Source organism: Allokutzneria oryzae, assembly GCF_042429765.1.
In the GTDB taxonomy this organism is placed as follows: domain Bacteria; phylum Actinomycetota; class Actinomycetes; order Mycobacteriales; family Pseudonocardiaceae; genus Allokutzneria; species Allokutzneria oryzae.
Genome location: NZ_JBHLZU010000023.1, coordinates 60,633 through 115,112, shown reverse-complemented (window position 1 = coordinate 115,112; position 54,480 = coordinate 60,633). Strand labels below are relative to the sequence as shown.

Genomic DNA, 54,480 nt, shown 5'->3' with positions numbered 1-54,480 from the left:
GTCGGCGAGGGCGGCTGAGGGACGGTAGTTCGTGCGGCCCACGTCCACCGCTACCCCGGTGACGGGGTCGGTGAGGATCCGCTTCCAGGTGCCACCCGCGGCGATGTCCCTCGCCACGTCGGCCGGGATCGGCCCGTAACCCGCGAGCATCCCCGGTTCCTGGTCCATCCCCATCAACGTCGTGGCGGGGAGGGTGACCAGGACCTTGACCTCCCCCTGGGGTGCACCCGTTTCCTTGCCCATGAGCAGGTCGAAGGCGACGTCGGCGCGGCGTTGGTCCATGGTGCGCTCATCCTCGCCGAGGCCTTGGGCGATGCGGTCGATCCGGTCCCAGACCAGGGCTCCTTGGACGGCGGTGAACTGGAACCGCAACGCACACATCGCGTCGTCGAGGTTGAGTTTCTCCACCTGCCGGGTGCGCTTCTTCTCCTCGTGCCGCCGCGCGGCTGCTTCCGGGTCGAGCTTGGCGATCAGGCGTTGGGCGTGCTGCCGGATCCGGCTGTAGTGGTGGGTCCGGGCGTACTCGATCAGCACCGCTTCCACGATCTCCGCCTGCACAGCGGTCAACGGCTCCAACTGGTCCACGATCAGCAGGGCTTTGCCCTGATCGATCCGCCCCTCCTCCAAGGCGGCGAGCACGGCCGGACGGGAGGCGAGGTTCTCGGCGTGGTTAATCAGGGTGCTGGCCTTGCGCGAGGAAATCGACAACAACGCCCCGACCTCATCCCCGAGATACGGATACTCCGCGAAATCCGTGCTGACCACCAATTCGGCGAGACAGCGCGCCAGGACCGCGTGCGCGCGATTCACCGCGCGGTAGGCATCCTCGATGGCATCGAGGGTCTCATCCGGGGTCATATTGCTATTCTACTTGCCGAAAAATAGTGATCATGGCTCTATGGGGTGAAATAGCGCCGATTCTTTCGCTGTTGGCGGACGTGGCACTAGAGCTGAAGTCGGGCAGGCGACCAGGGGTGTCTGAAATGGAACAGGGTGTACGGCGGGGATCGCGGTGGCCGGGGTTTCCGGTGCGAGGTGGTCGTTGAGGGTGGCCGCGGACACCTCAGTCCTTGGGGAGGACAGGGCGTGCCACGCGCAGCCACTGGCCATCACGAACACGATCGCCGTGAACATCGCCCGCAGCTCGTCGGGCATCAGTCGTCGCGACAACTCATCGACGTTCGAGGACCCGCCAAGGTCCAAGCGAGACACGGGACGAGTCGGGGCCGGACTCGCGTCGTCCGGCCCCGGTGACGCGTCAGGGCTTGCCGCCGGGCTTGGGGCCCTTGTAGCCCTCCATCGAGGACTTGTCGATGCCGACCTCGTAGCGGATTCCGGAGCTGACCTTGTTGTCGCTCACCGTGGCGTGGGTGGACTTGATGGCCAGCCCGATCGCCTTGGTCGGCGAGGCCGCGAACTCGTTGCCGGTGATGGTGGCGTGCTGGATGTCCTCGAACATCAGGGCCTGCGCGGCTTTGAGGGTCTCGCAGAAGTTTCCCCGGATCGTGAAGTGCGTGCTGTGCCCCTTGCCGCTGCCCTCACCCTCGTTCGGGCCCTCGGCCATGAGGCACATGTTGTCGATCTTCTCGCAACGGTTGCCCTCGATCAGCACGTTGTTGCTGCCCGGGGTGTTCGTCGCGTAGGTCTGCATGCAGTCCGCGTGGCCGTACTTGTTGCTCGTGCCGCTGATCGTGTTGCGCAGGATCTTGATGTTGTCGCCGAAGAAGCGGATGCCGTCGCCGTCACCGTTGACCGGGTTGGTGATGACGTTGGCTTCGAGCGTGATGTTGTTGCCTTGCGCGCGGATTCCCGGTGCCGTCGGCTTGGTCATCGTGTAGTTGCGCACGATGACGTTGCTGGCCTTGATGTCGATACCGCCGACCAGCTTGCCGGTGCCGTCGTAGACGCGCGGGCTCTCCGGCGTGCCGCCCTCGGTGATGACGAGGCGGGAGGCGGCGTTGGCGGGGGTTGCGCCGACGAGGGTGATCAGCACCGTTGCGATGCCGACGAGTGACCTGGTGCGCATAGCTCATCTCCTTGGATCAAAGGTTGGTGCTGCGGAGCAGCACGTGCTGGACGGTGTGCTCACCGGTCAGTCGCGTTGATGGCGTAGCCCCTGGAGTCGCCGAGGTCGGAGTCGTTGAGGCCTAGCGCTGGAACGCGTTGTCGGAGCTGGAAGTCCGGAAGTGCACCGCCACATCGTCCACAGTGGACGGGCGAACGGCTCCCGGTTTGGCGCTCGCCAACGCCTTGGCGAGCTTCTGTGCCGTGCCTACAGCCATCTTCCTTGGTGCCGCCAGCGCGGCAGTTCCAACTGGTCATGAGGCGGAAGGTAGTAACGGGGCCCGGGAGGGCTCCCGAGATGTAGGACGGTCAACCGCACACGCTGCGGCTGTGAGGAGTACCGGGTGCTTTCGGGGACGCTGATCGCCGGTAGGTACCGGCTCCGGGGCTGGGTTCGCCCGGCTCCTGGCGACGTGACCATGGAGGACCCGATGGGAAGCGACGACATCCGCGCGCTGGCCGCCGCCGCGCCGGGCACCAGCTACGCGCTGGTCTCCTCCGGTGGCGTCGCGGCGCGGCCGAGCGAGCGTCGCACGATCACCTTCGGCCGCAACCGGTGTGAGGTGCACGTGCGCGTCGGCGAGCTGGTCAACAGGGGATCGCGGTGGTGGGCCGGCAACACCGGAAGGCTGCCGATCCGGATGCCCGCCTCCCGGCTGCTCTTTCCCGACGAGGAGCTGCTCCCGCTGACAGACGGCCACACCCCGCTGTTCGTGCGTGCCTCCAGCGGTCGGGAGCACCTGTTGGAGCGGAGCCGACGGGTTGCGCCCGGCGTCCCGGCGCTGCGACGTGACCCAGCCGCAACCGCTGTCCTGGCGGCAGGCCGCCGACCAGCTCGCCCCCGGCGACGGCTGGACCCCCAAGCGGGTCGAGCACATGGTCGTCTGTGCGCACCCGGCTGTGCCGGGGCGGGGTCTCGATAACCTGCTGCCGTCCACCACGCTGGTGCCGCAGGACCTCGCCCTGCTGAACCGCGACGACGAACTCTAGGCGAAGACACGGGGGCACTATGGAGATCCGCACGTTCACCGAGACCGACCGCGCGGAGCTGCGCGAGCTCTTCCACCGCGCGGGCGAGGGCTCTCCGACCGCTTCCCTGTGGGGGCACACGGAATCCGAGGCCGCCGTCTACCTCGATCCCTACATGGACCTGGTGGCGGACTCGCTGTTCCTCGCCGTCGCCGACGGTGCGCTGGTCGGTTACCTGACGGGGTGTCCGGACGGCTCGGCGCTGCCCAGCGAGAGCGAACGCATGGCACTGGCCATCAAGAAGCACCGGTTGACGCTCCGGCGCGGACCCGCGGCCTTCTTCGCCCGCAGCATGCTCGACATGGCGGGGGCCGCGATCCGGCGGCAGCCGACCCCGAAGGACTTCTACGATCCCCGGTGGCCGGCGCACCTGCACATCAACGTGGAGCCACGGGCGCGGGGGACCGGTGCAGCCGACGGGCTGATGAACCACTGGCTGGACCGCCTCCGCGAGACCGGCTCGCCCGGATGCCATCTCCAGACCCTGTGCGAGAACACCCGGGCGGTGCGGTTCTTCGAGCGGATGGGCTTCACCAAGCACGGTCCGACCCCGCTGGTGCCCGGCATCAGGCACGACGGCAAGCGGCTGCACCAGCAGACGATGGTCTGGAACCCCTGACCGCGGCCGGGGTTCACGGCCTCAGACCCGGGTCCACCCGTCGGCGAGCGCGCAGAGCAGCTCCAGGGCGGCGCTGGTCCGGCCGACGTCGCCGGTGATGAGGTGATCGGTCTGCACCCCGGCGTAGGCGTTGTTGAGCAGTGTGGCCTTGACCAGCGCGTCCTCGGGGGACAGGCCGCGCAGCACGAGGGCGTCGGCGACGAAGCGGGCTCGTCCGCTGACGAACAAGGGCACGTGGTCGGTCAGCCGTCCGGCCGCGGCCAGCCCTTCGATCTCGTGGACCAGCCGCGTCCTCGCGATCTCGCCGTCGCGCAGGTGTCGCTGCCAGGCGTCGCGGACGATCGCGCCGACACCGACCGCTGGGTCGGTCCAGCCGGGGGTGGCCGCGAGCGCCTGGTGCTGCAGCTCGTCGAGCCGCTCCAGGACGGCCCGCAGCAACGCGTTCTTGTCGGTGAAGTGGTGGGTGAGCACGCGGGTCGACCGGCCGAGCGCGGCGGCGAGTGTGCGCAGCGAGAACTGCGCGATGCCGGTCTCGGCCAGCTTGCCGATGATCTCGTCGATCAGTTCGACCCGTCGGGCCGGGTCCGCGGTCCGCGCCACGCCGCCACCTCCGACCGGCCAGCCTAGTGGACCGGTCCGGCGGTCTCGTCGAGGAAGCCGCGGATCGCCGCGCCCACCCCGGCAGGGTCCTCGTCGTGCACCCAGTGCCCCCGGCCGGGAAAGACCGCGAGCCTGGTGTTCGGCCGCCGCCGGGCCATCTCCCTCGCGGTCTCGGTGCTCAGCAGCATGCTGTCCCCGCCGTTGACCAGCAGCGCCGGGCACGCCGACGAGGACAGCCACTCCGCCCACCGGTCGCCGAGCAGGGCGCGCTGCGACTCCATCATGTCGTCGTAGTCGAACAGCAGCCCCCACCCGTCCTCGTACTCGACGGCGCTCTCCAGGAAGTAGTCGGCGACGGGGATGCCGAGCGCCTCAATGCCGCTCCTCAGCTCCTCCAGCGTGTCCGAGCGCCGGGGCCAGCCCGTCAGGTCCAGGACCGGCGGTTCGGTGCTCGCGTCTGAGTCGATCACCACAAGCGCGCTGACCAGACCCGGTTCCACTGCGGCCAGCCGGAAGGCGATGACCCCGCCCATGGAGTGGCCGACGACCGGCATCGGGCCGAGTCCCAGCTTCCGCGCGAACGCCGCGGCGTCGGCGACGTAGGAGTCCGGGTGCAGGTCGGCGCCGCGCTCGCTGGTTCCGTGCGCACGTTGCTCCAGGGCGATGACGCGGTACGAGGGCGCGAGCTCGGCGGCGATCCGGAACCACATCCGAGCGCGGCCGAAATGACCGTGCAGAGCCAGAAGCGGCGCCCCGGGGCCACCGAAGTCTACAAAGGACAGTCTGGTGCCGCGCACGGTGATAGCCGTCCGAGCGGCCGTCATCAACTACCTCCCGGGTTGGGGCCACGGCGGCGGGCCAGGTCGGATCTCCGCGCACCATTAGCGTAACAGGTGTTACCCTAATTCTGCGTGGGGCTGTTCCTCGCAGGCTGCTCGGCGACCAGTTCCTCGGCGACCTTGCGCACGACGTCCTCGGCGTCCGCTGTGGGGAACTCGGAGTTGCTGAAGAGGCCCTTGTCGTGCCCGAAGTACGCGATCAGGTGGACGACCTCTCCCTTGCGCGCCACCAGGTCCACCTCGGTGAGGTCTGCTTTCCCTCCGCTCGGAAGCACGAACGTCGCCTCCTCGGCGGTGCCCTCCAGCGGCCTGCCCCGGTCGCTGATCACCGGACTCTTGGCGTAGCTGGTGTAGGTGCCCTTGGCCTGCTCCAGGTTCCGCACGCGGGTGCGGTTGGCATCGCGGTAGTCGTAGACGTGGATCCGCAGGCCCCGGGTGTCCTTGCCGTCCTTGCCGGCGGTCTGCTCCCAGACGCAGCTGCTGTGCTTCATGGTGCGCGCGGTGGCGGGAGGGATCGCGAGTCGGAAGCTGCTGACCCGTGCCAGCTGCCGGAGCCCGGAGCTGAGGTTGCACTGCGCGACGGGCTGCTCGCCCGGCCCCTTGCCCGGCTGCTCGATGTAGTCCAGGTAGAGCTTGCCGAAAATGCCCGCGACGACGAGCAGGACCACCGCGACCGCGATCCCCAAGACCAAGCCCGTGCGCCTCCTCCGGGGTGGCTGCTGGGACCACCCTGACTGGTGCCAGTCTTGGTGGTGCTGCCAGTTCTGCGGTGCGCTCACGTTCATCCCTGTGTGTCGCAGTGCCGTTGGGGAGCCGCAACGTAGCGAGACCGATTCTCGTCCGCGACGCTTTCACACTGGAGTGAACAGCTCGTCCCAGGATGAGACGCGCACCACCGCGTTCTCTTTATGCGGCAACGGGTTTCTTCGCTGGTTGTGTCATCTCGGACGGCACCCTGCGGTTCCGCGGACGTGGCGACGTGGAGGCGAGCCTGGTGGCGCGGGGCTGCCGCGTGCGAGAAGCTCCCGATCGCCCGAGGGCGAGTTCGTGTTCATCGCCGAGCGAGATTGAGTGAACCACGAGGTTCAACCGAGTGGTCCACCGAGTGCGATAGCATCCGCGCGTGACGGGAGTGACGGCTTCGAGCGGGCGTGCGGCCCCGCGAGGGCGCATCGACAAGCGGCAGGCGATCCTGGCTGCCGCCTTCACCGTCTTCGCGCGCCGGGGCTACGAGCAGGCGTGCGTGCGGGAGATCGCCGAAGAGGCGGGCGTCGCCAAGCCCACGGTCTACAACCATCTCAGCGACAAGGAAAACCTGTTCCGGCACGCGATGGAGGCCGCCGCGGACTCGGTGATGGCGGAGAACCTCGCCGTCGTCGAGCGGTTGCGCGATCCCGGTGAAGACCTGCGCGCGGTCCTGGGAGACGTGGCGCACCGGCTGCTCCAGACCTGTTGTGGTGAGCGCTCCCGTGCGCTGCGGTGGCTGACCTACGCCCAGGTCGCCCGTTTCCCCGACCTGGTCGAGCTCGTCCAGGAGCGCACCTCCAACCGGCTCGCCGACGCCCTGGCCGACCGGTTGGCGCGGCTGTCGCTGTCCGGGCACCTGCGCCGGTGCGACCCGGTGCGGGCAGCGGAGCAGTTCCTGGCGCTGCTCACCGGTCCGATGGAGACGCGCTCCCGGCTCGGCACCCGCGAGGTTCCCGTGGCCGAGGCGCGTGCGGTGTCCGAGGCCGCGGTCGAGACGTTCCTGCTGGCGTACGCGAGCACCGCCTGAACGGTTGGGACGGCGCGTCCACAGTGGACGCGCCGCCCCGACCGCCGCGCTAGGAGCGGTACGCGCAGAGGAAGCTCTGCGCGTTCGCCGACCCGGCCATGTCCCCGTTGCCGCTGGATGCGGTGAAGGTCGGGTAGAGCAGGCGACCGTTGTCGTTGTAGACCTCAACGACCAGGCCGGAGTTGTTGTAGAGCGAGTAGGCGCCGTTCGGCAGCATCGGCTTGATCTTCAGCTCCGCCGCGCCGCCGCTGCCGCAGACGAGTGCGTTCGACTTGTACTTCAGGCCCGAGTAGTTCCGCTGCTCGTACAGGCAGTAGTGCCCCGCCGGGCAGTCGCCGGGAGCGCCGGCGCGCGTCGTGGGTGCGACCGCTGCCGTGGCAGGTCCGGCGAGGAGCGTGCCCGCGAAGATCGCGGCGCCCGCGCCCGCCGCGACGAAACGAGACAATGCCATGCGAGTTCCTCCGTGAGTGGATTGTGAGAACGAGTCGAATGTCGTCGTCGACTCATCGCTGGATCACGAGGTGAGCCCCGTTCCGGGTTGTCGTGCGCGGCTGAGAGCTGGATCACGCATTCCGGGGAGAAAGTGAAGGAAATTCGACGAGGCGTTATCCAATCGCGTTGAGCGGTCCTGCGCTGGCACGCTGCTCGCATGGATCGCGCGGAAGTACTGCTCATCGGAGGGCGAGCCGGTGTCGGCAAGACGACTGTCGGGTGGGAAGTGTCCGCGCAACTGCGTGCTGCGGCGGTGCCTCACGCGATCATCGAGGGGGACTTCATGGGTCAGGTCCATCCGGCTCCCACAGGAGACCCGGACCGTTCGCGGATCACTGAAAGCAACCTGACTGCTGTGTGGGCGAACTACGCTCGGCTGGGCTACCGCCGCCTGATCTATACGAACACTGCGAGCGTGTTGTCCGAGACCGCGGGAATGTTCGAGCGTGCCATGGGAAGCGGGACGCGGATGGTACGTGTCTTGCTCACCGCCTCTGATGCCACTGCCCGCGAAAGGTTGATGGGCCGGGAACTGGGCTCAGAGATGGAGCGGGAGTTCGAGAACAGCGTCCGCAAGGCGCGGCTACTGGACCGGCACGCTCCCACGGACACCGTTCGAGTGGTGACCGACGTGAGGCCCGTCGTGGACATTGCGCGCGAAGTGGTCGCCGCCACCGGTTGGGTCAGGCACGGCTAGGTGGAGTCCCGCACGAGGTAACACCACCTCACCACCCCCTGGCGCGCTCATCCCCCGTCCCCCTATTTTCGCGTTTTGTAGTCTTAATGCGATTTGGGAGCGCTCTTTTGCGCAAGATGCCTACAAAACGCGAAAAACCCGACCACGTCAGCCAGCGGGACCACGCGTGCACGGGGGTGGCGGCGCCAGCTCGGGGGATCGGGACGACTTGCAGGACAGGCGCTAGAGCCCGTTGGGATGGGCCGACAACCAGTCGGCGTGCCTTGAGCGCACCTGGTCGCGTTCGGCGCTCGTGGTGAGCAGGACGTCGGCACCACCGTCGTATGGGTGGTGGATTCGGTGCAGATCGACGTCGGTGATGATCACCTCGGCGATGGCGTCGTCGGCGACCGCGCGCAGCAGCTCGTCGACTTCTCCGCGCCGCCAAGTGATCCGGCTGACGAACAGGTGCGTGTAGTACGGCTCTTCCGGGTCGTCGCCGATGGGGACCGACACCCAGTGCCGGGCGCCCGGGAGCCATCGGGCGTGATCGTCCGGACGCTGGCCTGGATGTGCGGTCCCGGACCAGTCGGGCGTGATGACGTAGACGTCCTTGCCGTGGAAAAGCTCGTCCAGGACGGTGTTGTACCGGCCCAGCACGACCGCGTACTCCGCTTCGGTGTCGGGGTAGCGCTTGGACTTCGGCAGGCTGTGGAAACGCACCCAGCGGTCCGGGTACGCGGACTTCAGCTCGTGGGCGATCGGCGGGCACAACGGCCAGCGTTGTTCCCACAGGCGGAGCAGGGCTTCATCGGGCACCCGGTGACGCTAGCCGACGATTCTGCTTGTCCCACAACGAATATGGCCGCGTCTCGTGCAAGTCCCTGATGCGCGGTCTCGCCTTCGTAACACTTCGCCGTTGAGAGCCTTCCCACGTCCGTCGTCGGGCCGTGAGCGTGGGAGCGGGCGAGCCGCGAGGGCAAGATGGCGATGTGCAGAGCGCAGACACGATGTTCCAAGCCTGGGTGCGGCCCGACGAGGTGTACGAGCGCGGCCGGGCGCTGCGGGAGGAGGTGCGGCCGAGGCTGCACGACCACGCCGCGGTCGGCAGGGGCCGGCCGGGGGCGGTGGAGTTCGTGCACGCCAGCAACGCGGCGCGCCTGCCGGAGCTGGTGCCGTTGCGGGTCGGGCGGATGATCGCCTCGCCGTTCGCCTTCTTCCGCGGCTCGGCCGCGCTGATGGCCAACGACCTAGCCGCCACCCCGTACAGCGGCATCACCGCGCAGATCTGCGGGGACGCCCACGCCGCGAACTTCGGGCTCTTCGGCACCAGCGAGGGCCAGATCGTCATGGACGTCAACGACTTCGACGAGACCGTGCCCGGCCCGTGGGAATGGGACCTGAAGCGGCTGGCCGCCAGCCTGGTGCTGGCCGGACGCGATGGCGGGATCTCCGAGGACGGCTGCGCCAAGGCCGCCGGGGATGCGGTGCGCGCCTACCGCAGGACCATGGCCCGGCTGGCCGAGATGCCCTTCCTGGAGGCGTGGAACGCGCTCGCGGATGCCGCCACGATCAGCAAGCTCAAGGCCGACGAGCTGCTCGACGACTTCGCGAAGGCCGCCAAGAAGGCCCGCAAGAACACCAGCCGCAGGGTCGCCGCCAAGTGGACCCGGCAGGTCGAGCGCGACCAGTGGCGCTTCGTGGAGAACCTCCCGGTGCTGCGGCACGTCACCGGGGATGTCGCGCGGGCCGTCACGGCGAGCTTGGGCAGCTACGTCGGCACGCTGCGCGAGTCCCGCCGCAACCTGATCACCCGCTACGCGGTGGCCGACGTGGCGTTCCGGGTGGTCGGCACCGGCAGCGTGGGCCTGCGCAACTACCTGGTCCTGTTGCACGGCAACGAGGATGACGCGCTGGTACTCCAGGTGAAGCAGGCCAACCCGTCCTGCCTGGCCAAGTACCTGGACGTCCCGGCATACGAGCACGAGGGCAAGCGGGTCGTCGAGGGCACGCGGCTGGTGCAGGCCGAGACGGACATCCTGCTCGGCTGGACCACAGTGGACGGTCGGCACTACATCGTGCGCCAGTTCCGCAACATGAAGGGCGACATCGACCCGACCGCACTGCGCAAGGACCACCTCGACGACTACGGCCGCCTCGCGGGCGCGTTGCTGGCCCGTGCGCACTGCCGCTCGGTTGACCCACGACTGGTCGCCGCCTACTGCGGGGACGATGAGGAGATCGACCAGGCGATCACCCGCTACGCGGTGCGCTACGCCGACACCGCCGAAGCCGACCATGCGGAGCTGGTGGCCGCTGTGAAACGGGGCGAGCTGCCGGCCGAGATCGAGAACCGCGGCTGACGCGCCCGAGTTCCGTACCCCCACGCCACGCCACTCGCGCGGTCAGGTTTTCGCGTTTTGTCACCTTGATGCGCAAGAGAGCGCTCCCATTTCGCGTTTAGGTGGCAAAACGCGAAAAGCGGGAGGGGGAGGGGGCGGGGCGCGTTGGGTGGCCGGGGTGGGTGGGATCAGCTCCGGCCGACGATCCGGAGCGCGCCGAACACCAGCGCGAGGACGGCGAAGCTCGGCAGCGAGACGAGGAGCAGGATCCCGAACCCCGGCCGGTGGCGGCGGAAGAACAGCCAGGTGATGAGGGCGGTCAGGAGCCAGGGGGCCAGCATCGAGCCGATCAAGCCGCCAGCCGCCTTCGCGGACGGCAGTTCGATCGTCAGCGAGACGAGTGTGATCATGGCGCCGAACCACACCATTGCGGCGAGCAGGCACTGCCAGAACGACGTCGTCCCCTGGGGCTGCGGCGGCATCGAATCGGGCGCGGGGTACGGCGGCAGGTTCTGGTGCGGAGGGGTGGCCGGATTGTGGTTGGGATTCATAGTTCTTCTTCTCCCGGGTGAGCGCGGAGTGTCGAATACGTCCATCTACCGCACGTGCGTGCCAAACGCGGGATAGGGTGCTGCGGGCGTCTCCGCAGAAGCAAACGGTACCGGGGGTAGGGAAATGTTGAGCGCGCGATTCACCGCCGTTGCCGTCGTCACGGCGGTTCTCGTGGGGACGACCGCGGGAACGGCCTCGGGTGCGGGGGAGACTTATGACGAGTTCTCCTTGCTGTACAACCGTTCCGCTGGTCTCGTGGTTGACAGCGCCGGGAATCCGGCCAGTCAGTGGGCGTGGCGTCCTGGCGATGCGGGGACTTCGGTGATCCGGTGGGACTCGCCGTCGAACTGGAACAAACCGGGCAACGGGCTCGAACACTTCGTGCGCGACGGTGACTGGTTGTACCTCGACGGCTACGAGAACCAGTCCACCGGGACCTACAACGTCCAGAGGGTGACCTCGGAGCAGATCGGCGACGGGAACTGCGCGGGGATGAAGCCACTGCCGGACCACAACGGCCAGCAGCACTATGCACAGTGGACGATCCCGTCCGCGCCGTACTGCCTGATCGCTGACGGCACGATCACCACGCCGACCGGCACGGTGCGGTTCCGGCACCGCCAGGTGTGGTCGCCGCCGACCACCTGTCAGACGAAGTACCACGGCGCCGTGCGGTGCGTTCGGCAGGCGGAGAGCTGGTGGGACGACAACGGTCATCCGTGGGGCCTGCGGATCGAGCGGTCGCAGTACCTCGGCAAGGGACTGGGCATGGCGCTGTCGATTCACTCGACGGTGGGCGACGGCAAGCCGATCGACTGGCACGCCGACCTGAAGGACGTCTGGACCTGGAGCTGAGTCCCGGTTCTCCTCGCCGGGGTTGGAAGAAGGGCTTGACCTCGCCCTTGGGGCGATCCGCACACTGCACGTGTGACCGACTCCTCCTACCTCTTGGCCGGGCGGTTCGGGGCCGCCACGCGGTTGTCCCCGAAGGCGCTGCGGCTCTACGCCGAGCAGGGCCTGCTGACGCCCGCACACGTCGATCCGGCCACTGGGTACCGGTACTACGGCCGCGAGCAGGTGCCCCGTGCCCGGCTCATCGCGCGGTTGCGGTTGCTGGGGCTGCCAGTCGCGCGAGTCGCGCAGCTGGTGGACCTCCCGTCCGAAGCCCGCGTTGTGGAGTTGCGTACCTGGCTACGCGCGCAACAGGAGCGGCTGGCCGATCGCGCCGAGATCGTGGAGGCGATCGCGCGGCGGGTTGACGGCGGCGATCCGGTGTTGGCCGCAGCGGTCGATGTGCGCGAAGTGGCGGCCAGCAAGGTGATCTACCGGCAGCGACACGTCAACGTCGATTCCCTTGACGGCTTCACGGCCGACGCCGCGGCCGACATCCGCGCACATCTGCGGTCCTGCGGGTTGTCGGGCGAAGGTCCGATGACCGTGCACTTCCACGAGCTGGTCACCCGCGACAGCGAGGGCCTCGTCGAAGTCGCCGTTGCCTATGACGGAAGCGTGGAACCTGCCGATGACCTGCGCCTACGCCTGCGTCCGGCAACGCGCGAGGTGTTCGTGCCGGTGCCTGTGGGCTACGAGGACTTCCCGCTGGTGCTGCGGGTCTACGACGCCCTCGAAGCCTGGCTGGACGCGGGAGCTGGTGTGACCGGCGTTGACAGTCCGTACGAGATCTACCCGGGTACCGGCGGTGCGCGGTTCGACGTCGCCTATCCGATCACCCCTTAGGAGAGCTTAGTGAAGACGCACTTTCCGTACGTCGGTTCCGGCCCGTACTGCTACGCCAACTCCTTCGCGATGGTGTTCGGGGACAAAGCGCCCTCTACCGCCGTGATCGAAGTCGCCACCGGTGGGCCGTTCGGGATGCAGCTGATCGGCGGCACGTTGCCGTTCTTCGACCCGTACGGCTGGAACCCCCGGGCGGGCTTCGACGGTGCGCTGAACGCGTTGGGTTGGACCTCCGAGGTCACAGCGGGCGGCGACGCGGACGAAGCCCTTGCGCGGCTTCAATCCTCCATTGAGGACGGTCCGGTGTGGATCGGCCCGGTGGAGATGGGACACCTGCGGCACCAGCCGAAGATGACCGGGCCGATCGGCGCTGACCACTACGTCGTCGTCCTCGGCGTGGACGACGATCGCGTGCTCATGCACGACCCACAGGGACATCCGTATGTTTCCTTGCCACTCAACGACTTCATGGCGGCTTGGCGAGCCGACACGGTTTCCTACGGCACCTCGTACACGATGCGGACCGGCTTCACCAGGATCGTGGAAGTGTCCGAAGTGGACGCCATCAGGGCTTCGATCCCTGCCGCGATCGCATGGTTGTCGATGGACGGCGACCACAACATGCCGCCGGGCAGTCTGGGCAACGGTGAAGCCGCCGAAGGTCTCGCGCTGCTCGTCGAGAGCGGCTGTGACCGCCAGCTGCGCGAGCACCTGATCCACTTCGCCGTCCGGGTCGGGGCGCGGCGCATCGCGGACGCCGCAACATGCCTGGCGCGGGTCGGATACGCGGAGGCCGCACGAATCGCGGATGAGCAGGCGCGGCTCATCGGCGCGATGCAACACCCACTGGTCGTCGGTGACGACGTGGCGGCAGCGGCCGCGCTGCGTGCGCTCGCGCCGACATACGACAAGCTTCGTGCGGCACTGGAGAACGAGGGGCTCACGGCAGACGGGTCGGAACGAACTCGATGACTTCGGCCGTGGCGGCGCCGCTGGTGATGAACGGGTCGCTGGCCACCGCGCGAGCCACCTCGTCGCGGGTGCCCTCGACCACCATCAGCCCGCCGGTGCGCGGCTCCATGCGCCCGGAGATCCGCACCAGGCCTTGGGCGAAAACCCCGTCCGGGTTCCCGTAGTGCTCCTCCAGCAGCGCGTCGATGGTCTCCAAAGAGCGGTACTTCAGCAGGATCAGGAACATCCCCTGAGTCAAGTCCGGCGGTGGCCCGAAGGCCAAGACCAGTGTCCGCGCGAGGTATAGGCTGGGACCTATGGCGGAGCTCGGCGGGATCGAACTGCGGCACCTTCGCTACTTCCTGGCGGTCGCCGACGTGGGCACGGTCACGGCCGCCGCGCGTGAGCTGAACATCGCCCAGCCCAGTCTCAGCCAGCAGATCAGCACCCTGGAGCGGCGGGCTGGGGCGAAGCTGTTCCACCGGACGGCGCGCGGGGTGGAGCTCACCGCGGCCGGTGGCGCGCTAGCGTCCGCTGCCCGCAAGGCATTCGGTGTGCTGGAGGCGGGGCTCGGCGCTGTGCGCGCGGCCGTGGTGCCGGTGCTGGTCGGTATCTGCTCCGGTGTGTCCGGCGAGCTGTTGGAGCGGCTGGAGTCCGACCTCGGTGGCGAGGTCCGGTTCGAGCCCGTCGAGTCAGCCGCCCAGCCCGCGCTGCTGCGGTCCGGTCGCCTCGATCTCGGTGTGCTTCGGATGCCAGTGCCGGTCGAAGGGCTCGCGGTGACCGAACTGTCCCAGGAGCCGCTCGGCGTCGTGGTGCACCGCTCGCATCCGCTGGCCAAGGAGTCCACAGTGGACTGGCCGGATCTGGAGGGGCAGCGGCTTTTGTGGTTCCCGGAGGAGCGCGCGCCGGGGTACGCGAACGCCGTCCTGGACCACATCGCCGCGGCTGGCTGGAGTCCGGTCCCGCATCGTGTCCCACAATCCGGGCACACGCTCTTCAAGCACGTCCTCGCGCGCAATGCGGACCTTGTCGCCCTCCGGCCGCACGCCGCGGTGTCCGCCGATGCCGAGCTGGTCTGGATTCCCTTGCAGCGCAACGCCCCGCGCGAGCGGATGGCTCTCGTGCGCTCGCTTCCCGGAGGTCGGTAGCGACGCGTGAAACCCCGAGCGGGCAGTGTGCCGCGCACTTATGCTGTGCGCCGTCGTGACGCGTGGGGGAAGGACATCGGTGAGACGTTTCGCAGCCATGACCGCCGCAGTGGTCGTCGTCGTGACGGGACTCGGAGCAGGTGACGCGGCGCTGACCGCCCCGGCGGCCCGGGCCGCCTCCTCCCCGGCGAAGGTCACCGACCCGGTGCCCATGATCGAGCTGCGCACCCCGGCGGGCGGGCGGTTCTACACCCTCTCGCCGCGCGAGGCGGCCGCCGCGGTCGCCAACCACGGCTTCACCCGTGAGCCGGGACAGGCCGGGTACTGGCGCACGTCGGCGTTCTCCGGCTCACAGCCGGTGTTCCGGCTGCGTGGCGGCTCCGGCTACCTGCTCACCGCTTCGGAGAGCGAACGTTCCGCGCTCGTGCGGAGCGGGTCGTTCAAGGACGAAGGCGTGGCCGGTCACCTGTGGGCCACGCAGCAGCCGGGTACGCAACGCCTGCTGCGTTTCAGCAAGTCCGGCGAGTGGCGCGTGGCTGTGGAGTCCCGCCAGGCCGAGCTGACCGGTCAGGGCTACCGGGTGGACGGCCCGCTCGGCTGGGCGCACCCCGAGTGGATCCGCGCCGGAGCCATCTACTTCGGCACCTACAACCCGGCCTCCACCGACGTCATCGCGGCGACCAAGCGGGTCTTCGGCCGTGACGGCGACTACTGGGGCGGCGTGCGGGACTTCTCCGGCAGCGACCCGGCCGTCCCGAAGAACACCCAGGGCTGGGACGGCGACTTCTCCCACCTGCGCCCGGCGATCGGCTTCTACGACGACTCCCGTCCGGAGACCGTGGAACGGCACATCACCCAGGCCACCGACGCCGGACTCGACTTCTTCCAGTTCTACTGGTATTGGGACACCGGTCGGCAGCGGCCGCCGCAGCGGTTCGACGCCTCCCTCGCCGCGTTCGCCGGTGCTCGCAACCGGCTCGACATCGACTACAGCCTGACCGTGTGCGCTCACCCGTGGGGCAACCTCGGAATTCCCAAGGCCGACTTCACCACGGTCGCCGACGACTTCGTCAGGCACTTCTCCCAGCCGAACTACCTGCGCGCCAACGACGGCAGGCTCATCCTGACCCTCTGCGACCGCCGAGGCATCGGCGACGGTTCCGACACCGACACCCAGGCGTTCGTCTCCGTGGTGCGCCAGCGCGCGGCGGCGGCACTGGGGGAGGAGGTCCTCGTCCTCGGCTACTGGGAGGCCATGCTCGACCCCGCGGCACCCGCGAGGTGGGGCACCGACGGCGCCTACTGCGGCGTCCGCATCGACCACGAGCCCTCCTACGCCCGGTACGCCGCGACGCTGCCGGACTACCTGGCCAAGGGCCCGGCGCAGTTCATGCGGTGCGCGGCGCAGGGCTTCGACGAGCGGCCCCGCTACCCGCACCTGATCCCGGACCGGTCGAAGATCCGCTTCTACGCCGACCAGTCGCCCGAGCTGTTCGCGGACGTGCTCACCGCGCTGCGCAAGGACATCGCGACGTCGCGGCGGGTCTCGGCGGTGGACAACTTCGTGAGCATGTACGCGTGGAACGAGTGGCACGAGGGCGGGATCCTGGAGCCCAACGCCCGCGACGGATGCCGGTACCTCGGCATTGTGCACACCTCCCTGGCCCTCCCCACCGGCAAACCCTGCTCCTGATGTCCGCCATTCGCGGGCTTATGGACCTGTTCTGAGGTCCAAAAGCGTCCATAAGCCCGCGAATGGCGAGTAGGGGCGACGTGGGTCAGCCGGTGGCGAGTACGCGGGTGTGGAGGTCGGTGACGACTTCGCGGGCCGAGAGGAACGCGCCCGCCTGCCAGCCGATGAGGTGGCTCAGGTAGTCGCCCGCGAAGTAGACCTTGCCGTCCGGCTTGAGCAGCCGGGCGAACTGCGGGTCGCCCTCGCGCGGCCCCACCGGGTCGCCGCCCTGCCACGAGACCCAGCCGCCCTGGCTGTACCGGGTCTTCTGCCAGGCGACGGAGAAGGACGACTCCAGCTCGGTGCGGACCTTCGCGCCGTGGATGCGCTCAAGCTGCTGCAGCGCACGGGTGAGCCGCTCGGCGGGCGGCATGTTGCCGTAGCGTTCGGCCTCGTCGTTGAAGTTGTAGTACCCGTGGATGATCCCCCGATCGCCTTGATAACCCCACGAGGGGTACTCGACGAGGGTGAGGTCCAGGTTGGTGTAGGTGACCCCGCCGTAGATGCGGTCGTCCTCCTCCCACCAGCGCCGCCGGTACTGCAGGCCCATCTTGCCCGCGCTGACCGGGGTGGGGGCCCTGAGCGCCTCGCGGACCGCCTTGCTGAAGTTGGCGGGAATGTCCTTCAGGATCTGCGGTGGGACCGTGCAGATGCAGTAGTCGGCCAGCTCCCTGCGCGGCTTTCCGTCGGGACTGTCGAAGACGACCTCGACCCCGGTCCCGGTGGTGCGGATCGACCGAACCGGAGCCTCGTAGGTGATCCTGTGCGCGCCGATCGCGTCGACCAGCGCCCGGACGATCCGGTCCATCCCGCCGATGGGCTGGAACAGCGGCATCGCCTCGTCGTAGTCGAACTCGTCGGAGAACCGGAAGCCGAGCCTGGCCCGGAGCAGGTCCGACAGCGGGTACGGGTCGCCGACCCGGCCGGACCGCTCGCCGGCGCCGGGCGGTTCGACGTAACCCCGGCGCGGGCTGCCGGAGTACTTCCACCCGCCTTCCTTCTTCCCGTCGGAGGTGGTGTCGATATCGCCCCAGTCGCTGAGGAACTCCAGCAGCATCTCCTGGTCCTGGTCGGTCAGGTACTGGTCCAGCGCGCCCTGGCTCGTCGCCTTGGCCAGCAGCTCGGCCACGTAGCCGTAGAGGTCCGCCTTGCCCGTCCGATGCCGGATCGCCTTGCCGGACAACGGTCCCACGCCTTCGGCGAAGTAGTAGCAGTTGGCGTTCTGGGTGGTGAACACCTGGATCGGCACACCCAGCTCACGGCAGTAGTCGAGGGTGACCATGTTCTGCGAGATCCGGGTGGCCCCGGCGTCCATGTACTGCCCCGGGGCGAAGCGGGCCACCTGCTTGTTGCCGTCCAGGTCGGTCTCCACGGTGCCGTCGCGGACCGTCCAGACCCGGCCTCCCGGGCGGGCGCGCGCCTCCAGGAGCACGCAGTTGTAGCCCGCCTTGCGCAGTTCGTAGGCGCAGGCGAGACCGGCGATACCGGCCCCGATGATCACCACCCGCTTGCCGCGCGCGAGCTCCGACTGCCTGGGGGCGTGGTAGGCCGAGCTGCCCGCGGTCGCGGTGAGCGTCAGGCCGAGCGCGCCCATGGCGTAGTAGAGAGCTCCGGCCCCTCCGGTGATGCCGACCGCGCTGAGTAGCTGGCGCCGCGTCACCGGCCCTTCAGGTCCGCCGCGGAACCTGGTCCTGCCCAAACCGCTCTCCTTTTCTCCGGGTTTCTGCCAGCGCACCCAAGGGCGCGTGCGCGTTCCGGAGCTCCGACGGAGCTCGGGCACGGCGGGGCGACCGGAGGACCGGGGCGAGGTGGCTGAAGGACTCGGCCGGAACCCGTGGTCGCCGTGGCTGCTGAAGTCGACGCGTCCGGCCACTTGACTGCTCTGCGCGGGACGTTAACGAGGGCCGATTCACGCGCGGTTCAGCGCGGGTTCACGCCGTCGGGGCGATGCCCAAGGATCGAGGCCTAAGGATCGAGGTGGTCGAGCACCAGGGCGAGCGGCGGCCAGGACGCGCGGCCGCGGCGGGTGAGGGCGTAGGAGCGCAGCCGGATGTCTGGTTGCGTGAGCGGCAGCAGCCGGACGCCAGGACGGGTTCTGCGGTCGGCGGGCAGCAGTCCGACCCCCAGGCCCGCGACGATCAGCTCCTCGACGAGGTCGAGGTTGTCGGCCTGGTGCGCCACCCGTGCCTCGAACCCCGCCATGGAGGCGAGCAGGCGCAGCACGTCCTCGTCGGCGCGGTTGCGGGAGTTGCCGATCCAGTCGTGGTCGCCGAACGCGGCGAACACCGCGAGGGAGCTGCCGGTGACCCCGTGCGCCGCGTGCGCTGGAACGCCGAGCCCCCATGGGACCGACCACAGCGGGGTCGCTTCCAGGGTGCGGTCGAACGCCGCTGGCGCGAGGTCGTAGTCGTAGGTGAGCGCGAGGTCGACGTCGTCGGCCAGCAGCAGCGCGATCGCCTCCGCGGGCTCGTGCTCGTGGGTGATCAGCCGGACTCGCGGATGGCTGGCCGCGAGGTCGGTGACGATCGGCAGCAGTGTCCGGCGGATCGCTGTCGCGAACCCGGCGACACGGACCGTGCCAGCGGGTTCCGCGCCCGGGTCCAGGTCGGCGCGCGCGGCCTCCACCGCGGCCAGGATCGTCACGGCGTGCTCGGCCAGCCGCCGCCCGGCGGGAGTCAGCCGGACCCGGCGCCCGTCCGGCTCCAGCAGCGCGGTTCCGGCCTCCCGCGCGAGGACGGCGATCTGCTGGGAGACCGTGGAGGTGGTCGTGCCGAGCGAGTCGGCGACCTCGCGCATGGACCCGAGGCGGGACAGTTCGAGCAGGAGCTGGAGTCGTCGGGTTTCCACGTGGTGATTGTTTGCAACGGCCGAATGGTTTGTCCAGCTTCGTATTGCGGGATCAAACAATCCGGTCCGGCTCCTCGCGGCGAGGATCAGCCGTGGCTGAAGTCGACGACGACGCGGGTGGGAGAGGTGAGCAGCAGGACCCGGAAAGGCGTCTGGCGGTCGATGCCGATGCCGAAGGTGAGGTCGGCCTCGAAGTCACCGGCCTCGGCGAGCTCGCGCACCAGGGGCAGCCCCGGGGTGGCGATCCGCCGAGGGCCTTCGTAGCGGCGGACATCTCGCGGGTCGGTCACCTGGAAGGAGTTGTCCAGCGTCGCGTTGTGCATGGTCAGCTGGAGAAAAGCGTTACCGCGCAACGAGACCGGCTCGCCTGAACCGTCGCGGGTCACCTGGTCGACGTAGACGGCGTGGTAGGTGGGAAGCGCTCCGTCGAACTCGAACACCACGCGGTCGTGACCGGGATGGGAGCCGACGCGTATGGCTGACAGCACCGCTGCCCCATCGGAGTTCGGTATCGCGCCGGGAGCACGGACCTGCGCGGGCGTCGCCGTGCTCGCGGACGCGACCGACCCGACCAGGAACAGCGCCAGAACCGCCATTATCACTCGCATTGCCGTCTCCTTGTTGTGAGGTTGTTGCGTATAGTGCATCGTCTGCGATTCCGGGCGGACCAGTGTCGTTCGGCCCGGTATTCGGGCCGAACGACTCTGGGAGATCTCTCACCGAATTCCGACGTGGTCTTTCTCAGCCGCGCCACGCTCCGGCCGCCGCCGCGGAATCGACGAATTCGGTGAAGTCGCGGGGCTCTCGGCCCAACGACCGGCGCACGCCGTCAGAGATGTGGCTGTCCATTCCTCGCCGGATCGGCGCCACCGCGTCGGCGAAGTCCTCGGCATCGGTGGTCGACCAGCCGTCCGCGACGAGCTCCGCCGTGAACTCCTCCGGCACAAGGGGGACGTAGCGGATGCCGTGACCGGTTGCTCGGGAGATCTCGGCGGCGGCTTCGGCGATCGTCAGGGCTCTGGGCCCGGACAGCTCGTAGGTCTGCCCCGCGTGTCCGGGTTCGGTGAGGGCCGCGACCGCGACCGCCGCGATGTCCTCGGCGTCGACGAAGCTGGCCGCGCCGTCGCCAGCGGGCAGCCGGAGCTCTCCGGCGAGGACCGCGTCGCGGAACACGCCCTCGCTGAAGTTCTGGGCGAACCAGGACGGGCGCAGGATCGTCCAGTCGGTGGCCAGCTCGCGCACCGCGTGTTCCCCGTCGATGTGGGTAGGACCGGCGCCGCTGTTCTCGTTGGCGTAGCCGGGCACGTCCACGCCGCGCCCGGACAGCAGCACGACGCGCTCCACACCGACCTCGGTGGCGAGTGCGACCAGCGGGCGGGTGAGGCGCTGGCCGTCGAAGGGCACCACGTACACCGCTGCCACGCCGTCGAGGGCCGGGCGCCACGTGGTGCGGTCGGTCCAGTCGAAGCGGGGTTCGCCGGAGCGGGACGGGACGCGGACGGCCGCGCCGAGCGCCTTCAGCCGCGACACGACGCGGCTGCCGGTCGTGCCCGTGCCGCCGAGGACCAAGATCGAGTCATCAGTCATGGGTTCGAGTTAAGGCGTCCCGGGTGAGACGCGCGATGGCTGAGGATCTCTTTGTGATGTTCAGGCGTCTACGGTGGCAGCGTGGATGTGCTTGCCGATCTGCTGGACGGTGTCCGGGCGCGGGGCGCGGTGTTCAGCCGGACGATCATGAGCCCGCCGTGGTCGCTGCGGTTCACCAGCGGTGCGCCGCTGACGATGGGCACGATGCTGCGCGGGCGGGCGTGGGTGGTGCCCGTCGAGGGCGAGCCGGTGCCGATCCGCGCCGGGGACATCGCGGTCGTCCGCGGCCGTGTGCCGTACACGATCGCCGACGACCCGGCCACGCCGCCGCAGGCGGTGATCGGCAGCTCGGACTACTGCTCCTGGTCCGAGGACACCGGCGGTCCGGCGGCGTTGCTCAGCGGCGCCTTCGACGGACGGGGTGGCGTCAGCGGGCGGCTGCTCGAAGCCCTGCCCGATGTGCTGGTGGTCAAGGACACCGAAGGTCATCGCCCGATGCTCGACCTGGTGGCCGCGGAGATCGCCAAAGGCGTGCCCGGCCAGCGCGTGATGCTGGACCGGTTGCTGGACCTGCTGCTCGTTTCCGTGCTGCGCACGTGGTTCGACCAGTCCGGTGCGCACGCCCCCGCGTGGTACCGCGCGTTTCAAGATCCGGTTGTCGGCACAGCACTCCGGTTGCTCCACGACGATCCGGCCCGCCCGTGGACCGTCGCGACGCTGGCGGGCGAGTCCGGCGCCTCCCGCGCCTCGCTCGCCCGCCGTTTCACCGCCCAGGTCGGTGAGCCACCGATGACCTACCTCGCGGGCTGGCGCATCGCCCTGGCTGCCGACCTGCTGGCCGAGACCGACGCCACGGTGGGCTCGATCGCCCGAAAGGTCGGCTACGCCAACACCTTCGCGCTCAGCGTCGCCTTCAAGCGCGTTCTCGGCACGACGCCGACGGAGCACCGCGCCACGGCTGCGGCGCGGGCTCCTGTTCGTTAGCGGCAGGTGATCGTCGCGTCGCCCCAGTCGGCGTGGTCGTAGCGCGGACCGTCCACTGTGGGCAGTACGGCCAGGTGGACGTACTGCAACCCGGTCACGTCGGCGGTGATGAGCTTGGCCGCGTCCGTCCCCCGCACCACCCCACTGGTGGCCAGCCGTTTCCCGCCGCCGGTCCAGATCTCCATGGAGACGCTGCCTTCGTCGCCCGTCTCGTCGTCGACGCCCACCCACGCCTGGAAACGGCTGCACTTGCCGCCGAGGTAGTAGCGCACCTCGCTGCGCGCGTGCACGCCGAGGCCGCGGTCGTACTTGGTGCCCCCGATCGTGAGCGGACGGCCGTCAGCGGCAGGCCGCTCGCCGTTGCTGCGGTCGATCTCCACCGGTCCCCACGCATTGGCGGACAGGCTCGGTCGCAACGAGGACAGCTGGCTGGTGCCCTTGGGCGGCGCGGCGAACGCCCCGGTGCGGCTGACCCGGTAGACCACTGTGGAGTGCGCCGGAACCGACGCGCTGATGGCACCGCTGGTCGAGCTGACCGCCTTGGACCAGAGGTCCTTGAGCCGGTAGGAGCCCGCGTTGCCGAGCCCGGCCGCCACCGCGGTCGTGCTGATCGTCGTGGCCGAGCCGGTCTCGTTGAACAGCGCCACCGCCACGTCACCGTTGTCCAACGGCTTGGCCAGCACGTGCGAGCCGTTGGTGTTGCTGATCTCCGTCGCCTGGATGCCGAGCGAGTCCTGGTTGAGCGCGATGACGTCGCGGTTGGTCAGGATGTCGAAGGTGGGCTGGCCCGCCTTGCGCAGGTCCGAGCCGATCAGCAACGGCGCGTTCATCATGGCCCACAGGCTGAAGTGGCTGCGGTACTCGGCGTCCGTCATGCCGCCGTTGCCGACTTCGAGCATGTCCGGGTCGTTCCAGCCGCCGCGCTGCGCGTGGTGGGAGAGCTGGACGTTCGCCTTGAAGATGCCGAGCATGCTGGCGTAGGTGTCTGTGATGTCGCCCGTCGTGCGCCAGCTGTTGCCGACCGGCTGCGCCCAGTCCCACGGCGCGTTCTCGCCCCACTCGCAGATGGAGAACAGGATGGGGCGGCCGGTGTTGCGCAGGGCGTCGCGCATCGCGGTGTACCGCTGCTGAGCGCTCTGGCCGAGGTGGTCGCCGCAGTTGTCGTACTTGAGGTAGTCCACGCCCCAGGAGGCGAAGAGGTCGGCGTCCTGCTGCTCGTGTCCGATCGCGCCGGGGAAGCCCGCCGCGTCGCAGGTCTTGAGGCCCGCGCTGGTGTAGATGCCGAACTTCAGCCCCTTGCCGTGCACGTAGTCGGCGATGGCCTTGATGCCGTTGGGGAACCGCTTCCGGTCCGGCACCAGGTTGCCGTCGGGGCCGCGGTTCGGCTCCGCCCAGCAGTCGTCGATGTTGACGTACTGGTAGCCGGCGTTCTTGAGGCCCCGGGTGACGAAGAGGTCGGCGATGCCCTTCACCATCTCCTCGTTGAACTCCGCGCGGCAGTGCGTCGAGTTCCAGTTGTTGAAGCCCATCGCGGGTGTGGCGGCCAGACCGTTCTCGATGGCCCCGGCCGTCGGTGCCATGCCGATCGTGGCCCCGGCCGCGGTGAGCAACCCCAGGAGCGTCACGACCACGGTGCCCACCGCGGTGCGACGCCTCAGCGCATGCTTGGTCGCATGATCCACTATGCCCAGACTCCTCAGAATCGAACAACAACGATCAGAATCTGACGAGCATCGTCGAACTCGAACGAGGTGGAGTTCAAGGGCTTTCAGGGTGACGCGCGCGGCGTTTCCGTCTTCGCGGCCAGCCTGCCCGGTGGCCCCCCATGCCTCCGCCGGCGCGGCAGGTCGTGCATTGGCTAGCGCCTCACGCCTCACGCCTCACGCCTCACGTCGCACGCCTCACGTCGCGCGTTGGCTGGCGCCGCAGGTCGTGCGTTGGCTGGCGCCGCGCGTCGGCTGGCGTCGCACGTCGTGCGTTGGCTGGCGCCGCAGGTCGCGCGTTGGCTGGCGCCGCGTGTCGCGCTGGCTGGCGTGGCGGCCGGCGTGGCGGCGTGCGTTGGCTGGCGTGGCGCGTCGCGTGTCGGCCGACGTGGCGGGGTTCTGCGCGTTTTGTCACCTTGATGCGCGATAGAGCGCTCGCATTTCGCATCAAGGTGACAAAACGCGAACGGAGGGCACGCGGGGTGGACTCCTGGCGACGGGGGTGGTGGCGGGAGTGGGGGGTGACGAGGGGGGTGACGGGGGTGACGAGGGGGGTGACGGGGGTGACGAGGGGGGTGACGGGGGTGACGAGGGGGGTGACGGGGGTGACGAGGGGGGTGACGGGGGTGACGAGGGTGGTGACCGGGGCCGGGCCGGCGTATGACGCGCTGACCCATGACAGGGCCAAGCCGTTGGGGGAGTAGCAGTCCGCGCTCTTCCAGACGGCGGGCGCTATCGCGACGGTGGTCAGCGCGCTCACCGTGGTCTCGTTCCTCGCCTTGCTCGCGCGCGTGGAGCCCGCTCGTGTCAAGGGCGCGGCTTGAGCTGCCGGAGCGTGTAGCCGTTGCCCGCCGGGTCCAGGGACTTGGTGGCTTGCTTGAACAGGTACTCGGCCCGCTCGTAGGACAGGCGCCGGCGGCCTGTCTCCGGGCACAGGTCGGCCTCCGCGGGCCTGCGGGACGGCCCGGGCCGACGGTCGGCGAGGAACACCGGGCCTCGGCGCCGGCCCGCCACGAGGTGGTGGAGAAGCCGGGCGGTCTCGGAACGCCAGCCGACCCAGACACCGCCCACGAGAGCCCGGCGGTCGTCGAGGTCCAGGTCCTCGACGTTCAGCGACAGGGCGGTCGTCACGGCGGCGGCGGACTCGTGCAGGAGCCGCCACAGGGTCCGTTCCCGCAGCGGCAGGTCGGTGCGGCGCCAGAGCGCGTCCAGCAGGGGGGCGCTGATCGTCTCGGTCGTGGACCGTGACCCGGTACGCCGGTCGAGGCCCGCAGCGAGGTGGTCGACCGCCGCCCAGACACCGAAGGACCGCACGGCCGACCGGTGCCGGTTCCAGGTCGCGGCGGCCGCTTCGCCCCAGGCCGTCGCGAACACCCGTGCCACCTGGTCCGAGGTCAGCGACGTCAAGGGAACTCGTTCACCCAGGGACAGGCACAGACGGCGCAGCGTCTGGCCGTAGGAGCGGGCCGTGCCGGAGTCCAGGTCGTCGCGGCGCAGGAAGTCCTCGACGGCTTGGCCGAGTGTGACACCAGCCGACTCGGTGTCGGCGATCTCCTCGGCGCGGCGGCGCAGGAAGGCGCGTTCGGCCTCGTTCCCCGTCAGTGACGCGGCGCGCTCGAACTCCCGCCGGGCCTCGCCGTGCCGCCCCATGCGGACCAGGAGGTCGCCACGGACGCCCGGCAGGAGGTGGTAGTCCCGCAACTGCGGATCGGCGGCCAAGGCGTCCACGACGTCGAGCCCCGCCTGTGGTCCTTCTGCCATCCCGAGCGCCACCGCCCGGTTGAGGTGCACGATCGGCGTCGGCAGCAGCCGCGCCAGCGCCGCGTACAGCGTCGCGATCTGCGTCCAGTCGGTGTCCTCCGCGGTGCGCGCCTGCGCGTGGCACACCGCGATCGCCGCTTGCAGCACGTACGGGCCGGGTGGACCGCCCGCCTCCTTGGCTCGCAGCATCGCGGTGAAGCCACGGCGGATGAGCAGCTGGTCCCAGCGGCCCCGGTTCTGCTCGTGCAGCTGGACCGGCTCACCCGAGGGTCCGGTCCGCGCCGCCGACCGGGACGCCTGGACCTCCATCAGCGCCACCAGCCCGTGCACCTCGGCCTCGTCCGGTGCCAGCTCGGCCAGCAGCCTTCCCAGCCGCAGCGCCTCCAGGCACAGGTCCAGCCGGATCAGCTCGTCCCCGGAGGTCGCCGAGTACCCCTCGTTGAAGATCAGGTAGACGACCTCCAGCACCGAGGACAGCCGCTCGGCGAGCTCGGGGCCGTCCGGCAGCTCGAAGGGCACGCCCCGCTCGGCCAGGGTCCGCTTCGCCCCGGCGACCCGCTGGCTGATCACCTGCTCGGTGACCAGGAACGCCCGGGCGATCTCCGCCGTGGTCAGGCCGCCGACCAGGCGCAGCGTCAGCGCCACCCGCGCATCGGTCGGCAGCACCGGGTGGCAGGAGAGGAACACCAGCCGCAGGACGTCGTCCCGTTCCGGCTCCTGTTCCCCCTCCTGCCGTTGGTCCAGCTCGCGGGCCAGCTCCTCCTGTCGGTCCTCCAGCCGCCGCGACCGCCGGATGTGGTCCACCGCGCGGCGCTTGGCGACGGCGGTCAGCCAGGCGCCGGGGTTGTCCGGCACACCCGTGACCGGCCACCGCTCCAACGCGGAGACCAGCGCGTCCTGGGCCAGCTCCTCGGCGAGGCCGACATCGCGCACCATCCGCGTGAGCGCGGCGACGATCCGGGCCGACTCCAGCTTCCAGGCCGCGTCGACCGTGCGGCTGACGTCGGTCACCGGCGTGCTCAGGGGCCGAAGACCTGCTGGATCACGCTCTCGCCGTCACCGACGATCGCGCGGAAGCGACGGGTCAGCTCGATGGCCTCCTCCTTGCTGCGGACCTCGACCAGCGCGAACCCGGCGACGGCCTCCTTGGTCTCGGTGAACGGTCCGTCGGTCACCGTGATCTCGTCACCGGAGGACGTCACGCGGACGCCGTCCGGGGCCAGCCCCCCGGTGGCCAGCAGCACGCCCGCCGCGGTCAGCTCCTCGATGAACTTGCCCATCTCCACGTACAGGTTCTCGTTGGGAGCGGTGTCGGTTGCCTTGCTCGTCATCAGGTAGCGCATGGCGTTCTCCTTCTCGGTCTTGTGCTCTGTCTACCCGTCGAACGGTGGATGTGACAGGGAATGACCGCCGTTCCCTGTCACATGGCCCGATCGACGTGTGAGCGAGAACCGACCTCCGAGAAGGGCACCGGCCATGACCGCCATCCAGCTCCCCGCCTCCGTCCCGTCCGTCGTCCGCGTGCGGCTCGCCTGCCTTGCCGTCGCCGGGCCGCTGTGGACGGTGGTCTCCCTGGCCCAGGCCGCGACGCGGCAGGGCTTCGACCTCACCCGCCACCCGCTCAGCGCGCTGAGCACCGGCTCCCTCGGCTGGCTCCAGATCGCCAACTTCCTGGTCGCGGGCGTGCTGACCGTGGTGGGCGCGCTGGGCCTGCGGCAGGTCCTGCCCAGCGCGTGGGCACCGAGGCTGGTCCTGGCCAACGGCGTCGGCATGATCGCCGCCGGAGTCCTGGTCATGGACCCAGCAGACGGCTTCCCCGCCGGTACGCCGTCGGGTGTGCCGCAGACCCTCAGCTGGCACAGCATCGGCCACATGGCCGCCGGTTCGATCGCTTTCATCGCCCTGATCGCCGCCTGCTACGTGCTGGGCCGTCACTTCGGCCGCGCCGGGGACCGGGGCAACGCCATCGCCTCGCGCGTCGCGGGCACGGCGCTGCTGGTTGGGAACGGCTGGGCGATGAGCGGCGGCACGGCCGGGTCGCTGGCCCTTGCCGTCGGCGCGATCACCGCGATGCTCTGGGTCTCCCTGGTCGCCGCTCGCTCGCTCTGACCGAGGCCCCCACTCCGAGACTCCCCCCGAGAAAGGACAGCGTCATGGCCAAGTTCGCCACCGTGGAGGACTACCTCGCCTCCCTGCCCGAGTCCCAGCGCCGGATCGCCGACAAGGTCCTGCCGATCATCGAGCGGGCACTGCCCGGTGCCGGTGCGGTCTGGCACGGGCACCCGGTGTGGAGCCTGGGACCGGCTCCCGGCAAGTCGCCGGTCTGCTTCGTCAAGGCCCACAGCGCCCACGTGTCCTTCGGGTTCTGGCGGGGCCGGTCGGTGTCGGACCCCTCGGGACGGCTTGAGCCCGGCGCGCGGGAGATGGCCTCGGTCAAGCTCCGCTCCGTTGACGACGTCGACCCCGGTCTGTTCGCCGACTGGCTGCACCAGGCGCGGGCCCTCGAAGGGTGACCAGCGGACCGGGTCCGTCAGGTGTGGCCGCCCTCGCCGAGGGCGGCCACCCGCGCGGCGATCTCCTCGCGCGAGGTGAGGTCGAGCTTGCGCAGGATGCGCGTCACGTGGCCCTCCGCGGTGCGCCGCACGATCCGCAGCAGGCGCGCGATCTCCTTGTTGGACAAGCCCTTCGCGACCAGCTCGGCGACCTGCCGCTCACGTGCGGTCAGGGGCGAGGCCACCGTGCGGGCGTGCCTGGGCTGCTCGCCGAGCGCGTAGGTGGCGGCCTCGTCGAGGTCGAAGTCCCTGCCACGGCTGAAGGCGGCACGGAACGCGGTGCCGCCGAGGACCTCCCGTGCTTTCGCCTCGCACTGCTGATGGGGGACGATCCAGTGCTGAGAACCCAGCAGCGGCAGGCCACCCAACGCGCTCCAGCACCGCTCCGACGCGCCGAGCAGGACGGCGGCCCGCTCGGGCTCGCCCGCCGACTGGGCGGTCCACGCCAGCAGCTCGATGACCATCGCTTGGCCCAGGACGTCGTTGAAGATCCGTTTGAGCCGTAGTCCCTCCCTGGCGTGGGAGGTGGCGTTCGCCAGGTCGCCGTGGGACCACTCGGCCATGGCGAGGAAGTAGAGCGCGTAGGAGCGGGTCCACAGCTCCTGGTGCTCCTCGGCGATGCGCAGCACCTGACGTGCGAAGGCGATCGAGCGCGGGATGTCCTGTCCGAACAGCGCCACAACGGAGAGCACGGCCCTCGCCATCACCACGGTTGTGGTCAGCTCGCCGGTCCGCTCGCCGCGCGCCAGCACCTCCTCCATCAGCATCGCCGTCCGCGGCAGGTCGCCGTTGAGGAGCCCGAACGATCCCTGCGCGTATGCGGCCTGCGTGTGCATGGACTCGTCGTTGCGCCGCCTCGCCGTCGCCCGGCACTCCTCCGCCATTCGGTGCACACCGGCGTGATCTCCTTGCGCGATGGCGCATTCCGCGTTGACCCGCAGGGCGATGACCCGCGCTCTGGTCGGCTCGACGCCCAGGGCCAGCGCACGGTCCAGCCAGTGCCGCCCCTCGGAGACGAAGCCGCAGCAGACCCAGTAGAAGTACAGCGCCCCGGCCATGCGCAGGCCCGTGTCCACCTCACCGGGGGTGGACAGGCAGAACTCCAGTGCGACGCGCAGGTTGGGGTGCTCGTGCCGGGTGCGGGCGAAGATCTCCCGCTGGGCGGGGCCGAACCACCGCGCCTCGGCCTCTTCGACCAGCCTCAGGTAGTAGTCCCGGTGCCTGCGCCGCGACAGCGCCTGCCCACCCGCCGCGCGGAGCTTGTCCAGACCGAAGTCGCGGAGGGTGTCCAGCAGCCGGAACCGCGTCGTGCCGCCGCCGCCCACCGGCGACATGATCGACTTGTCCACCAGTCCGGCGAGCGCCCTCCGGACAGCGCTCCGGGTGAGCCCGCCGCCAGAACAGACCGCTTCGGCGGCGGGCGCCTCGAAGCTGTCGGCGAAGACGGAAGCCCGTGACCACAGCGTCCGCTCCTCCGGCGTGCACAGGGTGTAGCTCCATTCCACCGCGGCCCGCAGGGTCCGGTGCCGGGGCAGGGCCATCCGGCTGCCGGTGGTGAGCAGCCGGTAGCGGTCGTCGAGCCGGTCCAGGATGCCCTCCAGCGTCAGCACCCGCAGCCGCGCCGCCGCCAGCTCGATCGCCAGCGGGATCCCGTCCAGCCGCTGGCACAGCTCGGCCACCAGAGGCCGGTTCTCCGGTGTGACCGCGAAGTCCGCCTGCGCCGCCGCCGCTCGCTCGGTGAACAACGTCAGCGACGGGCAGCACGTGTCCGCGTCGGAGGGCAGCGACTCGTGCTGGGCGGGCATCCGCAGTGGCGGGACCGGGAAGACCCGTTCCCCAGGAACGCCGATCGTGGCGCGGCTGGTGGCCAGGACCCGCAGCCCGGGTGCCTCGCGCAGCAGCGTGCCGATCAGCGTCGCGCAGCCCGGCAGCAGGTGCTCGCAGTTGTCCAGCACCAGCAGCACCTGCTGGTCCCGCAGGTGCTCGACGAGGATCTTCGTGGCGGTCCGGGTGGAGTAGTCCCGGATGTTCAGCGTGTCGGCGATGGTGTGCGGCAGCAGCGACACGTCGCGCAGCCCGGCCAGCTCCGCCAGCCACACCCCGTCGACGAACGCCCGCCGCAGGTCGGCGGCCACCCGCAGCGCCAGCCTGGACTTGCCCACCCCGCCCGCTCCGGTCAGCGTCAGCAGGCGGCCGGCCGCCAGGATCCGCTTCGCCTCGGCGAACTCGAACCTCCGGTCGACGAAGCTCGTCATCTCCGCGGGAAGGCTGCCCATCTGCCGCGGGGCGGCACCAGACATGCGGCCAACGTAGGTCAGGCGCCGTCCGCCGGGATAGCGCCACTCGGTCGGTCTCGCGGCTCACCCGGCTGGGCGCGGGGGATACGCCGGTGCGGCTCAGCGCCGTGCGGGGCCGGGACCACCGGCCCCGCACGACGGGTGCCTCACGGGTCGACGAGCCCGGTCCGGACCGGCGCGGTGACCTGGAGCGTGGGGATGCCGTGCCAGCGGGTCCCCGGCCGCAGCGTCTCGCCCTTCATCAGCAGCGACAGCGGCCCGACCACGGCGCCCCTCTCGATCTCGGAGTCGTACAGGACCACGCTCATGTTCCCGACGGACGCCTCGTCCCGGATCTTGAGGGTGGAGGACTTGAAGACCCGGTCCTCGAAGAGGTGGTTCTGGACGACGACGCCGTGGTTGAGCGCCACGTAGTCGCCCACGTCCACCAGGTCGAACTCGGAGAACAGCGTGGTGCCGATGTAGCCGCGCCGCCCGATCCGGCACCCCATCATGCGCAGGAACGGCGCCGCGAACGGCGTGCCAAGCAACAGCGAGACCAGCGGCGCCACCACGGACTCGTACGCGCCGTTGACCATCTCGTTGAGCCACACGTACTTCGACCACAGCGGCTTGATCTGCGGCGTGTAGGTGCCCATGACGACCTTCTTGAGCCCCGCGACCACGAGCGCGGCCCACACCCCCGAGACGAACCCCAGTACCGGCGCCAGCGCGAGCATCACCGCGAGCCCGGAGCTCTGGTAGGCGAAGAACAGCGCCACGAAGAAGAAGGCGGCCGCCACCATGAGCAGGTAGTAGGGGATGAGGATGCGCAGGGCGTCGATGACGCCCCGTTTCAGGTAGAGCTGGACGGTCGGGGCGAACGTGACGGTGTCGTCGAAGTTGCCGACCTTGGGCCGATGGGTCAGTGCGAAGGCGGGAGCCCCCAGCCACTCGGTGCCGTCGGGGGTGCGGGGGCTGTCGGTCGGGGCCAGCGACTGCGCGCCGAGCAGGCAGCGGTCGCCCAGGCTCGCGCCCACCGGCAGGACCGCGCTGTTGCCGACGAAGCTGCGCCGTCCGATCCGGTTGACCGCGATCGTGCACAGCCCGCGATGGCACCTGCGCCCACCGATGATCGAACCGTCGGCGAAGAAGCTCTCGGCGTCCACGTCGATGAGCTCGGGGGCGAAGCGCCAGACCGTGGAGATCTCGGCCCGCCTGCCGATCTTCGCTCCCATCAGCCGCAGCACCGGCGGCAGGTAGAGCGTGGTGTAGACCGGGAGCAGGAGGGGACGGGTCATCGTCATGAGCTGGTCGGAGAGCCACTTGCGGAGGTAGGTGGCGCTGAGCACCGGGTAGGTCCCGGCCGGGATCCGGTGCAGCACAAGCCGTTTCACGCCCGCGAGGTAGCAGCAGAACACGATGACGTCGAGCGGGACCGACAGCACGGTCACCGAGATGCCCCACGTCCACCCGAACCGGGTGACCAGCAGCCAGATCAGCAGTCCGAACAGGACGGTGGGGACCGAGATCACCACGATCCCCATCGCCGTCCCCGTCACCAGGTGGGCGAGGCCGAAGGCCATGCGGCGCCGGAGCGTCTGCGGCGCGCTTCCCCCGGGCAGCGCCACCTCCGACGGCACGGCCGGTGAGCCCTGGCGGCCCTGACCCGCCGGGATCACGTCGCGGTCGGGCAGCAGCGACTGGTCGTCCAGGCAGGAGTCGTCCTCCATCCGGACGTCGAGGCCGAGGGCGGAGTGGATGCCCACGAAGCACCGGCTGCCCACCTCCACCCGTCCCAGGCGCAGCATGCCGTTCTCGACGCGGTAGCCCAGCAGCTGGGTCTCCGCGCCGATGCTGGTGTCCGAACCGATGGAGACGAGGTCCCACGCCGAGCACTGCGCCGTGTCCAGGGTGCACCGAGGGCCGACCCGGGCTCCCAGCAGGCGGTAGTACACCGGCATCAGCGGGGTGCCCGCGAGCGCGCCCGCGCCGCTGAGCGCCATGAGCCGGTTCGCGATCCACCAGCGGCAGTAGTAGAAGCTCCAGAGCTTGTGCTCTCCCGGTTTGTAGCGGCCGATGAGGACCCACTTCGCCGCGATCGACAGCAGGAGGTACACGGGCCAGGCGACAACGGAGACGAGGGCCACCACACCGACCAGCCCGAGGAAGGAGATCGAGCCGTACAGCCAGTCGAGCACGGACAGGAACACCACGACCAGGGGGATCGACACGAGGCCGGACAGGACGTAGATCGACACGACCTGCAGCAGCCAGGTGGTGCACCGCTCCCACCTGCTCGTGCTGTCGAAGACCGCGCGCGCGGAGGTCGCGCCCGCCTTCTGCTCGTCCGGGTCCGGTGGCATGGCGGTCTCCACCGGCACCGACTCCAGGTGCGTTGCCAGCGCGCGGATCGTGGGCAGCCGGTAGGCGTCGCGCACCGTGACCGGGCGGAGTGTCTTCTCCCGCAACAGGGTCACCATGCGCGCCGCGACGAGCGAGTGCCCGCCCAGGTCGAGGAAGAAGTCGCTCTCCACCGAGGCGACCGGAACGCCCAGCACCGTCGCCCAGGTGTCGGCGATGACGTGCTCCAGCTCGCTCTCCGGGGCGACGGTGGAGGTCGAGGACCGCACGAGCGGCCGCACGGGGGTGGGCAGCAGCTTGCGGTCCACCTTCCCGCTCGGCGTGCGCGGCAGCTCGGTGACCACGTCGAGGTAGCCCGGGATCATGTACGGCAGCAGCCGGGACTCCAGCAGCACCAGCACCTCGTCGCGGTCGAGCTTCTCCGCGTCCGTGCTGGTCGTCACGTACGCCGCGAGGTCCTGGAGCCCGTCGCGCTCCACGAGGGCGACGCTCGCCGACTGGATCTGCGGGTCCTCCAGCAGGACGGACTCGATCTCGGCCAGCTCCACCCGGAACCCGCGGATCTTCACCTGCCCGTCCATCCGGCCGAGGAACTCGATCTCGCCGTCGTCGTTCCAGCGCGCCAGGTCGCCGGTCCGGTAGCAGCGCATCGTGCCCTGACCCGAGGGCTGGGCGCAGTGCAGGAACCGCTCGTCGGTGAGCTCCGGCTGCTTGAGGTAGCCGCAGGCGAGCGTCTCGCCGCTGATCAGCAGCTCGCCCGCGACGCCGCGCGGCACCGGGCGCAGCTGCTCGTCCACGATGTGCACGCCGTACCCGCGCAGCGGGCGGCCGATCGTGACCGGCTTGCCCGCGACGCACTCCGCGACGGTGGTGTTCACCGTCGCCTCGGTCGGGCCGTAGACGTTGAGGATCCGCAGGCCCGGCCGTGCCCAGCGGCTGACCAGCTCGGGCGCGCAGACCTCACCGCTGAGCACGACGGTCCGCAGACTGTCCACAGTGGTCGGCAGCGTCGCGAGCAGCGTCGGCACCGTGGAGAAGTAGGTGACCCCGGTCTCGGCCAGGTAGGCGGCCAGTTCGGAGCCGAAGCGCGGCGCGTCGGGGCTGGGGACCACCAGGGTCGATCCGTTGGAGAACGCCATCCAGATCTCCTCGACGGAGCCGTCGAAGCTCAGGGAGAACCCCTGGTAGACGCGGTCGCCGGGGCCGGTGGCACAGGTCTCGTTGAAGGCCGCGACGAAGCGGGTCACGTTCCGGTGCTCCGTCATGACCCCTTTCGGGCGCCCGGTCGTTCCCGATGTGTAGATGACGTAGGCGAGATCGCCCGGCGAGACTCCCGAATCCTCGCGCGTGAGCGGCGCGTCCGAGCGGTCCTCGACATCGGTCCATTCGTCGTCGAGCACGAGCACCCGGTCGTCGGTGAAGAACTCCCGCGCCGCCGAGGACCGCGCCGAATCGGTCAGGCACAGCAGAATGTCGAGCTCGCCGGCGATGTGCCGGATTCGGCCTTCCGGATATGCGGGGTCGATCGGCACGTACGCGGCGCCGGACTTGTGACAGGCGAGGATCGCGATGACGGGAAGCTCGGAGCGGTCGAAATGAACCGCGACGAACGACCCCGGACGGGCGCCCCGTTCCCGGAGCAGGCGCGCCAGCCGGTTGGACCTCCGGTCGAGCTCGGAATAGGTCAGTTCGCGCCCGTCGCAGGTCAGCGCGACGGCATCGGGTGTACTGGCGGCCTGGGACTCGAACACCTCGTGCAGGCACAGTTCGCGCGTGCCCGCCAGCGGGTGTTCATTCTCAGCGCGAACGTCGAAATCCGCAGATCCGGCGTCCCGCTCGATGGCTTCGTTCACTGTTCGGTCCTCGTGCAGAACGGCTATCTCGTGTGTGAAGCGGCTGGCACCTTTGTGGGTGTACAGAGGTCGCACGCCAGGGATAGCCCTGTCGGCGGCAAAGAATTTTCCAGTCAGGCTATCTTGCAGGATATTGTCAAGGATGACGTGCGCCGAACGGCTGACGGTAATAATGGTCCGTACGGCTGAGCGGAAATGAACCGTCAATTGTTCTCGATGAACCGGTGACCCACTCTTCTCGGCTAGTGCGCGGCGGTTACCGCGCGGTCGCCGCAGGAAAGGGAGCGTGAATGGCGGATCCGGCCGGTCCGCCATTCGATGGCAGGCGCCGGTCCGGCGGCGCGCGCTCCGCGCGGGGTGCGTCAAGTCCGCGCGAGCCCGGCGCGGAGACCTCCGGCGCGTCCGCGAGGCGCCTCGTGAACGCCGGCGAGAGAGCCGCTCGATCGCCGGGGGCCGGTCACGGGCAGGGGACGCGCGGCGGGGCCGGTCGCCACCGGCGCGCCACCGAGGTGCTGACGCGTGCGGCCCGGCCGGACTCCCAGCCGGGCCGATGAGCGCGGCGGCGCGGACATCGCACGAAGCCGTGACGATCGCGCCGCCGCCATCGGGCTCTCACCACGCCCGGGACCGACCGGCCCGGTGGGTGGTCACGCCCTGACGTCCTGCTCGCTCTGGAACGGCCGGTAGCGCGGTCCCGGGCGCATGCCGAAGGGCGTGTGCAGCCCGTCCAGCCAGCCCGTGGTGTACAGCCGCAGCAGCGCGGCGTCGCTCACCGCGCGCCGCCAGCCGGAGTCCCGCGGCCAGCCCTGCGCGCCGCAGGCGACCGACCAGCTCGGACCGTGCCCGTGGTCGGCCCAGAACCTCGTCACCCACCGCACGAGCTCGACCTCGCGCCCGGCGACCATCTGCTGGGCCTGCAGCTCCACCGCGGCCTCGTCGGCCTCGGCCGTGCGCCAGCTGCTGGCCTTGGTGGCCGAGCTCGGGGGCGGCGGAGCCGGGGCGGGCGCCAGTGCGAGCACCTCCTCGGCGAGCCGGCAGCGCGAGGTGGCGACGCCGTTGCGGTGGAACTCCGCGAGCCAGCCGATCTCCAGCAGCGTCCGCACGGCGTCGGCCATCTCGTTCGTGCCCTCCAGCGCGCAGGCGGCGACGAGGTAGTCCGGGACGAACTCGACCATGCCGTCCGGGGCCGCGTGCGCGGTGAGGTAGAGCGCGGTGATGCGCACGTCGTTGGACGTCCTGCGCAGCAGCTTGTTCGACAGCAGCCGCAACGTCCAGCCGGAGGCCCTGGTCCGCGCGAGCTTGCCGATGCCCCAGGGGTTGACGGGGTCGGCGAAGTCGGGGATCCCGCACGCCGCCGGGGACTCCGGGTCCGCGGCGAGCACGCTTTCCGGTCTTGCGCTCAGCCAGCCCGTCGAGGTCAGCGACGACACCGCGGCGAGCGGGTCGCCTGCCCGCAGGGTCCGCACGTCCTGGGACACGAGGTTCGCGGTGCCCGTGCGCGCGGCCCGCAGCAGGCACACCATCGCCAGCAGCCGCGAGTCGGGATCACGTCCTGGCTGGGTGGCGGCCAGGTAGTCCCAGGCGCGTCGCAGGAACTTCGCCTGGGCGTCGGTGAGCTTGTGAATGCCGCGGGCGGCGCCCCGTGCGGCGGGTTTGCGCCTCGGCTCCGGCGCCGCGAACCGCATCGGTGAGGCGGGCTTGGGCACCGTCGGCGCGCTGCGCGGCTGTAAGAACCATTTCGGTGGGTGATTGACGATGCCCGCCGAAGCGCACACCTGACATGCCAACGCCCGGTTCAGAGGGGTGTACTCTTCCGACCTCCTTGTCGACTGTGTGAGTTCTGTGAGTTCGGGCTGCTCCCGCAGCACCCCCTGCGCGTTCATATGCACCAGCCAACCGAAATACGGCGGCCCGTGGGGCGCGACACAACATCTTCGCGCTCGCGTTCCCCGAAGAGCCCAATCTTCATTTCCCCCGAAGGGGGCAAAGCCCGTGGTTTGGGGCTAGAGAACGCGGCTTTGGCTCTATGGTCCGGAAACTTCTGCTTCCGTCAACTACCTATCGCCGCGCGCTCACTTCAGGATTCCAGGAACTGCTTGGCCAAGCGCTTGGGCGCGCGATCCAGCCACGCCTCGGTCAGCAGCTCCTCCAGCACGGGCACCTCGACCAGCTCCAGCAGGACCAGGACCGACGGGTACCCGTCGAAGTGCGGCGTGGTGAAGTACGGTTCGCCCTCGGCGAGCAACGCCTCCTTGGCGCCCAGGTCGGGAACGCGCACACCGAGGATCGGCCCCGTCGGGGCCGGGCCGCCGAGCGCTTCGAGGTCCGCCCGCCGCAACGGCCGTTCCCAGGCGAAGAGCTTGTCCTTCACCCGCCACGCGGGCAGCGCGTCGTGCGATGGTCGCTCGGTGGTCTCCGGAAGGCTCAGCGCGATCCGGCGTACGTCGTCCCAGGTGGCCATGCCCGTACCGTATGGCTCGCGGACGTCGGCGTCATCTCGTCGGGCTCGCCTCGCCGACCGCTCGTCGGGCTCGCCTCGCCGACCGCGCGCAGCGGGACGAACGGGCCCCGGGACGCCGCGTCGGTTGGCCAGGCCCTGGGACGGCGCGTCGGTTGGCCGGCGTGGTCGGGTTTTCGCGTTTTGTAGGCATATTGCGCGAAAGAGCGCTCTCATTTCGCGTTAAGCCTACAAAACGCGAAACGGGGGCACGGGGTGGTGAGGGGGCCGGGGTGGTGTGAGGGGGACGGGGTGGTGCGAAGGGGTGCGGGGGTGGTGCGAAGGGGGTGCGCGAAGCGCGAGGAGGGTTCGCCGCCAACGCGACGGGCGCTAGCGGTTTCGTTGGTGCGGCGTTTCGGCTTTCTGGCGCCGGGATCCGGGGTTCGCTGGCGCAGTAGTCCATATCGGACGGTCATCGACCTGTCTGTTGTGGACAGTGTTCCGCGCGGTGCCGCCCTGCCGGTCGGTCGGGGGATCGGTCGGGGGTGTCCGTGTGCGCGACCAGCACCGGGCAGGCGGCGTGGTGCAGCGCGCTGGTGATGACCCCGCCTTGTCCCGGCGGTGTTCCCGGACCCACGACGATCAGGTCGGAGTCGCTGATCCGGGGCACGCTCTCGTGCGGGACCCGGGTGTCCAGGCGCAGCGAGAACGGCCTCCTGGTGTCCAGGTCCGCGAGCTGGACGGCCGCGAGGTCGAGCACGATGTCCGGCGTGCTCGGCGACGGCGCTGGCCAGGCGTGCACCACCTCGATCTCCGCCCGGAACAGCCTCGCGAACTCCACCGCGCCGCGCAGCACCGCGGGGTCGTGCGGGCCGCCGTCGACCATCGCCGTGATCCGGCCGTGCCTGCCCTGCACCGCGTCGGGGCGGCCGCGGACGATCACCGTGTCGCAGCGCGCCGAGGCGATGGCGGGCACGACGAGCCTGCCGAGCCCGAAGCCGTGGTGCCGGTGCCCCCGGCACCCCAGGACCAGCAGCCGGGCGTCCTCGCTGGAGCGCAGGACGTCGGTCAGCGGCCGCTCGCTCGTCCGTCTCGTGGTGACCGCCAGCCGGGGGAAGGCCCGCGGGGCCCGGTACTGCGAGGCTTCCCCCGTGCCCAGGACCTCCAGCTCCGCGCCGCCGGTCCAGGCGATCCGGGCCGCCCACTCCAGCGCGGCCTCGCCCCAGTAGGAGCCGTCGGTGCCCACCAGGACACGGCCCGCTGCCCTCGGCGGGGCGGGGGCGGGCACCGCTGTGGCGAGGGGTGCGTGGAGGGACATGGGGACCTCCGGGGGACGGGACACCTCTGTCACTGCCCACCGCACCGCATCGGCCGCGGCGCTGCCAGGGTCGAAGTACCCGAGCGCAGGGGTCTAGTGGGGCTGTGATTCCGCGCCGTCCAGCGGTCTGCTGTCTACATGTGGAGAAGTGACCGGATCTTCTTGGAGCGCTGGGGTTCCCGGCTTCTGTAGCGGGGCCGCGCGCCACCGGTGCGGTTGAGAGGGAAGGAGACGGTGTCATGGCCGTCGGCAACGACGTGCGGTGGGCGCGGGGTGCGCCCGTGGACACGTCCGCGGTGAAGTGGCTCGCGGTCTTGCGGGTCGTCATCGGGCTGGTGTTCCTGTGGGCCTTCTTCGACAAGCTCTTCGGTCTGGGCTACGCCACCCGCCCCCAAGCCGCCTGGCTCAACGGCGGGTCGCCGACCAAGGGGTTCCTCTCGCACGTCAAGGCCGGGCCGTTCGAGTCGTTGTCGCACACGATCGCGGGCGCGTGGTGGGCCGACTGGCTGTTCATGATCGGCCTCGCCGGGATCGGCATCGCGGTGACGCTGGGCGTGGGGCTGTGGGTCTCGGCGGTGTCCGGGACGGTGATGCTGCTGTTGATGTGGGCAGCGGAATGGCCGCCCGCCCAGCTCACCTCGGCGGGCACCCCGACCGGGTCGACCAACCCGCTGCTGGACTACCACGTCGTCTACGCGCTGGTGCTGATCGTGCTCGCGGCCACCCACGCGGGCGACGCCTGGGGGCTCGGGCGGTGGTGGGGCGAGCTGGGAGCGGTGCGCCGCAACCGATGGCTGCGCTGAGGAACCCTTGTCCACTGTGGAAAGCCACCGCGCGCTTGAGGGATTGAGGAAGAACCGTGTTGGAGTCGAGGGGAACTGAGATCCTGGGGGAGCGGGAATGCCTGCGCCTTCTCGCAACGGCCCCGGTCGGGCGAGTGGTGTTCACCGACCGCGCGTTGCCCGCGGTGGCCCCGGTGAACTTCGTGCTGCACAAGGGAAAAGTGGTGTTCCGGACAGATCCCTGCGGTCAGCTCGCCGCCGGGGTTCGCAACGCCGTCGTCGCGTTCCAGGTGGACGAGTTCGACGCGTGCGCGCATTCCGGCTGGAGCGTGACGGTCATCGGCTACGCGCGCGTCGTGCGCGAGGACGCCGAGCTGTCGTCGCTGGGGCTGTGCGCGTCGGTTGGCGGCCCGCACGGCAGGTTCGTCGTGATCGTGCCCGAGATCCTCACCGGTCGCCGGATCCCCGAGCGCTGGGTTCGCGAAGAGGTCGGGTGATCTCCACCGCCCGCACGCCGGGAACCGAGCGCGCCAGCCGCCGGATGACGACCGCGCGGTCGTCGCCGTCGGCGAGGGCGTCGTCGACGGCGACGGTGACCGTCCCACCGTGGGACGTGATCTGCCAGCGGCGGTCCCCGCTGTAGTCGCGCAGCCGGGACCGCACCTCGGCGGCGATCATCAGGTCGTCGCGCACCAGGGCGCGCAACAGGTCCCGGCGGGTCACCACGCCCACCACGACGTCGCCGCAGGTGACCGGGACGCAGCGGGTGCCGTCGCCGACCAGGACGGCGGCCAGGTCGGCGACGGCGGTGTCGCGGTCGGCGCTCCACACCGGAGCCGTCATCGCCTCGCCCACCGTCGCCGGGGCGATGAGGTGGTCCCCCCGGTCGTACCGGGAGCGCAGCATGTCGTTCTCGGTGATCACACCGAGCAGGTGGCCGTGCCCGTCGACGACGGGCAGCGTGCTGAAGCCGTGCGAGGCCATCAACGCCGCGGCGGCCTGCGTCGGCGTCGTGGGGCGGACGGTGACGGCGGGGCTGGACATCAGGTCTTCTGCGCGCATCGCCTTCTCTTCTCCACCTTCTCGTCGTGAGCCCGGCCTCGTCGTGAGCCCGGCGCCGTTGCCGCGGTGGCGCGAACGCCGGCCGTGTGGCGTCCTGCGGGGCTCCCGAGCGATGGCATGACCACATCGGTCGGCAGGCCCGGCTTCGGCGCCACCCCTGGAGGGCCTGCGGGACCAGGGGACAGGTCCTACGTCGCCGTCGGCTGGGGCTGGGGCAGGAGCAGCTCGGAGACCGCCCTCCTCGGTGTCGCGGGCACGGGCGAGCCGAAGCCGATCCGCAGCACCGCCTGCGGCGCCAGCGTCGTGCCCAGCGCGTGCCGCAGCTCGCCGCGCACTTCGGGCACCTCGATCGGCTGGGACAGGAACGACACGGCGAGGCCGAGCGTGGTCGCGGTCAGCAGCAGCCGCTGCAACGCCTGTCCCGCCTGCAGCTCGGCCCGTGCGCCCTCGTGGAAGGAGCACAGCACCACGAGCAGCGGCTCGGCCTCGAAGTCCTTGCCAGGGGTTCGCTCAACGCCCTTGCCGGAGGAGAAGTCGCGCAGCACCCACTCGTCCTGCGGTTCCGGGCGCAGCCCGCCCGCGGAGATCGGGACGCCGTCGGCGCGGTCGCTGTCGTGCCCGGTCCACTCGGCGAGTTCGGTGCGAAACCGCGGGTCCGCCATCTGCTTGTGGTGGGCGCGGGTGATCAGCTTCCGCAGGGTCGCCCGCTCCTTCCGGTCGGCGAGCACGTAGAGCCAGCCGCGTTCGGCCTCGACCGCGCGGATCAGCTGGGCGCGCTGAGCCGAGGGCACCGCGGCGTCCACGAACGGACGCCGGTTGGTCCGGCGGGTGTAGACCGCCTGAAGGAGACGGGTCCGTTCGTGTGACGGCCGAGTGCGCCCCCCGTAGCGGACAACTGCCAACGGTGTGCTGCTACGTCCGTTGGGTACCAACGTTGTCAACGGGCGAATACCCGAATCCTCCAGTGAGAGCCGTAAGTTGAACAACGCGGCACCGCAGGAGATCCGGAGTTCGCGTTCCTCCGGGTCGGTCGCGGCCAGCCGCCGCCGCTCGTCGGCGTGCAGCTCGATCCGGTCCCGCTGAAGGGAGAACCGCCAGGGCTGGCTGTTGTGCACCGACGGGGCGAGCGACGCCAGCCGCAGCGCCCTGCCGACCTCGGTCGCGGTCAGACCCAGTGCTGGTGTCACCTCGGCCATGATCACGCACCTCATCGTCGCCGTCGCCAACCGTTCCGGTTCAACGATGCGCTTACTCCAACAGAGCAGGACACGGGCGAAAGTCCCTTCGTACCAGGGAAGTACTCCACCCGTGATGATTCTTGGCTGTCCCTGCGGGGCATGCCAGGCTACGTTGCACACCTCCGAACATGATCATCGAAAGGTCAGCGCCGCCATGTCTGACGAGTCCGATCTCGCGAACGGTGGAGTCGTTGCGTCCTCGCCGCCGACCACCGGTCTTGCGGGGCTCCGCCTTGACGAGCTGCTCAAGGAGGTCCAGGACCGGCTCGTGGAGATCGTCAAGACCCGGGACCGCCTGCAGGGCCTGCTGGACGCGGTGCTGGCCGTCGGCACCGGGCTGGAGCTGGACTCGACGCTGCAGCGCATCGTGCAGGCCGCCGTGGACCTCGTCGACGCCCGCTACGGGGCGTTGGGCGTGCTGGGCAAGCGCGAGGGCCTGTCGGAGTTCGTCTACGTCGGCGTCAGCGCCGAGCAGCGGGCGAAGATGGGCCACCTGCCTGAGGGGCGCGGCCTGCTCGGCCTGCTGATCGAGCACCCCAAGGTGATCCGCCTGCCGGACCTGGGGAAGCACTCCGCCTCGGTGGGTTTCCCGCCCAACCACCCACCGATGAGCAGCTTCCTCGGTGCTCCGGTGCGCGTGCGCGACGAGGTGTTCGGCAACCTCTACATGACCGAGAAGCAGGGCGACGCCGAGTTCACCGCCGAGGACGAGGTGGTGCTGCAGGCGCTGGCCGCCGCGGCGGGCGTGGCGATCGAGAACGCGCGCCTGTTCGAGCAGGGGCGGATGCGCCAGCGGTGGCTGGAGGCCTCCTCGGAGATCAGGGCCGAGCTGCTGGCCGGAGCCTCCACCAGCGACGCGCTGCGGCTGGTCGCCCAGCGCGCCACGGAGCTGTCCCAGGCCGACAGCGTGCTGGTGCTGCTCGCCGAGGAATCGGGCACCGACCGGCTCACCGTGCACACCGGCGCCGGGGAGCGCAGTGCCCTGCTGACCGGCTCGACCTTCGCCGTGACCGCCCCGGCGATCGAGGAGGTCTTCCGCTCCGGCGGTACCAAGCTGGTGCCCGACCTCGCGGAGGTGCTCGACGGCGAGCTTGGCGTGCACGCGGCGATGCTCGGTCCCGCGTTGGCCGTGCCGCTGCGCACCGCGGCCGGGGTCAGCGGGGTGCTGCTCGCGGTGCGGGACAAGGACGGGCAGCAGTTCGAGCCCGAGCAGGTGCCGGTGCTGGCCTCCTTCGCCGATCAGGCGGCGCTGGCGCTGGAGGCGGCGGAGACCCAACGCGCCCAGCGGCTGCTGGACGTGCTCGCCGACCGAGACCGGATCGCCAGGGACATGCACGACCTGGTGATCCAGCGGCTGTACTCCTCGGGGATGAGCCTGCAGGGCATGCTGCGCCTGGTGAACCTGCCCGAGGCCCGCGCGCGCATCCAGAAGGTCGTCGAGCAGCTCGACGAGACCGTTCGCGACATCCGGACCTCGATCTTCGACCTGCACACCACGGGTGAGGACAACCCGGACAGCCTGCGCCGCCGGCTGCTGGACGTGGTCGCCGAGGCGGCGGCGGGCACCGACATAGCGCCGTCGGTGCGGATGGCGGGCGCGGTGGACACCCTGGTGCCGCCGCACGTCGCCGAGCACGCCGAGGCCGTGGTCCGGGAGGGTGTGAGCAACGCGGTGCGGCACGCGAACGCCTCGGCGATCACCGTGACCGCCGAGGCCGCGGAGGACTTCGTGCTTGAGGTGGTCGACAACGGGGTCGGCATCCCGAACGGGGTCGCCCGCAGCGGGCTGGCCAACGTCGAGTACCGGGCCAAGGTCTGCAACGGCTGGGCCGCCGTCGCCGAGCAGCCGGGCGGTGGGACCCGGCTCACCTGGCGCGTGCCGCTGTCCTGACCCCGACGCGGCGGTCAGTTCGCGCCCGGCTTGTTCCTCAGTTCGGTGGCCAGCACCGCGACCTGCGTCCTGCGGGACATGCCGAGCTTGGCGAGCAGGTGCGAGACGTAGTTCTTCACCGTCTTCTCCGCCAGGAACATCCGCGCGGCGATCTGCCGGTTGGTCAGCCCTTCACCGATCAGCTCCAGCACGGTGCGCTCCTGGTCCGACAGCTCCCGCAGCGGGTCGACGGTCTCCTGCTGGCGGCGGATCCGGTTCAGCAGGGCCGTGGTCGCCCTGGTGTCCAGCAGCGACTGGCCCGCTGCCACCGTGCTGATCGCGGTGACCAGGTCTCCGCCGAGCACCTGTTTGAGCACGAAACCGGACGCCCCCGCCATGATCGCGTCGAAGAGGGCCTCGTCGTCGCCGAAGGAGGTCAGCATCAGGCAGTTCAGCTCGGGCAGCCGCGACCGCAGCTCCCGGCACAGCTGGACGCCGTCGCCGTCGGGCAGCCGCACGTCGAGCACCGCGACGTCCGGGGCGCACGCGGGGACCCTGGCCAGCGCCTCGGCCACCGAGGCCGCCTCGCCGACGACCTCGAACTCCGGCTCGGACTCCAGCAGGTCGGCGATCCCGCGCCGGACGATCTCGTGGTCGTCGACGAGGAACACGCGTGTGGACATCCCGCTAACCTCCGCGTCGGGCATGGGTCCTTCCCCCAGCACGGTACTCAGCGAGGCAACCGCGGGCAGCGCCCGTTCGGTCCGGGGAAGTGGGGCCGAAAGACCCTGGCGTCGCGGGCGGTCCGGCCTCTTCGTCCTTTGTGGACGTTACTTGTGGCGCGACGGCCCATGACTTGGTGCCCTGTCGGCGCAGGGCCGAGCGGAGCAGACTGGGCGAGCATCGCTGTACGGGAGAAGGTGAGCAGAATGGCCGAGCGGCGACGGGCTCCGATCGTCGTGGGTATCGACGGCAGCGAGACCGGGCGGCACGCGCTGGAGTGGGCGCTGACCGAGGCGCGGCTGCACCAGCGGCCGGTGCAGGTCGTGCACGTGTGGGCCTACGAGCCGGTCAACGACGTGCTGCTGAGCTCCAGCAGGCAGATACACCGGGAGTCCCGCGAGCTGGTCCGGCGCGAGATCGCGCGGGTCACCGAGGGAATGGACGAGCTGCCCACCATCACCCAGGCGAGCATTCCCGGCTATCCCGCCGGGGTGCTGACCGAGGTGTCGGAGAACGCCGCGATGCTGGTCGTGGGGAGGCACCGGGGCGGGGTGCTGCGCCAAGCACTGGTCGGGTCGGTGAGCTCGGCGTGCGTGCGGCGCGCGCTGTGCCCGGTGATCGTGATCCCGGCCGCGCCGCGCCGCCGCACCAACACGGTCGAGATCTGACGAGGGCTCCGAGGCGCGCCGACCTGGTCCGGGCGCCCGCGGCAGGGGGCGGTGAGCGCCTGCGCCTGACTTGCCCGTTCCGCCGACGCGCGCCGCAGGGAGCGCGTCGGCGGCTGGTCACTGCCGGAGCGTGCTCCTGCGGCGCTGGTACTCCTCCTGGTCGATCTCACCACGGGCGAGCCGTTCGGCGAGGATGCGCTCCGCCTCGGTCTGCCTGGGACGGACGAACCTCGGGTGCCGCAGCGCCGTGAGGATGACCGCGAGCACACTGCCCCAGAACAGCAGCATCATCACGATCATGAACAGCAGGCCCGTCCAGTTCCAGCCGGAGACGGCGTACCACGGGGTCACGGTGCCACTTCCTCGCCGGCTTCCCTGGGCTCGGGAGGTCCCGCCGCGAGCAGGATCTGCCGCGCCTTGCGCGCCGCGTGCGCCACGCACCCGTCCTCGGCGGGCTCCAGCGGCGCGATCGTCGTGTCGATGCCACGGGCGAGCATCCGCAACGCCTCGGCGAGCGTCCGGACGTCGTTCTCCAGGCGCGCGATGCGGTCCTGGGTGCCCGGCGCGCGGGGGGTGTCCGTGGCCGGCTGGGCCTCCTCGGGGCCAGGATCGACCAGGACGCGGACGCCCTTGGGCAGCTGGCCCAGCACGTGGTCGAAGGTGCCCGGCGAGAGCAGCGACCGCAGCGCGCGGGAGATCCCGGCCAGCACGTCGGCGGCCCGCACGGTGGACACCCGGGCGCCGAGGACGAACTCGGTGACGAACTCCGTGCCGTTCTGCGCGGTCGGCACCCGGCTCGGGTCCCAGCCCTCGTAGAACATGCCGCGGAGCAGCTCCGGCAGCTGTGCGGCGAGGTTGGCCGTGGTGCCGACGCTGAGGTGGTCGCGGACGGCGTGCAGCCAGGCTCGGGTGCAGCGGTAGGTGAGATGGGAGTCCGTGGTCCCCAGCTGTTCCGCGATCGCGGCGAGCCACTGGTGCGCGGTGTGTTCGGCGTGGGCGAAGCTGGTCGGCCGATGGGTGGTCATGGTGCTCTCCTGTCGTTGTCCCTCCGGGGCCAAGCCTCCTGTGACCTGATGTGGTCGCTACAGGGCACAAGGACCCTTGGTGCCGGACGAAGTCCGGGAAACCCTTGGCATGTCCGGTAACCCTGCCGAGGGAGGCGTGATGTGGCGCTTGATGCGGAGAATGGGACTCGACCGCAACCCGATGCGCCGGTTCTCCGACCGCGTGGAGAGCGCGGTGCTGGTGCTCGTCGTCATCTGCATGCTGGGCGCGGTTCCGTTGGCGCTGCTGGCCGGGACGGTGACGCACGACCGGCTGCGGGCGGCGGCGTCGGAACTGCGCAGCACCACGGCGGTGCTGGAGCAGGACGCCCCGGTGCCGGTGGTCAGCTCCGAGCTGGTCACCACGACGTCGCAGGCACGGGCGCTCGGCACCTGGATCACCGCCGACGGGTCACCGCGCAGTGGTGAGGTCTTCACCCGGTCCGGAGCGACCGCCGGGAGCAGCGTCGTGGTGTGGCTCGACCCGGAAGGGACGCCGGTGCGGCCACCGCTGGACGCGTCGGAGCTCGTGCTCATGGCGGTGCTGGTGACACTGGGGGTCCTGGCCGCGGCCGAGGCCGCGGCCGGGCTGTTCTACGTCACGGTGCGAGCGGTGCTCGACCGCGGGCGACTGGCATCGTGGGAGGACGAGTGGGAAAGAGTCGCGGGTGACTGGACGCGCCGTCGCTGAGGGGTGCTCAGCCACCCGGCAACAGCCTGCCCGCCAGGTCCACCAGGCGGTTGGCGTAGCCCCATTCGTTGTCGTACCACCCGAACACCTTGGCCAGCTTCCCCCTGGCCTGGGTCATCGTCGCGTCGAAGACGCACGAGGCCGGGTCCCCGACGACGTCGGTGGAGACGATCGGTTCGGTGTTGTGGCGCAGCACCCCGGACATCCAGGTGTCGGCGGCGACCCGGAACGCCTCGTTGATCTCGGCGATCGAGACGGGGGAGCTGAGCTCCGCGGTGAGGTCGGTCAGCGAGCCGTCCACCACCGGAGCGCGCACCGCGAGACCGCCGATGCGGCCGGTGCACGTCGGGACGACCGAGTCGATCGCCGCCGCCGCGCCGGTGCGGGTGGGCACCAGGTTGATCGCGGCCGACCGGCCCCTGCGCGGGTCGGGGTGCACCCCGTCGAGCAGGAGCTGCCCGGCGGTGTAGCTGTGGATGGTGGTCACCAGCCCGTTGTGGACACCGAAGTTGCGGTTGAGCACCTCGACCATCGGCGCGAGGCAGTTGGTGGTGCAGGAGGCGGCCGAGACGACGTCGTGGCCGAGCGGGTCGTAGTCGCCGTCGTTGACCCCGACGACCACCATGGCGTCGCAGTCCGCGCTCGGCGCGGTGACCAGCACCTTGGTGGCGCCCGCGATCAGGTGCTCGGCCGCGGCGGAGCGGTTGCGGAAGCGGCCGGTGGCCTCCAGGACGACGTCGGCGTGCACCGACTTCCAGTCGACCTCGGCGGGCTGCGCCGCGGCGGAGACCCGGATCGGCTGGTCCTCCACGATCATGGTCCAGTCGTCGTGCTCGACCCGCCGGTCCCACACCCCGTAGGTCGAGTCGTGCCGCAGCAGGTACGCCAGCGTCGAGACCGGGGCGATGTCGTTGACCGCGACCACCTCGATGCCGGACCCGGTGGCGTCGGTGACACACCGCAGGAACGCCCGCCCGATTCTGCCGAATCCGTTGATCCCTACTCGCACGGTCATCGCGGCCTCCTAGAAGTGTTGTGCGCCAACGAGTTTCGTGGTCTCATGGCGCCGCCTCCAGAGGCGGTCGGGGCGATGTCAGTGGGTCGAAGGGCCCGCGGCGAGCCGCTGTTCGTCCTCGCCGAGGCGGCGTGTGACACCCGGCGGCAGCACCAGCACGGGGCAGAGGGAGTCGCGGACGCACGCCAACGCGACCGAGCCGATCAGGGCGGTGACCAGGTAGCCGCGTCCGTGGCTGCCCAGCACGAGCAGCCGCGCGTGCGCGGAGGCGTCGGCGAGCACCATGCCGGGTGGCCCGGGGACCAGCTCCGCGCGGACCTCGACCTCGGGCAGCCCGCTGGTGCCGCGCTCGACCGCCTCGGCCAGTGTCTCGCGCAGGCCGCGTTGCTCGGCCTCGGAGACGGACTGCTCCAGCACCGGCAGCGGCACGCTCGACGGTGCGACGGCGTAGGGCTGCCACGCCATGATCGCCGAGACCGAGGTTCCTGCGCGATGCGCCTCGGACACGGCCCAGCGCAGTGCCTGCACGCTGAACTCGGAGCCGTCGATCCCGACCACGATGGGTTTGGCGGGCTTGGCCTCCTGCGACATGGCGATCCTCTCCTCGGCGGGTGAGCGGTGGGTCAGGTGATGCGGGTGACGGCGACCGGGCAGCCCGCCGCGCCGACCAGGCGCTCGACGAGCGGCTGCACCCCGCGCCGCGCGGCTCGGCGGCGGATCCGGCCCAGGACCAGCAGCCGGGCCGCGCCGCTGGCGCGCGCCAGCGCCTTGCCCGCCGGGCCGTGGAAGACCGCGCGGCGCACCGGGACACCGGGGTTGGCGTGCTGCCAGTGCTCCAGGACGCGTTGCAGGTAGCCGTACTCCGGCGGCAGCGGGGTGAGCCGCACCTCCTGGGTCCGGTCGTCGATGTAGGAGTCGGCGTCGGCGGTCGTGGCGGCGTGCACCGCGGCCAGCGGCCAGTCGTGCTCGCGCGCCTCGGCGAAGCCCAGCCGCAGCACGGCCGCCGTCGCCGGGGACGGCGTCACGCCGAGCACGACGTGTCCGGGGAACGGCGGGTCGACGGGTTCCGGCGCGGGCGGCGGCACGACGATCACCGTGCTGTCGGCCTGGTTGAGCACCCGGCTGGTGGTCGAGCCGAGCCACCGCGCGATCAGCCGGTCGGTCTCGCCCACTCCCACGACCAGGACGTCACCGGGGCTCACCAGCTCCGCCAGGGCAGCGCCTGCCGGTCCCTCCAGCAGCTCCGCCCGCAGCTGGTGCGCCGGCAGCGTCGCGGCGGCACGTTCCCACGCGTCGGCGACCACCCGCTCGGCGGCGACGGTCGGCCGCGCGCCGAGCGAGACGATCGGCGTCACCGACCCCGTCGGCGCGGTCGCCTCCCGGGGCGACTGCCAACAGTGCCGGATGTCCAGGACCGCGCCGTGCACGCGGGCCTGCTCGGCGGCGAACGCCAACGCGCGCCAACCCGATGACCGCCCGTCCACCCCGACGACCACTCGATTCACCACTGAGTCCTCCACTGCGCCACTACGCGGATCTGCTTGCCTGTGCCTGCTGTCCCGCCGGGTACGACAGCCTCGGCCGGTCCGTGGGACCGGTGCGGACGCGGGCCCGCAGCACGCTCCGGGTCTGCGCGGCGATCTCGATGTCCTCCCGTGCCCGCACGACCACCACGCGCACCTGCGCCGTGGCGGGGGAGATCTCCCCGTCGGCGCCTCGGACCGTCGTGGTGTTGACCAGCTCGTCCACGGCGACGCCGAGCCAGGCGAGGCGGTGAGCGGCCTCGGCGCGCAGCTCGGCGGAGTTCTCCCCGATCCCGCCGGTGAACACCAGCAGGTCCAAGCCGTTCATCGCCGCAGCCATCCCCGCGACGGAGGCGCACAGCCGGTGCAGGTACACGTCGACGGCCTGGGCGCAGCGCTCGTCGCCCTCGGCCCGCCGCCGCAGCACCGCGCGCATGTCGGCGGTCCCGGCCAGCGCGAGCAGCCCGGACTGGTGGCCGAGACCGTCGGCGACCTGGGCGCGGGTCAGGCCCCTGCCGTCGAGCAGCCACAGCACGAGGCCGGGGTCCAGCGAACCGCACCGGGTGCCCTGGACCAGCCCGTCGACGGGGGTGAACCCCATCGTGGTGTCCACGCAGCGACCGCCGAGCACCGCGGCGAGCGACGCTCCCGAGCCGAGGTGGCAGATCACGGTCCTGGTGGTGGAGCTGTCGATCCCCAGGACCTCGGGGGCGCGGCGCGCGGCGTAGCCGTGCGACAGGCCGTGGAAACCGAAGCGCCGCAGGCCGAACCGCTCACACCAGGCGCGCGGCAGCGGGTACCTGGCCGCCTCGGCGGGGAGGTCGTGGTGGAAGGCGGTGTCGAAGCAGGCGACGGCGGGCAGACCGGGGCAGTGGCGGCGCACGATGTCCACGGCCGCCAGCGCCGGCGGCTGGTGCAGCGGCGCGAGGTCGGCGAGGCCGAGCAGGTCGGCGCGCACCCGGTCGGTGATCTCGGTGGCGGTGGCGCGGGTGGGGCCGCCGTGCACGATCCGGTGGCCGACGGCGGCGGCAGCGGGCGCCTGCGCCAGCGCGGCGGGCAGCCCGGCGAGACCGCCGTCCTCCGGCGCGCGCAGCTCCCGCCGCCACGGCACGCCGCCGTCACGGGTGACCGCAGCCAGCTTGATACTGCTGGACCCCACGTTGACGGTCAGGATCGGCTCCGCGCACATGGCCCCACGGTGGCCGCCCGCCCTCGGACCGGGAAACCGCCCAGTGACCCCAGTGGGCAGGGACTTTCGGCTCCTGAGCTGGAGAACTCGGGCTCTCGCGCCCCGGTGCCGCACGGGGGTGTCCTAGAAGGGCCGAAACGGATCGAGCGAAGGGAGAGGGTCTCGATGACGGCGATCGTGCGTCGGAGTGGCCAGTCGATGTTCCCCGAGCTGTTCGAGTGGCTCGACGGGGGCTGGCCGTTCGGTACGCATCCGGTGCACGTCGAGGAGTACTTCGAGGACTCCGTGTACGTGCTGCGCGCCGAGCTGCCGGGTCTCGACCCCGAGCGGGAGATCGAGGTTACGGCGAACGACGGCATGCTCCTCATCGCGGCGCACCGCGAGGAGGACAAGCGCGACAAACAGCGCAGCGAGTTCCGCTACGGCAGCTTCACCAGGACTGTGCGGCTGCCGGAGGGCGCGGACCTGAGCCAGGTCAAGGCCGGCTACACCAACGGGATCCTGGAGGTGCGGATCCCGGTGCAGCACCCGAAGGAGCCGCACCGCATCCCGGTGACGGCGGCCGAGAGCTGAGGGTCCGCGAGGGGGCCGGTGTCCCGACTCACCGGCCCCCTTCCCACCGGGCCCACCCCAGAACCAGGACCTGGCCGCCGGGCCGACCCGCCGCTCGGAGTCCGAAGTGGACAGATCGTCTCCAGGAGGCGGACATGCGCGAACCGACTGTGCGCTCGGTGATGAGCACCGACGTGGTCACCGTGACCCCCAGGACCCCGTTCACCCACGCCGCCGCCCTGATGATCAGACACGGCGTCAGCGCGCTCGCCGTGGTCAACGAGGCCGGGGTGCTGATCGGCGTGGTCTCCGACACCGACCTGCGCCTCAGGGAGAGCCACCGCGAGGAAGGGGGCTCCGTGCTCGACCGGTGGCTCCAGCGGCACTCGCGGCGGCGCGCCGCCGCCCGCACCGCCGGCGGGGCGATGACCCCGAGGCCGGCCACCATCGACGCCGGTCTCGGCCTGAGCACGGCGGCGGCGCTGCTGAACCGGTCGGGGCTGCGACGCGTGTTCGTCGTCGACGACGCGGGCCGCCCCATCGGTGTCCTCGCACTGCGGGACCCGGTTCGACCGCTCCCGCGCACCGACGCCGAGCTGGCCGAGGAGCTGCGCGAGGTCCTCCAGCGACCGCCGCTGGCCGGTGCGCACAGCCCCCGGGTGCGCGTGCGCGACGGGGTGGCCACCCTCTTCGGCCGGGTCCACCGGCGCAGCGACGCCCAGCTCGCCGTCGCGCTGACCGCGGCGATGCCGGGGGTCGTGGACGTGCGGGACGAGCTGGAGTACGTGCTCGACGACCTCGCGGGGAGCCCGCGATGATCCGGAAGGGCGTGCGCAGACCGGTGGTGGCCGGGGTCTCGCCGTTCCTCGACCGCAGACCCGTCGTCGGCTGGGCGGCCAGCGAGGCCGTGCGGCGCGGGCTGCCGCTGCGCCTGGTCCACGTCTGCCAGGACCTGCGCTGGTTCGGACTGTCCAGAGTGGACCGGCTCTCCGGCAGGGAGGAGTGCTACGGGCTGCGCGCCCAGGGCGAGGCGGTGCTGCGCGAGGTCGCAGCGGCCGTCCGGCTCACCCATCCCGACCTGGAGGTCAGCGCGACGCTGGCGACGGGCGAGCCCGCCGCCGTGCTGGCCGCCGAGTCGCGCGGGGCCGAGCTGGTCGTCGTCGGCACCCACGACCAGGGCCGCTTCGCCGACCTGGTGCTCGGGTCGGTGGCGCGCGAGGTGATCCTGCGGTCGGCGGCGCCGGTGGTGACCGTGCCGCAGCTGGACCGGCCGGCCCGCGTCGGCGAGGGCCCGGTGGTCGTCGGCGTCGACGGCACCGAGGTCTCACAGGCGGCGCTGGAGTTCGGGCTGGAGGAGGCCTCGCGCACCGGCGTGCAGCTCTACGCGGTGCACTGCTGGCTCACCCCGCCGGACCGGGCGGACCGCCCCCTCATCCGCGACGAGGAGCGCCGGGTGCTCGCCGAAGCCCTCGCCGGGGTCGGCGAGCACCACCCGGACGTGCGGGTGGTGCCGGTGCTCTCCGGCGCCGACCCGGCCGAGGAGCTGCTGTGCCGCTCGCGGGTGGCCTCGCTGGTGGCGGTCGGCTCGCGCGGCAGGAGGCCGCTGGCCGCCGCGGTGCTGGGCTCGGTCAGCCGGGACGTGGTCCGGCACTCGTGCTGCCCGATCGCCGTGGTCTGCCCGGGACCGCCCACCCCGCGGATCCCGAAGGCGCGGACGGCCGAGGGCGTGCGGTGAGCTCCCACGCGCTGTGGGCGGTCCCGCTCGTGGCGGGCGCGCTGGGCGTGATCCCGGCCGGACCCACCACAGTGGACGGTCACGGCGACGACCCGCCTGGGACGGCGACGCCGGACCTTCTCGCGGTGCGCGGGCTCGCCGACCCTCCGGAACCGGTGCTGCCGTTGCAGGGGGTGGCGGCCTCGGTCAGCGCGAACGTCGAGGCAGGACCACGCGGTCTGGCTGCGGTCCGTGGACGTGCCCCACGGCCCGGTCAGAGGCCCGAGCAGGTCGAGGCCGTCCTCGACCTGCTCGGTGTCCTCGGTCTCCAGGACCCGCCGGGGGAGTCCGTCGCCTTCCAAGCCGGGCTGCGCCCAGCGGCGCTGGGCGCGCTCCGGTCGCGCGGTCACGTCCTCGCCATGACCAGCAACGGCGTCAACGACGGTCCCGCGCCGCTGGCCGCCGACGCGGCGGACAGAGCCCTGCGGGGCAAACGATGACGAAGGCTCTGGTGACCTACACCGGCAGGCGCGGCGCGGTGGTGGAGATCGCCGATGAGGTCGCGACGGTGCTGCGCGGCAAGGGCCACGAGGTCGATCTGCTGCCGGTGCACCGGGTCCGCGACCTGCGGCCCTACCGCGTGGTCGTGCTGGGCAGCGCCGTGTACGCGGGCAGGTGGAGCACCGCGGCGGCGCGGTTCCTGCGCCACAACGTCAGTGCGCTGAGCGTTCGCCAGGTGTGGCTGTTCGCCTGCGGTCCACTCAGGACGGACCCGGATCTGTTGCCCACCAAGGTGGACATGCTCGTGCGGAGCATCGGGGCGGCCGACCCGGTGGTCTTCGGCGGTGCCGCGCGGACCGCGGGCGACTCGGCGGTGCCGTGGAGGTGGCACTCCCAGCTCGCCGGTGACCACCTCGACCGGAAGCGGATCGTCGACTGGGCGCGCGAGATCGCCCGCCGGGCCGAGGACGCGCAGCCACCGCCCGAACCACCCAGGCGTCCTCAGTGGACGGACGAGGTGGCCGCCGTGACCGGTGTGGTGTTCCTGCTGGCCTCCTTCACCAACCTCTGCGTGATCCTGCTGGCCCCGCGCCAGTACGTGACGATCGCGGAGTGGGCGGGCGCGCCGGAGTGGGTGCGCGAGGTCTGGACGGCGACAGCGGGCACGTACCCGTGGTTCTGGATGACGCTGGTCGCCGTCTACCAGCTCGTCGTCGGCGCCTTCGCCCTGTCCGGCTCCCGGCGGCTGCTCGGGCTCGCCGGAGCCGCGTTGTTCCACGTCGGCCTGCTCGCTCTGGGCTTGTGGCTCTACGCCGCCCCCGTGCTCGTCCTGCTCCTGGCCGCGCTGTGGAGCGCCGCGAAACCACCACCCGAGAAGGAGAAGCCATGAGGGCACGCGACATCATGACCAACCCGGTGATCTGCGTCCGGCCGGGGACCTCCGTCCGCGAGGCCGCGCAGGTCCTGACCCGGCACCGCTTCGCCGCCCTGCCGGTGCTCGACGACGACTCCCGGCTGATCGGCATCGTCGCCGAGTCCGACCTGATCCGGAACCGGATCCCCGCCGACCTCCGCGGGAACATCTGGGAGGCCGACGACGACGTGGAACGAGAGGCCCCGCCGGGCACGGTCGGCGAGGTGATGACCGAGACGGTGGTCGCGATGACCCCGGGCGCGGACGTCGCCGACATCGCCGAGCACATGCTGGAGCACCACGTCCGCAGCATGCCGATCGTCGACGGCTCGCGGGTCATCGGCATCGTCAGCAGGCAGGACGTGCTCAGGACGATGGTGCGCACCAACGACGCGGTCGCGGCCGACGTCCGCCGCCACCTCCGCGCCTACGCCTCAAGCTGGGGCTCCTGGGAGGTCAGCGCCGCCGAGGGCGTGGTGACCGTGCACGCCGAGCTGCCCCCCGACGACGGCGACGACACGACCAAGCGCGTGGTGATCGCGCTCGCCAGGGCGGTGCCAGGCGTCAGCCGGGTGCACGTGGAGCCCCGGAACGGCGAGTGAACCGCGCCCCGGCACGGCCGCTGCCCACCACCGCCGCCCCTCCACCGAGCCCGCGTCCCTCCGCCATCCCACCACCGCGCACCTCCGCGCCCCTCCGCCACCCCACCACCGCCGCCCCTCCACCGAGCCCGCGTCCCTCCGCCATCCCACCACCGCC

The 54,480-nt window shown here is 70.9% G+C and carries 55 protein-coding genes (1 of these 55 cut by a window edge); 24 read left to right on the top strand and 31 right to left on the bottom strand.

The features are described from left to right. The 3 genes from ACFFQA_RS27385 to ACFFQA_RS27375 form a co-directional block, all read right to left on the bottom strand. Nucleotides 1-858, bottom strand: the 5' portion of a protein-coding gene (locus tag ACFFQA_RS27385) for an HNH endonuclease signature motif containing protein (RefSeq protein ID WP_377858258.1). 270 nt of this gene lie to the left of the window's left edge; 858 of the gene's 1,128 nt are visible here — the first part of the coding sequence; the start codon lies at nt 856-858; its stop codon lies off the left edge, out of view. A gap of 400 nt (nt 859-1,258) precedes the next feature. Then, entirely contained in the window at nt 1,259-2,026 is a 768-nt protein-coding gene (locus ACFFQA_RS27380) for a right-handed parallel beta-helix repeat-containing protein (RefSeq protein WP_377858256.1), read from the bottom strand. Nucleotides 2,027-2,147: 121 nt separating this feature from the next. Further along, nucleotides 2,148-2,282 (bottom strand): hypothetical protein, encoded by a 135-nt coding sequence (locus ACFFQA_RS27375; protein ID WP_377858253.1) that lies wholly within the window; start codon nt 2,280-2,282, stop codon nt 2,148-2,150. Nucleotides 2,283-2,408: 126 nt separating this feature from the next. On the opposite strand from ACFFQA_RS27375, the gene ACFFQA_RS27370 reads away from it, so the two are divergent. Both ACFFQA_RS27370 and ACFFQA_RS27365 read left to right on the top strand, forming a co-directional pair. Then, nucleotides 2,409-2,987 (top strand): hypothetical protein, encoded by a 579-nt coding sequence (locus tag ACFFQA_RS27370; protein ID WP_377858251.1) that lies wholly within the window; start codon nt 2,409-2,411, stop codon nt 2,985-2,987. Nucleotides 2,988-3,073: 86 nt separating this feature from the next. Next, nucleotides 3,074-3,712: a GNAT family N-acetyltransferase gene (locus ACFFQA_RS27365; protein ID WP_377858250.1), complete on the top strand. Its 639-nt coding sequence runs from the start codon at nt 3,074-3,076 to the stop codon at nt 3,710-3,712. 21 nt (nt 3,713-3,733) lie between these two features. Here ACFFQA_RS27365 and ACFFQA_RS27360 read toward each other — a convergent pair whose 3' ends face one another. The 3 genes from ACFFQA_RS27360 to ACFFQA_RS27350 form a co-directional block, all read right to left on the bottom strand. Next, entirely contained in the window at nt 3,734-4,312 is a 579-nt protein-coding gene (locus tag ACFFQA_RS27360) for a TetR/AcrR family transcriptional regulator (RefSeq protein ID WP_377858248.1), read from the bottom strand. A gap of 23 nt (nt 4,313-4,335) precedes the next feature. Continuing rightward, nucleotides 4,336-5,136 (bottom strand): alpha/beta fold hydrolase, encoded by an 801-nt coding sequence (locus tag ACFFQA_RS27355; RefSeq protein ID WP_377858245.1) that lies wholly within the window; start codon nt 5,134-5,136, stop codon nt 4,336-4,338. A gap of 77 nt (nt 5,137-5,213) precedes the next feature. Beyond that, nucleotides 5,214-5,843, bottom strand: coding sequence for a hypothetical protein (locus ACFFQA_RS27350; RefSeq protein WP_377858242.1), 630 nt, complete (start codon nt 5,841-5,843; stop codon nt 5,214-5,216). Nucleotides 5,844-6,274: 431 nt separating this feature from the next. Between ACFFQA_RS27350 and ACFFQA_RS27345 the strand changes: the two genes are divergently transcribed. After that, nucleotides 6,275-6,925, top strand: a complete 651-nt coding sequence (locus ACFFQA_RS27345; RefSeq protein WP_377858239.1) for a TetR/AcrR family transcriptional regulator — start codon at nt 6,275-6,277, stop codon at nt 6,923-6,925. 49 nt (nt 6,926-6,974) lie between these two features. Here ACFFQA_RS27345 and ACFFQA_RS27340 read toward each other — a convergent pair whose 3' ends face one another. Then, on the bottom strand, nt 6,975-7,376 hold the full coding sequence (locus tag ACFFQA_RS27340) for a peptidase inhibitor family I36 protein (protein WP_377858237.1): 402 nt from the start codon (nt 7,374-7,376) through the stop codon (nt 6,975-6,977). A 198-nt stretch (nt 7,377-7,574) separates the two neighbouring features. Between ACFFQA_RS27340 and ACFFQA_RS27335 the strand changes: the two genes are divergently transcribed. Then, a complete protein-coding gene (locus ACFFQA_RS27335; RefSeq protein WP_377858234.1) occupies nt 7,575-8,114 on the top strand; it encodes an AAA family ATPase in 540 nt (179 codons plus the stop codon). Between the two features lie 222 nt (nt 8,115-8,336). Here ACFFQA_RS27335 and ACFFQA_RS27330 read toward each other — a convergent pair whose 3' ends face one another. Continuing rightward, nucleotides 8,337-8,912 (bottom strand): DUF3885 domain-containing protein, encoded by a 576-nt coding sequence (locus ACFFQA_RS27330; RefSeq protein WP_377858232.1) that lies wholly within the window; start codon nt 8,910-8,912, stop codon nt 8,337-8,339. 191 nt (nt 8,913-9,103) lie between these two features. On the opposite strand from ACFFQA_RS27330, the gene ACFFQA_RS27325 reads away from it, so the two are divergent. Next, nucleotides 9,104-10,456 (top strand): DUF2252 domain-containing protein, encoded by a 1,353-nt coding sequence (locus tag ACFFQA_RS27325; protein ID WP_377858499.1) that lies wholly within the window; start codon nt 9,104-9,106, stop codon nt 10,454-10,456. A 167-nt stretch (nt 10,457-10,623) separates the two neighbouring features. On the opposite strand, the gene ACFFQA_RS27320 is transcribed toward ACFFQA_RS27325, so the two are convergent. Beyond that, a complete protein-coding gene (locus tag ACFFQA_RS27320; RefSeq protein WP_377858229.1) occupies nt 10,624-10,986 on the bottom strand; it encodes a hypothetical protein in 363 nt (120 codons plus the stop codon). Nucleotides 10,987-11,110: 124 nt separating this feature from the next. Here ACFFQA_RS27320 and ACFFQA_RS27315 point away from each other — a divergent pair, with 124 nt between their 5' ends. The 3 genes from ACFFQA_RS27315 (at nt 11,111) to ACFFQA_RS27305 (ending at nt 13,696) form a co-directional block, all read left to right on the top strand. Next, the gene (locus ACFFQA_RS27315) at nt 11,111-11,842 is read left to right on the top strand and encodes a hypothetical protein (protein ID WP_377858226.1); all 732 of its coding nucleotides are present in this window, start codon (nt 11,111-11,113) and stop codon (nt 11,840-11,842) included. A gap of 72 nt (nt 11,843-11,914) precedes the next feature. Then, the gene (locus tag ACFFQA_RS27310; protein WP_377858223.1) at nt 11,915-12,724 is read left to right on the top strand and encodes a MerR family transcriptional regulator; all 810 of its coding nucleotides are present in this window, start codon (nt 11,915-11,917) and stop codon (nt 12,722-12,724) included. A gap of 9 nt (nt 12,725-12,733) precedes the next feature. Then, the gene (locus ACFFQA_RS27305) at nt 12,734-13,696 is read left to right on the top strand and encodes a YobF C-terminal domain-containing protein (protein ID WP_377858220.1); all 963 of its coding nucleotides are present in this window, start codon (nt 12,734-12,736) and stop codon (nt 13,694-13,696) included. Here ACFFQA_RS27305 and ACFFQA_RS27300 read toward each other — a convergent pair. After that, a complete protein-coding gene (locus ACFFQA_RS27300) occupies nt 13,665-13,922 on the bottom strand; it encodes a YciI family protein (RefSeq protein ID WP_377858217.1) in 258 nt (85 codons plus the stop codon). The two genes, ACFFQA_RS27305 and ACFFQA_RS27300, sit on opposite strands and share 32 nt — an antisense overlap. Nucleotides 13,923-13,992: 70 nt before the next feature. Here ACFFQA_RS27300 and ACFFQA_RS27295 point away from each other — a divergent pair, with 70 nt between their 5' ends. Together ACFFQA_RS27295 and ACFFQA_RS27290 are read left to right on the top strand one after the other, a co-directional pair. Next, nucleotides 13,993-14,823 carry a LysR family transcriptional regulator gene (locus ACFFQA_RS27295; RefSeq protein ID WP_377858214.1) on the top strand — a complete coding sequence of 277 codons (831 nt, stop codon included), beginning with the start codon at nt 13,993-13,995 and terminating at the stop codon, nt 14,821-14,823. A 97-nt stretch (nt 14,824-14,920) separates the two neighbouring features. Next, nucleotides 14,921-16,516, top strand: a complete 1,596-nt coding sequence (locus tag ACFFQA_RS27290; RefSeq protein ID WP_377858211.1) for a glycoside hydrolase family 99-like domain-containing protein — start codon at nt 14,921-14,923, stop codon at nt 16,514-16,516. Between the two features lie 85 nt (nt 16,517-16,601). Here ACFFQA_RS27290 and ACFFQA_RS27285 read toward each other — a convergent pair whose 3' ends face one another. From ACFFQA_RS27285 to ACFFQA_RS27270, 4 genes are all read right to left on the bottom strand, one after another. Further along, complete coding sequence (locus tag ACFFQA_RS27285; protein WP_377858208.1) at nt 16,602-18,254, bottom strand: FAD-dependent oxidoreductase; 1,653 nt, start codon at nt 18,252-18,254, stop codon at nt 16,602-16,604. Between the two features lie 266 nt (nt 18,255-18,520). Then, complete coding sequence (locus ACFFQA_RS27280) at nt 18,521-19,402, bottom strand: LysR family transcriptional regulator (RefSeq protein WP_377858205.1); 882 nt, start codon at nt 19,400-19,402, stop codon at nt 18,521-18,523. 86 nt (nt 19,403-19,488) lie between these two features. Next, nucleotides 19,489-20,010 (bottom strand): AMIN-like domain-containing (lipo)protein, encoded by a 522-nt coding sequence (locus tag ACFFQA_RS27275; RefSeq protein WP_377858203.1) that lies wholly within the window; start codon nt 20,008-20,010, stop codon nt 19,489-19,491. A 133-nt stretch (nt 20,011-20,143) separates the two neighbouring features. After that, nucleotides 20,144-20,989, bottom strand: a complete 846-nt coding sequence (locus ACFFQA_RS27270; protein ID WP_377858200.1) for an NAD(P)H-binding protein — start codon at nt 20,987-20,989, stop codon at nt 20,144-20,146. Between the two features lie 81 nt (nt 20,990-21,070). Here ACFFQA_RS27270 and ACFFQA_RS27265 point away from each other — a divergent pair, with 81 nt between their 5' ends. Then, on the top strand, nt 21,071-21,973 hold the full coding sequence (locus ACFFQA_RS27265) for an AraC family transcriptional regulator (RefSeq protein ID WP_377858197.1): 903 nt from the start codon (nt 21,071-21,073) through the stop codon (nt 21,971-21,973). On the opposite strand, the gene ACFFQA_RS27260 is transcribed toward ACFFQA_RS27265, so the two are convergent. The 3 genes from ACFFQA_RS27260 to ACFFQA_RS27250 all read right to left on the bottom strand — a co-directional run bounded on the left by ACFFQA_RS27260 (nt 21,970) and on the right by ACFFQA_RS27250 (nt 26,780). Continuing rightward, on the bottom strand, nt 21,970-23,553 hold the full coding sequence (locus ACFFQA_RS27260) for an NPCBM/NEW2 domain-containing protein (protein WP_377858496.1): 1,584 nt from the start codon (nt 23,551-23,553) through the stop codon (nt 21,970-21,972). The genes ACFFQA_RS27265 and ACFFQA_RS27260 overlap by 4 nt on opposite strands. Before the next feature lie 930 nt (nt 23,554-24,483). After that, nucleotides 24,484-26,448, bottom strand: coding sequence for a sigma-70 family RNA polymerase sigma factor (locus tag ACFFQA_RS27255; protein ID WP_377858194.1), 1,965 nt, complete (start codon nt 26,446-26,448; stop codon nt 24,484-24,486). Nucleotides 26,449-26,456: 8 nt separating this feature from the next. After that, complete coding sequence (locus ACFFQA_RS27250) at nt 26,457-26,780, bottom strand: YciI family protein (protein WP_377858192.1); 324 nt, start codon at nt 26,778-26,780, stop codon at nt 26,457-26,459. A gap of 133 nt (nt 26,781-26,913) precedes the next feature. Between ACFFQA_RS27250 and ACFFQA_RS27245 the strand changes: the two genes are divergently transcribed. Together ACFFQA_RS27245 and ACFFQA_RS27240 are read left to right on the top strand one after the other, a co-directional pair. Continuing rightward, a complete protein-coding gene (locus ACFFQA_RS27245) occupies nt 26,914-27,546 on the top strand; it encodes a DUF998 domain-containing protein (protein ID WP_377858189.1) in 633 nt (210 codons plus the stop codon). Nucleotides 27,547-27,590: 44 nt separating this feature from the next. Continuing rightward, a complete protein-coding gene (locus tag ACFFQA_RS27240; protein WP_377858186.1) occupies nt 27,591-27,950 on the top strand; it encodes a DUF1801 domain-containing protein in 360 nt (119 codons plus the stop codon). 17 nt (nt 27,951-27,967) lie between these two features. Here ACFFQA_RS27240 and ACFFQA_RS27235 read toward each other — a convergent pair whose 3' ends face one another. The 5 genes from ACFFQA_RS27235 to ACFFQA_RS27215 all read right to left on the bottom strand — a co-directional run bounded on the left by ACFFQA_RS27235 (nt 27,968) and on the right by ACFFQA_RS27215 (nt 38,237). After that, complete coding sequence (locus tag ACFFQA_RS27235) at nt 27,968-30,289, bottom strand: ATP-binding protein (RefSeq protein WP_377858184.1); 2,322 nt, start codon at nt 30,287-30,289, stop codon at nt 27,968-27,970. Nucleotides 30,290-30,432: 143 nt separating this feature from the next. After that, the gene (locus ACFFQA_RS27230) at nt 30,433-34,482 is read right to left on the bottom strand and encodes a Pls/PosA family non-ribosomal peptide synthetase (RefSeq protein WP_377858181.1); all 4,050 of its coding nucleotides are present in this window, start codon (nt 34,480-34,482) and stop codon (nt 30,433-30,435) included. A gap of 647 nt (nt 34,483-35,129) precedes the next feature. Next, nucleotides 35,130-36,188: a hypothetical protein gene (locus ACFFQA_RS27225; protein ID WP_377858178.1), complete on the bottom strand. Its 1,059-nt coding sequence runs from the start codon at nt 36,186-36,188 to the stop codon at nt 35,130-35,132. Nucleotides 36,189-36,559: 371 nt separating this feature from the next. Continuing rightward, nucleotides 36,560-36,943, bottom strand: coding sequence for an MmcQ/YjbR family DNA-binding protein (locus ACFFQA_RS27220; protein ID WP_377858176.1), 384 nt, complete (start codon nt 36,941-36,943; stop codon nt 36,560-36,562). Between the two features lie 448 nt (nt 36,944-37,391). Beyond that, nucleotides 37,392-38,237 carry a hypothetical protein gene (locus ACFFQA_RS27215; protein ID WP_377858173.1) on the bottom strand — a complete coding sequence of 282 codons (846 nt, stop codon included), beginning with the start codon at nt 38,235-38,237 and terminating at the stop codon, nt 37,392-37,394. 239 nt (nt 38,238-38,476) lie between these two features. On the opposite strand from ACFFQA_RS27215, the gene ACFFQA_RS27210 reads away from it, so the two are divergent. After that, entirely contained in the window at nt 38,477-39,040 is a 564-nt protein-coding gene (locus ACFFQA_RS27210; protein ID WP_377858170.1) for a hypothetical protein, read from the top strand. Nucleotides 39,041-39,096: 56 nt separating this feature from the next. Then, nucleotides 39,097-39,516, top strand: a complete 420-nt coding sequence (locus ACFFQA_RS27205) for a pyridoxamine 5'-phosphate oxidase family protein (RefSeq protein ID WP_377858167.1) — start codon at nt 39,097-39,099, stop codon at nt 39,514-39,516. Here the strand turns inward: ACFFQA_RS27205 and ACFFQA_RS27200 are convergent. Then, the gene (locus ACFFQA_RS27200; protein WP_377858164.1) at nt 39,467-40,081 is read right to left on the bottom strand and encodes a CBS domain-containing protein; all 615 of its coding nucleotides are present in this window, start codon (nt 40,079-40,081) and stop codon (nt 39,467-39,469) included. The two genes, ACFFQA_RS27205 and ACFFQA_RS27200, sit on opposite strands and share 50 nt — an antisense overlap. A gap of 188 nt (nt 40,082-40,269) precedes the next feature. Next, nucleotides 40,270-41,277 (bottom strand): Acg family FMN-binding oxidoreductase, encoded by a 1,008-nt coding sequence (locus ACFFQA_RS27195; protein ID WP_377858162.1) that lies wholly within the window; start codon nt 41,275-41,277, stop codon nt 40,270-40,272. A gap of 196 nt (nt 41,278-41,473) precedes the next feature. Here ACFFQA_RS27195 and ACFFQA_RS27190 point away from each other — a divergent pair, with 196 nt between their 5' ends. Continuing rightward, entirely contained in the window at nt 41,474-43,210 is a 1,737-nt protein-coding gene (locus ACFFQA_RS27190; RefSeq protein ID WP_377858159.1) for a sensor histidine kinase, read from the top strand. Nucleotides 43,211-43,224: 14 nt separating this feature from the next. On the opposite strand, the gene ACFFQA_RS27185 is transcribed toward ACFFQA_RS27190, so the two are convergent. Beyond that, nucleotides 43,225-43,872 carry a response regulator transcription factor gene (locus ACFFQA_RS27185; RefSeq protein WP_377858156.1) on the bottom strand — a complete coding sequence of 216 codons (648 nt, stop codon included), beginning with the start codon at nt 43,870-43,872 and terminating at the stop codon, nt 43,225-43,227. A 246-nt stretch (nt 43,873-44,118) separates the two neighbouring features. On the opposite strand from ACFFQA_RS27185, the gene ACFFQA_RS27180 reads away from it, so the two are divergent. Beyond that, nucleotides 44,119-44,580 carry a universal stress protein gene (locus ACFFQA_RS27180; protein ID WP_377858153.1) on the top strand — a complete coding sequence of 154 codons (462 nt, stop codon included), beginning with the start codon at nt 44,119-44,121 and terminating at the stop codon, nt 44,578-44,580. Between the two features lie 117 nt (nt 44,581-44,697). Here ACFFQA_RS27180 and ACFFQA_RS27175 read toward each other — a convergent pair whose 3' ends face one another. Further along, nucleotides 44,698-44,931 (bottom strand): SHOCT domain-containing protein, encoded by a 234-nt coding sequence (locus ACFFQA_RS27175; RefSeq protein WP_377858151.1) that lies wholly within the window; start codon nt 44,929-44,931, stop codon nt 44,698-44,700. Next, nucleotides 44,928-45,605, bottom strand: coding sequence for a DUF2267 domain-containing protein (locus ACFFQA_RS27170; RefSeq protein ID WP_377858148.1), 678 nt, complete (start codon nt 45,603-45,605; stop codon nt 44,928-44,930). The genes ACFFQA_RS27175 and ACFFQA_RS27170 overlap by 4 nt, the downstream gene beginning before the upstream one ends. 151 nt (nt 45,606-45,756) lie before the next feature. Here ACFFQA_RS27170 and ACFFQA_RS27165 point away from each other — a divergent pair, with 151 nt between their 5' ends. Further along, entirely contained in the window at nt 45,757-46,314 is a 558-nt protein-coding gene (locus tag ACFFQA_RS27165) for an Rv1733c family protein (protein WP_377858145.1), read from the top strand. Between the two features lie 7 nt (nt 46,315-46,321). On the opposite strand, the gene gap is transcribed toward ACFFQA_RS27165, so the two are convergent. From gap to ACFFQA_RS27145, 4 genes are all read right to left on the bottom strand, one after another. After that, nucleotides 46,322-47,329 (bottom strand): type I glyceraldehyde-3-phosphate dehydrogenase, encoded by a 1,008-nt coding sequence (gap, locus tag ACFFQA_RS27160; protein WP_377858142.1) that lies wholly within the window; start codon nt 47,327-47,329, stop codon nt 46,322-46,324. A 78-nt stretch (nt 47,330-47,407) separates the two neighbouring features. Beyond that, nucleotides 47,408-47,920 carry a universal stress protein gene (locus tag ACFFQA_RS27155; RefSeq protein ID WP_377858139.1) on the bottom strand — a complete coding sequence of 171 codons (513 nt, stop codon included), beginning with the start codon at nt 47,918-47,920 and terminating at the stop codon, nt 47,408-47,410. Between the two features lie 32 nt (nt 47,921-47,952). Continuing rightward, complete coding sequence (locus ACFFQA_RS27150) at nt 47,953-48,834, bottom strand: universal stress protein (RefSeq protein ID WP_377858136.1); 882 nt, start codon at nt 48,832-48,834, stop codon at nt 47,953-47,955. A gap of 22 nt (nt 48,835-48,856) precedes the next feature. Beyond that, nucleotides 48,857-50,041, bottom strand: coding sequence for an acetate/propionate family kinase (locus ACFFQA_RS27145; protein ID WP_377858133.1), 1,185 nt, complete (start codon nt 50,039-50,041; stop codon nt 48,857-48,859). Nucleotides 50,042-50,206: 165 nt separating this feature from the next. On the opposite strand from ACFFQA_RS27145, the gene ACFFQA_RS27140 reads away from it, so the two are divergent. From ACFFQA_RS27140 to ACFFQA_RS27115, 6 genes are all read left to right on the top strand, one after another. Continuing rightward, nucleotides 50,207-50,614 (top strand): Hsp20/alpha crystallin family protein, encoded by a 408-nt coding sequence (locus tag ACFFQA_RS27140; RefSeq protein WP_377858130.1) that lies wholly within the window; start codon nt 50,207-50,209, stop codon nt 50,612-50,614. A 134-nt stretch (nt 50,615-50,748) separates the two neighbouring features. Beyond that, nucleotides 50,749-51,411 (top strand): CBS domain-containing protein, encoded by a 663-nt coding sequence (locus ACFFQA_RS27135; RefSeq protein WP_377858127.1) that lies wholly within the window; start codon nt 50,749-50,751, stop codon nt 51,409-51,411. Further along, a complete protein-coding gene (locus tag ACFFQA_RS27130) occupies nt 51,408-52,328 on the top strand; it encodes a universal stress protein (protein WP_377858124.1) in 921 nt (306 codons plus the stop codon). The genes ACFFQA_RS27135 and ACFFQA_RS27130 overlap by 4 nt, the downstream gene beginning before the upstream one ends. Continuing rightward, nucleotides 52,325-52,807, top strand: a complete 483-nt coding sequence (locus tag ACFFQA_RS27125; protein ID WP_377858121.1) for a hypothetical protein — start codon at nt 52,325-52,327, stop codon at nt 52,805-52,807. Before ACFFQA_RS27130 ends, ACFFQA_RS27125 begins: the two co-directional genes overlap by 4 nt. After that, a complete protein-coding gene (locus ACFFQA_RS27120) occupies nt 52,804-53,697 on the top strand; it encodes a flavodoxin domain-containing protein (protein ID WP_377858118.1) in 894 nt (297 codons plus the stop codon). Before ACFFQA_RS27125 ends, ACFFQA_RS27120 begins: the two co-directional genes overlap by 4 nt. Next, the gene (locus ACFFQA_RS27115; RefSeq protein ID WP_377858115.1) at nt 53,694-54,323 is read left to right on the top strand and encodes a CBS domain-containing protein; all 630 of its coding nucleotides are present in this window, start codon (nt 53,694-53,696) and stop codon (nt 54,321-54,323) included. Before ACFFQA_RS27120 ends, ACFFQA_RS27115 begins: the two co-directional genes overlap by 4 nt. The last annotated feature ends 157 nt before the right edge of the window (nt 54,324-54,480 follow it).

What these genes read in the sequence shown, in the direction of transcription:
- ACFFQA_RS27155 (WP_377858139.1), bottom strand. Translation starts at nt 47,920, where the DNA reads ATGTCGCAGGAGGCCAAGCCCGCCAAACCCATCGTGGTCGGGATCGAC.
- ACFFQA_RS27335 (WP_377858234.1), top strand. Translation starts at nt 7,575, where the DNA reads ATGGATCGCGCGGAAGTACTGCTCATCGGAGGGCGAGCCGGTGTCGGC.
- ACFFQA_RS27235 (WP_377858184.1), bottom strand. Translation starts at nt 30,289, where the DNA reads ATGTCTGGTGCCGCCCCGCGGCAGATGGGCAGCCTTCCCGCGGAGATG.
- ACFFQA_RS27115 (WP_377858115.1), top strand. Translation starts at nt 53,694, where the DNA reads ATGAGGGCACGCGACATCATGACCAACCCGGTGATCTGCGTCCGGCCG.
- ACFFQA_RS27140 (WP_377858130.1), top strand. Translation starts at nt 50,207, where the DNA reads ATGACGGCGATCGTGCGTCGGAGTGGCCAGTCGATGTTCCCCGAGCTG.
- ACFFQA_RS27365 (WP_377858250.1), top strand. Translation starts at nt 3,074, where the DNA reads ATGGAGATCCGCACGTTCACCGAGACCGACCGCGCGGAGCTGCGCGAG.
- ACFFQA_RS27190 (WP_377858159.1), top strand. Translation starts at nt 41,474, where the DNA reads ATGTCTGACGAGTCCGATCTCGCGAACGGTGGAGTCGTTGCGTCCTCG.
- ACFFQA_RS27380 (WP_377858256.1), bottom strand. Translation starts at nt 2,026, where the DNA reads ATGCGCACCAGGTCACTCGTCGGCATCGCAACGGTGCTGATCACCCTC.
- ACFFQA_RS27275 (WP_377858203.1), bottom strand. Translation starts at nt 20,010, where the DNA reads ATGCGAGTGATAATGGCGGTTCTGGCGCTGTTCCTGGTCGGGTCGGTC.
- ACFFQA_RS27245 (WP_377858189.1), top strand. Translation starts at nt 26,914, where the DNA reads ATGACCGCCATCCAGCTCCCCGCCTCCGTCCCGTCCGTCGTCCGCGTG.
- ACFFQA_RS27315 (WP_377858226.1), top strand. Translation starts at nt 11,111, where the DNA reads ATGTTGAGCGCGCGATTCACCGCCGTTGCCGTCGTCACGGCGGTTCTC.
- ACFFQA_RS27320 (WP_377858229.1), bottom strand. Translation starts at nt 10,986, where the DNA reads ATGAATCCCAACCACAATCCGGCCACCCCTCCGCACCAGAACCTGCCG.
- ACFFQA_RS27240 (WP_377858186.1), top strand. Translation starts at nt 27,591, where the DNA reads ATGGCCAAGTTCGCCACCGTGGAGGACTACCTCGCCTCCCTGCCCGAG.
- ACFFQA_RS27325 (WP_377858499.1), top strand. Translation starts at nt 9,104, where the DNA reads ATGTTCCAAGCCTGGGTGCGGCCCGACGAGGTGTACGAGCGCGGCCGG.
- ACFFQA_RS27130 (WP_377858124.1), top strand. Translation starts at nt 51,408, where the DNA reads ATGATCCGGAAGGGCGTGCGCAGACCGGTGGTGGCCGGGGTCTCGCCG.
- ACFFQA_RS27135 (WP_377858127.1), top strand. Translation starts at nt 50,749, where the DNA reads ATGCGCGAACCGACTGTGCGCTCGGTGATGAGCACCGACGTGGTCACC.
- ACFFQA_RS27260 (WP_377858496.1), bottom strand. Translation starts at nt 23,553, where the DNA reads ATGGCACCGACGGCCGGGGCCATCGAGAACGGTCTGGCCGCCACACCC.
- ACFFQA_RS27210 (WP_377858170.1), top strand. Translation starts at nt 38,477, where the DNA reads ATGGCCGTCGGCAACGACGTGCGGTGGGCGCGGGGTGCGCCCGTGGAC.
- ACFFQA_RS27340 (WP_377858237.1), bottom strand. Translation starts at nt 7,376, where the DNA reads ATGGCATTGTCTCGTTTCGTCGCGGCGGGCGCGGGCGCCGCGATCTTC.
- ACFFQA_RS27165 (WP_377858145.1), top strand. Translation starts at nt 45,757, where the DNA reads ATGCGGAGAATGGGACTCGACCGCAACCCGATGCGCCGGTTCTCCGAC.
- ACFFQA_RS27180 (WP_377858153.1), top strand. Translation starts at nt 44,119, where the DNA reads ATGGCCGAGCGGCGACGGGCTCCGATCGTCGTGGGTATCGACGGCAGC.
- ACFFQA_RS27250 (WP_377858192.1), bottom strand. Translation starts at nt 26,780, where the DNA reads ATGCGCTACCTGATGACGAGCAAGGCAACCGACACCGCTCCCAACGAG.
- ACFFQA_RS27270 (WP_377858200.1), bottom strand. Translation starts at nt 20,989, where the DNA reads ATGACTGATGACTCGATCTTGGTCCTCGGCGGCACGGGCACGACCGGC.
- ACFFQA_RS27355 (WP_377858245.1), bottom strand. Translation starts at nt 5,136, where the DNA reads ATGACGGCCGCTCGGACGGCTATCACCGTGCGCGGCACCAGACTGTCC.
- ACFFQA_RS27375 (WP_377858253.1), bottom strand. Translation starts at nt 2,282, where the DNA reads ATGGCTGTAGGCACGGCACAGAAGCTCGCCAAGGCGTTGGCGAGCGCC.
- ACFFQA_RS27185 (WP_377858156.1), bottom strand. Translation starts at nt 43,872, where the DNA reads ATGTCCACACGCGTGTTCCTCGTCGACGACCACGAGATCGTCCGGCGC.
- ACFFQA_RS27120 (WP_377858118.1), top strand. Translation starts at nt 52,804, where the DNA reads ATGACGAAGGCTCTGGTGACCTACACCGGCAGGCGCGGCGCGGTGGTG.
- ACFFQA_RS27215 (WP_377858173.1), bottom strand. Translation starts at nt 38,237, where the DNA reads ATGTCCCTCCACGCACCCCTCGCCACAGCGGTGCCCGCCCCCGCCCCG.
- ACFFQA_RS27220 (WP_377858176.1), bottom strand. Translation starts at nt 36,943, where the DNA reads ATGGCCACCTGGGACGACGTACGCCGGATCGCGCTGAGCCTTCCGGAG.
- ACFFQA_RS27200 (WP_377858164.1), bottom strand. Translation starts at nt 40,081, where the DNA reads ATGCGCGCAGAAGACCTGATGTCCAGCCCCGCCGTCACCGTCCGCCCC.
- ACFFQA_RS27290 (WP_377858211.1), top strand. Translation starts at nt 14,921, where the DNA reads ATGACCGCCGCAGTGGTCGTCGTCGTGACGGGACTCGGAGCAGGTGAC.
- ACFFQA_RS27170 (WP_377858148.1), bottom strand. Translation starts at nt 45,605, where the DNA reads ATGACCACCCATCGGCCGACCAGCTTCGCCCACGCCGAACACACCGCG.
- ACFFQA_RS27295 (WP_377858214.1), top strand. Translation starts at nt 13,993, where the DNA reads ATGGCGGAGCTCGGCGGGATCGAACTGCGGCACCTTCGCTACTTCCTG.
- gap (WP_377858142.1), bottom strand. Translation starts at nt 47,329, where the DNA reads ATGACCGTGCGAGTAGGGATCAACGGATTCGGCAGAATCGGGCGGGCG.
- ACFFQA_RS27300 (WP_377858217.1), bottom strand. Translation starts at nt 13,922, where the DNA reads ATGTTCCTGATCCTGCTGAAGTACCGCTCTTTGGAGACCATCGACGCG.
- ACFFQA_RS27195 (WP_377858162.1), bottom strand. Translation starts at nt 41,277, where the DNA reads ATGGCCGAGGTGACACCAGCACTGGGTCTGACCGCGACCGAGGTCGGC.
- ACFFQA_RS27145 (WP_377858133.1), bottom strand. Translation starts at nt 50,041, where the DNA reads ATGTGCGCGGAGCCGATCCTGACCGTCAACGTGGGGTCCAGCAGTATC.